Source organism: Streptomyces sp. PH9007 (assembly GCF_059813725.1).
Genome location: NZ_CM187440.1, coordinates 5,853,171 through 5,910,841 on the forward strand (window position 1 = coordinate 5,853,171; position 57,671 = coordinate 5,910,841).

Annotated in this window: 32 protein-coding genes (1 of these 32 only partly in view); 17 read left to right on the plus strand and 15 right to left on the minus strand. The window is 73.5% G+C overall.

The features are described from left to right. Positions 1 to 105: 105 nt before the first annotated feature. On the minus strand, positions 106 to 1,515 hold the full coding sequence (locus tag ACTFAP_RS26805; protein ID WP_495682705.1) for a short-chain fatty acyl-CoA regulator family protein: 1,410 nt from the start codon (positions 1,513 to 1,515) through the stop codon (positions 106 to 108). Positions 1,516 to 1,846: 331 nt separating this feature from the next. Between ACTFAP_RS26805 and aceA the strand changes: the two genes are divergently transcribed. Then, positions 1,847 to 3,136: an isocitrate lyase gene (gene aceA / locus ACTFAP_RS26810; RefSeq protein ID WP_495682706.1), complete on the plus strand. Its 1,290-nt coding sequence runs from the start codon at positions 1,847 to 1,849 to the stop codon at positions 3,134 to 3,136. A gap of 80 nt (positions 3,137 to 3,216) precedes the next feature. Here the strand turns inward: aceA and ACTFAP_RS26815 are convergent, their stop codons facing one another. Beyond that, positions 3,217 to 5,463, minus strand: a complete 2,247-nt coding sequence (locus ACTFAP_RS26815) for a terpene synthase family protein (RefSeq protein WP_500467644.1) — start codon at positions 5,461 to 5,463, stop codon at positions 3,217 to 3,219. 331 nt (positions 5,464 to 5,794) lie between these two features. Here ACTFAP_RS26815 and ACTFAP_RS26820 point away from each other — a divergent pair, with 331 nt between their 5' ends. Further along, entirely contained in the window at positions 5,795 to 7,366 is a 1,572-nt protein-coding gene (locus ACTFAP_RS26820; RefSeq protein WP_495682708.1) for a DUF2867 domain-containing protein, read from the plus strand. On the opposite strand, the gene ACTFAP_RS26825 is transcribed toward ACTFAP_RS26820, so the two are convergent. The 4 genes from ACTFAP_RS26825 to ACTFAP_RS26840 are packed head-to-tail and all read right to left on the minus strand — an operon-like array spanning position 7,354 to position 11,412. Further along, positions 7,354 to 8,208 carry an ATP-binding cassette domain-containing protein gene (locus ACTFAP_RS26825; RefSeq protein ID WP_495682709.1) on the minus strand — a complete coding sequence of 285 codons (855 nt, stop codon included), beginning with the start codon at positions 8,206 to 8,208 and terminating at the stop codon, positions 7,354 to 7,356. The two genes, ACTFAP_RS26820 and ACTFAP_RS26825, sit on opposite strands and share 13 nt — an antisense overlap. Then, the gene (locus tag ACTFAP_RS26830) at positions 8,205 to 9,296 is read right to left on the minus strand and encodes a FecCD family ABC transporter permease (RefSeq protein WP_436977748.1); all 1,092 of its coding nucleotides are present in this window, start codon (positions 9,294 to 9,296) and stop codon (positions 8,205 to 8,207) included. The genes ACTFAP_RS26825 and ACTFAP_RS26830 overlap by 4 nt, the downstream gene beginning before the upstream one ends. Further along, positions 9,293 to 10,333, minus strand: a complete 1,041-nt coding sequence (locus ACTFAP_RS26835; RefSeq protein ID WP_495682711.1) for an iron chelate uptake ABC transporter family permease subunit — start codon at positions 10,331 to 10,333, stop codon at positions 9,293 to 9,295. The genes ACTFAP_RS26830 and ACTFAP_RS26835 overlap by 4 nt, the downstream gene beginning before the upstream one ends. A 20-nt stretch (positions 10,334 to 10,353) precedes the next feature. Continuing rightward, positions 10,354 to 11,412 (minus strand): ABC transporter substrate-binding protein, encoded by a 1,059-nt coding sequence (locus ACTFAP_RS26840; protein WP_495682712.1) that lies wholly within the window; start codon positions 11,410 to 11,412, stop codon positions 10,354 to 10,356. Positions 11,413 to 11,659: 247 nt separating this feature from the next. On the opposite strand from ACTFAP_RS26840, the gene hppD reads away from it, so the two are divergent. The 7 genes from hppD to ACTFAP_RS26875 are packed head-to-tail and all read left to right on the plus strand — an operon-like array spanning position 11,660 to position 20,330. Continuing rightward, positions 11,660 to 12,802, plus strand: a complete 1,143-nt coding sequence (hppD, locus tag ACTFAP_RS26845; protein ID WP_495682713.1) for a 4-hydroxyphenylpyruvate dioxygenase — start codon at positions 11,660 to 11,662, stop codon at positions 12,800 to 12,802. Then, positions 12,799 to 14,052, plus strand: a complete 1,254-nt coding sequence (locus ACTFAP_RS26850) for an acyltransferase family protein (RefSeq protein WP_500467645.1) — start codon at positions 12,799 to 12,801, stop codon at positions 14,050 to 14,052. The genes hppD and ACTFAP_RS26850 overlap by 4 nt, the downstream gene beginning before the upstream one ends. Beyond that, on the plus strand, positions 14,033 to 14,986 hold the full coding sequence (locus ACTFAP_RS26855; RefSeq protein ID WP_500467646.1) for a prenyltransferase: 954 nt from the start codon (positions 14,033 to 14,035) through the stop codon (positions 14,984 to 14,986). Before ACTFAP_RS26850 ends, ACTFAP_RS26855 begins: the two co-directional genes overlap by 20 nt. Next, positions 14,983 to 16,020: a polyprenyl synthetase family protein gene (locus ACTFAP_RS26860; RefSeq protein ID WP_495682716.1), complete on the plus strand. Its 1,038-nt coding sequence runs from the start codon at positions 14,983 to 14,985 to the stop codon at positions 16,018 to 16,020. The genes ACTFAP_RS26855 and ACTFAP_RS26860 overlap by 4 nt, the downstream gene beginning before the upstream one ends. Positions 16,021 to 16,036: 16 nt before the next feature. Continuing rightward, positions 16,037 to 17,731 (plus strand): prenyltransferase/squalene oxidase repeat-containing protein, encoded by a 1,695-nt coding sequence (locus tag ACTFAP_RS26865; protein ID WP_500467647.1) that lies wholly within the window; start codon positions 16,037 to 16,039, stop codon positions 17,729 to 17,731. Beyond that, the gene (locus tag ACTFAP_RS26870; protein ID WP_495682718.1) at positions 17,728 to 18,981 is read left to right on the plus strand and encodes an FAD-dependent monooxygenase; all 1,254 of its coding nucleotides are present in this window, start codon (positions 17,728 to 17,730) and stop codon (positions 18,979 to 18,981) included. The genes ACTFAP_RS26865 and ACTFAP_RS26870 overlap by 4 nt, the downstream gene beginning before the upstream one ends. Continuing rightward, positions 18,966 to 20,330 (plus strand): FAD-dependent oxidoreductase, encoded by a 1,365-nt coding sequence (locus ACTFAP_RS26875; RefSeq protein ID WP_500467648.1) that lies wholly within the window; start codon positions 18,966 to 18,968, stop codon positions 20,328 to 20,330. The genes ACTFAP_RS26870 and ACTFAP_RS26875 overlap by 16 nt, the downstream gene beginning before the upstream one ends. Here ACTFAP_RS26875 and ACTFAP_RS26880 read toward each other — a convergent pair. Next, the gene (locus ACTFAP_RS26880; protein ID WP_500467649.1) at positions 20,290 to 21,117 is read right to left on the minus strand and encodes a siderophore-interacting protein; all 828 of its coding nucleotides are present in this window, start codon (positions 21,115 to 21,117) and stop codon (positions 20,290 to 20,292) included. The genes ACTFAP_RS26875 and ACTFAP_RS26880 overlap by 41 nt on opposite strands. Positions 21,118 to 21,483: 366 nt before the next feature. On the opposite strand from ACTFAP_RS26880, the gene ACTFAP_RS26885 reads away from it, so the two are divergent. Further along, positions 21,484 to 22,236, plus strand: a complete 753-nt coding sequence (locus ACTFAP_RS26885) for a transglycosylase SLT domain-containing protein (protein WP_500467650.1) — start codon at positions 21,484 to 21,486, stop codon at positions 22,234 to 22,236. An 88-nt stretch (positions 22,237 to 22,324) separates the two neighbouring features. On the opposite strand, the gene ACTFAP_RS26890 is transcribed toward ACTFAP_RS26885, so the two are convergent. Continuing rightward, positions 22,325 to 23,320 (minus strand): multicopper oxidase domain-containing protein, encoded by a 996-nt coding sequence (locus ACTFAP_RS26890; RefSeq protein WP_500469577.1) that lies wholly within the window; start codon positions 23,318 to 23,320, stop codon positions 22,325 to 22,327. A gap of 428 nt (positions 23,321 to 23,748) precedes the next feature. Between ACTFAP_RS26890 and ACTFAP_RS26895 the strand changes: the two genes are divergently transcribed. The 5 genes from ACTFAP_RS26895 to ACTFAP_RS26915 all read left to right on the plus strand — a co-directional run bounded on the left by ACTFAP_RS26895 (position 23,749) and on the right by ACTFAP_RS26915 (position 31,619). Beyond that, the gene (locus ACTFAP_RS26895) at positions 23,749 to 26,160 is read left to right on the plus strand and encodes a ThuA domain-containing protein (RefSeq protein ID WP_500469578.1); all 2,412 of its coding nucleotides are present in this window, start codon (positions 23,749 to 23,751) and stop codon (positions 26,158 to 26,160) included. Further along, positions 26,160 to 28,376 (plus strand): OmpL47-type beta-barrel domain-containing protein, encoded by a 2,217-nt coding sequence (locus tag ACTFAP_RS26900; RefSeq protein ID WP_500467651.1) that lies wholly within the window; start codon positions 26,160 to 26,162, stop codon positions 28,374 to 28,376. Before ACTFAP_RS26895 ends, ACTFAP_RS26900 begins: the two co-directional genes overlap by 1 nt. A 125-nt stretch (positions 28,377 to 28,501) precedes the next feature. Beyond that, the gene (locus tag ACTFAP_RS26905) at positions 28,502 to 29,557 is read left to right on the plus strand and encodes an iron-siderophore ABC transporter substrate-binding protein (protein ID WP_500467652.1); all 1,056 of its coding nucleotides are present in this window, start codon (positions 28,502 to 28,504) and stop codon (positions 29,555 to 29,557) included. Next, positions 29,554 to 30,597 (plus strand): FecCD family ABC transporter permease, encoded by a 1,044-nt coding sequence (locus ACTFAP_RS26910; protein WP_390120847.1) that lies wholly within the window; start codon positions 29,554 to 29,556, stop codon positions 30,595 to 30,597. Before ACTFAP_RS26905 ends, ACTFAP_RS26910 begins: the two co-directional genes overlap by 4 nt. 11 nt (positions 30,598 to 30,608) lie before the next feature. Further along, on the plus strand, positions 30,609 to 31,619 hold the full coding sequence (locus ACTFAP_RS26915; RefSeq protein ID WP_436977739.1) for a FecCD family ABC transporter permease: 1,011 nt from the start codon (positions 30,609 to 30,611) through the stop codon (positions 31,617 to 31,619). A gap of 15 nt (positions 31,620 to 31,634) precedes the next feature. Here ACTFAP_RS26915 and ACTFAP_RS26920 read toward each other — a convergent pair whose 3' ends face one another. Further along, complete coding sequence (locus ACTFAP_RS26920; RefSeq protein ID WP_495682724.1) at positions 31,635 to 32,117, minus strand: MarR family transcriptional regulator; 483 nt, start codon at positions 32,115 to 32,117, stop codon at positions 31,635 to 31,637. Positions 32,118 to 32,298: 181 nt separating this feature from the next. Here ACTFAP_RS26920 and ACTFAP_RS26925 point away from each other — a divergent pair, with 181 nt between their 5' ends. Together ACTFAP_RS26925 and ACTFAP_RS26930 are read left to right on the plus strand one after the other, a co-directional pair. Beyond that, positions 32,299 to 33,540, plus strand: coding sequence for a cytochrome P450 (locus ACTFAP_RS26925; protein ID WP_495682725.1), 1,242 nt, complete (start codon positions 32,299 to 32,301; stop codon positions 33,538 to 33,540). Continuing rightward, positions 33,537 to 33,737, plus strand: coding sequence for a 4Fe-4S domain-containing protein (locus ACTFAP_RS26930; protein ID WP_495682726.1), 201 nt, complete (start codon positions 33,537 to 33,539; stop codon positions 33,735 to 33,737). Before ACTFAP_RS26925 ends, ACTFAP_RS26930 begins: the two co-directional genes overlap by 4 nt. A gap of 60 nt (positions 33,738 to 33,797) precedes the next feature. Here ACTFAP_RS26930 and ACTFAP_RS26935 read toward each other — a convergent pair whose 3' ends face one another. From ACTFAP_RS26935 to ACTFAP_RS26960, 6 genes are all read right to left on the minus strand, one after another. Then, positions 33,798 to 35,090 (minus strand): MFS transporter, encoded by a 1,293-nt coding sequence (locus ACTFAP_RS26935; protein WP_495682727.1) that lies wholly within the window; start codon positions 35,088 to 35,090, stop codon positions 33,798 to 33,800. A gap of 78 nt (positions 35,091 to 35,168) precedes the next feature. Further along, positions 35,169 to 35,384 carry an MbtH family NRPS accessory protein gene (locus tag ACTFAP_RS26940; protein ID WP_495682728.1) on the minus strand — a complete coding sequence of 72 codons (216 nt, stop codon included), beginning with the start codon at positions 35,382 to 35,384 and terminating at the stop codon, positions 35,169 to 35,171. Continuing rightward, entirely contained in the window at positions 35,381 to 36,934 is a 1,554-nt protein-coding gene (locus ACTFAP_RS26945) for an amino acid adenylation domain-containing protein (protein WP_500467653.1), read from the minus strand. Before ACTFAP_RS26945 ends, ACTFAP_RS26940 begins: the two co-directional genes overlap by 4 nt. Beyond that, positions 36,918 to 40,298, minus strand: coding sequence for a non-ribosomal peptide synthetase (locus ACTFAP_RS26950; RefSeq protein ID WP_500467654.1), 3,381 nt, complete (start codon positions 40,296 to 40,298; stop codon positions 36,918 to 36,920). The genes ACTFAP_RS26945 and ACTFAP_RS26950 overlap by 17 nt, the downstream gene beginning before the upstream one ends. Further along, positions 40,295 to 42,082 (minus strand): carbamoyltransferase family protein, encoded by a 1,788-nt coding sequence (locus tag ACTFAP_RS26955; RefSeq protein ID WP_500467655.1) that lies wholly within the window; start codon positions 42,080 to 42,082, stop codon positions 40,295 to 40,297. Before ACTFAP_RS26955 ends, ACTFAP_RS26950 begins: the two co-directional genes overlap by 4 nt. Next, positions 42,082 to 57,671, minus strand: partial view of an amino acid adenylation domain-containing protein gene (locus ACTFAP_RS26960; RefSeq protein WP_500467656.1) — the 3' portion only. 4,669 nt of this gene lie beyond the right edge of the window; 15,590 of the gene's 20,259 nt are visible here — the last part of the coding sequence; its start codon lies beyond the right edge, outside the window; its stop codon occupies positions 42,082 to 42,084. Before ACTFAP_RS26960 ends, ACTFAP_RS26955 begins: the two co-directional genes overlap by 1 nt.

The window sequence follows — 57,671 nt, forward strand, 5'->3', positions numbered from 1 at the left end:
TTGATTCCACTGAGGGAATTCTTTAATTTCCCTGAGAGAACCCCTTGTGGGGTATGTATTCGCCTATCGAATACGCGTTTATCCGTGGGCTTGTATGAATGGCTGTCACGTCCCGGGCCGTTCCGCCACGGGATAGGGAACAAAAGTGCTGCTGTTCTCGTCGACGGCCAGCCGCTGCCCCAGCGGCGGCACCGCCCGCTGGGGACAGTCCAGCCGTTCGCAGATTCGGCACCCCATGCCCACCGGGGTCGCCGCGGCCCGGTGCGACAGATCGAGACCGGCGGAGTACACCAGCCGCCCGGCATGGCGCAGTTCGCAGCCCAGGCCGATGGCGAACGTCTTGCGCGGCTCTCCCCATCCCCCCTGGTGCCGGGTCACCGTGCGGGCCGTCCACAGATAGCGGCGGCCGTCCGGCATCGCGGCGATCTGCACATGGATGCGGCCCGGCGCCGCGAACGCCTCGTACACGTTCCACAGCGGGCAGGTGCCGCCCGCCCGCGAGAAATGAAAGCCGGTGGCCGACTGGCGCTTGGACATGTTCCCGGCCCGGTCCACCCGCACGAAGGAGAACGGCACGCCCCGCAGGCGCGGACGCTGCAAGGTGCTCAGCCGGTGGCACACCGTCTCGTAGCCCAGGCCGAACCGGTCCGTCAGCCGCTCGATGTCGTACCGCAGCTCCTCCGCCGCGCCGTGGAACACCCCGTACGGCAGCAGCAGCGCCGCCGCGACATAGTGCGCCACCCCGATCCTGGCCAGCGCCCAGGCGTCGGTGTCCGCCGCGAAATCCTGCGCCGCCAGCGCGGACAGCTCCTCGGCGTACTCCAGCAGCGCCACCTGCGTCGCCATCCGGAACGCCCGCTGCCCCGGGCGCAGCCGCCCGGACAGCCGCAGTTCGCGCCGCGCGGGATCATAGCGGTGCAGCACCTCGCAGCCCTCCGCCAGCCGCACCCCGTGCCGCTCCTCCAGGCGCGCCGCCAGCGCCGCCAGCGCCCCGCCGGGCCCGATGCCCAGCGAGCGGGCCAACTCCTCGGCGGCCACATCCAGATCGTGCAGATAGTTCTGCCGCCGGTAGAAGAACTCCCGGATCTCCTCGTGCGGGGACCGCGGCCCCGCGGGGGTCCCTTCGGCGCGGCCCCCGGACAGCTCCGCCAGCCGCTCGGTCAGCGCCGCGTTGCGCCGCCCGTACTCCACGAGTGTCCCCGCCAGCTCCGGCTGCTCCTGTGCGAGGCGCGCCAGGTCCGCGGCGCGCACCCGGCCGGCGCTCACCTCCTCGGCCAGCGCCTCGGTCAGGTCCGCGAGCAGCCGCGCGCTCTCGCGCCGCGAGAAGAAGCCGGGGTCCACGCCGAACGCCTCGGTCAGCCGCAGCAGCACCGGGACGGTCAGCGGCCGGGCGTCGTGCTCCATCTGGTTGAGATAGCTCGGGGAGATCGACAGGACACGGGCCAGGCCGGCCTGTGACAGGCCGTGCTCCTGCCGCAGCAGCCGCAGTCGCGCGCCGGCGTAGACCTTGGTCATCGGTGACCCCCTCCGAAGCTACCCACCAGTATCACGGCGAGCATGGCACGGCGGGCCACCCCCGGTAACACCCTTGACAGCATTGGCCGAACGGCGGCCGAAGATGCGCAGAACTTCGCACTTCGCCAAGGTTGTTGGCACGCAGTGCCACTGTCATGGTCGTGCTGTGGCCCGCCGGGGCCCCCAGCGCCCGGCCGACCGCCGGCCACACCCACGCCGATCCAACCCCGGCACCGGCACGGCGGGCCGCACACCCTCCACTTCCCCGCGCGGGACGCGTCGCGGTCACACCCCTTCGCGTCCACACCCTTCGCGACACCGGGAGACCCTCATGACACACCCACCGCACACCGGCACCGCCGCCCGCGAACTGGCCCGCCACTGGGCCACCGACCCGCGCTGGCGGGGCATCGAACGCACCTACACCGCCGAGGACGTGATCCGGCTGTCCGGCTCCGTCCGCGAGGAGCACACCCTCGCCCGGCGCGGCGCGGACCGGCTGTGGCACGCCCTGCGCGACCACGACTATCTGCACGCCCTGGGCGCCCTCACCGGCGGACAGGCCGTCCAGATGGTCAAGGCCGGGCTGAAGGCGGTGTACCTGTCGGGCTGGCAGGTCGCCGCCGACGCCAACCAGGCCGGTCACACCTACCCCGACCAGAGCCTGTACCCCGCCAACTCGGTGCCGACCGTGGTGCGCCGGATCAACAACGCGCTGCTGCGCGCCGATCAGATCGCCACCGCCGAGGACGCCGGGGACCCCACCGACTGGCTGGTGCCCATCGTCGCCGACGCCGAAGCGGGCTTCGGCGGGCCGCTCAACGCCTTCGAACTCACCAAGGCGCTCATCGAGGCCGGCGCGGCGGGCATCCACTACGAGGACCAGCTGGCCAGCGAGAAGAAGTGCGGCCATCTCGGGGGCAAGGTCCTGGTGCCCACCTCGGCACACATCCGCACCCTCAACGCCGCCCGGCTCGCGGCCGACATCGCCGGCGTGCCGACCCTCGTGGTGGCCCGCACCGACGCGCTGGCCGCCAGCCTCATCACCAGCGACACCGATGAGCGCGACGCCCGGTTCTGCACCGGGGAGCGCACCGCCGAGGGCTTTCACCGGCTGCGCCCGGGCATGGCGTCGGCCATCGCGCGCGGCCTCGCCTACGCCCCGTACGCCGATCTGCTGTGGATGGAGACCGGCACCCCCGACCTCGGCCAGGCCCGGGAGTTCGCCGAAGCGGTCCACGCCCGGTACCCCGACCGGATGCTCGCCTACAACTGCTCGCCCTCCTTCAACTGGCGGGCGTCACTGGAGGAGGACCAGATCGCCAAGTTCCAGCGCGAGCTGGGAGCGATGGGCTACCGGTTCCAGTTCATCACCCTGGCCGGCTTCCACTCCCTCAACCACGCGATGTTCGACCTGGCCCATCGCTACGCCGAGCACGGCATGACGGCCTATGTGGATCTCCAGGAACGCGAGTTCGCCGCACAGCGGCGCGGCTTCACCGCCGTGCGCCACCAGCGCGAGGTGGGCACCGGCTACTTCGACCAGGTGGCCACCGCCCTCAACCCCGCCTCCGAGACGACGGCACTGCGCGGCTCCACCGAGGAGCAGCAGTTCCACTGAGCCACCACCCGGGGGGCGCTCCCCGGCCGGCCGGCACCCTACGGGTCGGCCGGCCGGGGCAGCATCCGGCGCGCGGTGGCTCAGCCCACCGGCAGCGCCGCCGTGCGACCGCCGGCGAACAGCCGGGCGGCCGAGGTGCCGAGTCCCAGCGGGCCGACCGGGATCCGCCCGCCCCCGCCGACCGGACGGCGCAACTCGTCCTCGTCGTAGCGGTGACAGTCCTGATGCCAGATCAGAATGCCCGCCAGCCAGTGCTCCAGCTCGCGCACGTAGCCGGCCAGGATCTCGCGGGTCTCGTCCGGCAGCGCGAAATCGTCGTACAGCACCGGTAGTTCGTGCTCCGCGACATGCTGGAACTGCCGCATCCGGCCGTTCATCAGATCGTCCACGATCCGCAGGGCGGTGTCCCGGTCGCAGTCGAAGAAGTTCTGCACCACCAGAATGCCGTTGTGCACCTCGCCCTCGAACTCGATCTCCTTCTGGTACGAGAACACGTCGTTCATCAGGCAGGCGTAGTCGGCGGCGGCGTTCTCCAGCGACCGCATCGGGCCGCTGCGGTAGATCTCCGGAGGCACCAGGTTGCCGTGCCCCAGCCGGGCCAGCGACATCGTCAGATCGGAACCGAAGGTCTTGCGGCGCATCTCGATGTAGTCGACCGGGTCGGGCACCCGGTGGAACGCCTGGTTGTCCAGCTCCCACAGCCAGCTGCCCACCATGTCCGAGACGGTGGTACGGAAGGCCGTGCGCCCCGCTTCGTCCAGCGGCCCCGCGGTGCGCCGCCACAGGTCGGCCAGCGACCGCTCCAGCGCGTTCGCCGGCGGGGGAGGGGGCGTGTCGTCCACCGGCATGAGCGCGTTCAGCCGCTCGGCGCAGACCCGCGCGCCCACCAGGTCCCGGCCGCGCCCGAAGACCGCCGGGAAGTAGTCGTCCGCGTAGGTGCCCCAGGTCAGCCAGTCGGAGGTGAGGTTCAGCTGCTCGGCGCTGGCGTCGGGGTGGATCCCGGCCGAACACAGCGGGAAGTCGAAGGCGCGCAGCTTGTGTTCGTCCCAGATGTAGGAGGCGGGCACCCCGGGCTGCGGCTCCAGCAGCCCCATCGCCCGCGACCACTCCACGACATGCCGCCTCGCCGTCTCCAGGTGCGGGCTGAGCGTGGTGCGGAACGGCATCACGAACTCGGGCAGCGTCAGCGGCCCGATCCGCTCGTACGGCCGGTGCGCGTGCCGCCTGGCACGCCCGCGCTCGGCGCGCGCCGTGGTGCGTACCCCGCCCGGCAGGACGGCCGAGGTGCCCGGGCCGCTCAGCCCGAACAGCGCCCCGGAGCCGGTCACTCCGGTGGCGCCCTCGTTCATGTAGCGGCTGGAGCGCAGATGCCACTCGTGGCCGCCGGACTGCCAGTCCTGCAGGCCCTTCACGTAGGCGAGCACCGCGGCGCACTCCTGCGGGCCCAGCCCGTGTTCGGCGAAGAGCGGGGCGAGTTCGGTGAGGGCGGTGTGCTCGAACTGCTGCAGCCGTGAGGTCAGCATGTCGTTCACCGCCTCGGCCGCCTCCTGGGTGGTGCAGCCCAGGAAGGTCTCCAGCACCAGTACGCCGTTGCTCAGTTCGCCCTCCTCCTCCACCTCCCGCTGGTAGGAGAAGAGGTCGTTGCGCAGGTGCACCGCGTCGGAGAAGGCGTCGCGCAGCACCAGCAGCGGGCGGGCGCCGGCCACCGCCGCCGGCACCTCGGCGTCCGCCGCGTGCTCGATCAGCCCGGCGGACCAGGGCGCGCCGCCGACCTTGCGGCGCATCTCGATGTACTCCACCGGATTGGCGATCCGGTGCGCGTTGATGTTCGACAGCTCCCACAGGGACTCGTTGAGCAGATGTTCGGTGCTCTCCGCGAAGCGCGCCCGCCACTGCGGCGAGCGGTCCGGCACCGTGCGCAGCCACAGGTCCTTCAGGCCCGCCTCCACCGGGTTGAGCGGCTCGGGGACCCCGGCACCGTCGTCCAGCGGCATGAACGCCGGCAGCCGGTCCAGATGGGCCTTGCCGCCCTCGCGGTCCTGCGGACGTTTGAACATGTCCAGGAAGTGGTCGTCGAAGAAGAACACCCACACATACCAGTCCGTCACCAGATTCAGCATCTCGGCCGAGCAGTCCGGATGGGTGTACGCGCACAGCAGCGCGTAGTCGTGGGCGTCGAGATCCCGCTGTTCCCACACGCCCGATCCCTCCAGCATTCCCCTCTCGCGGGCCCAGAGGCGGGAATGCTCTCTGGCCTGTTCGAGATGGGGATTGAGCCGGGCGGGATAGGGCGTGTAGAAATCGGGAAGCTGGAACGGCTGGGTCACCGTGATCTGGCCTTCCGTGAAAAACGCATCCGGCGCGCACGCGGGCGCGTCCGTTGTCCCGCAGGCCCTACCCCATACCGAAACCCGACTATCCGTCTGTCGAATTAGTACATCTGACCTTGGGGGGGAGAAGCCGCCGTCACCCGGGAGCGGAGCCGCGCGGCATGTGCTCCATCTGCCCCCGCCGGCCCGCCCCCATACCGCCGGGTCGGGCACAGTGGCACCACGGCACGCGTACCCCACGGAAGCGGGACCCCATGCACGGCACGGCACGGCGCACCCACCCCAGGACCGGACCCCGGCCCGCCCCGGCCCCCGCCCGGCGGCGCCGGTGAGCGCCGACCGCCCGGGTGACGACCCCCGGATCCTGGTGACCGGCGCCAGCGGCTACATCGGCGGCCGGCTGATCCCCGCGCTGCTCGCCGCCGGATACCGGGTGCGCGCCATGGCCAGGAGCCCGGAGAAGCTGCGCGACCACCCCTGGGCCGGCGACGTGGAGATCGTGCGCGGCGATGTCACGGACCCGGACTCCACCCGCGCCGCGCTGCGCGACATCGACATCGCGTACTACCTGGTGCACGCCCTCAGCGGGGGCGACGACTTCGAGGCCACCGACCGCCGCGCCGCCCGCGTGTTCGCCACCGAGGCCGGGAACGCCGGCACCCGGCGCCTGGTCTACCTCGGCGGCCCCGTCCCCCCGGGCGTCCCCGAGCGGGACCTGTCACCCCACCTGCGCTCCCGCGCGGAGGTCGGCCGCATCCTGCTGGAGAGCGAGGTGCCCACCGTCGTGCTGCGCGCCGCCGTCATCCTGGGATCCGGCTCCGCCTCCTTCGAGATGCTGCGCTATCTCACCGAACGCCTGCCGGCGATGATCACCCCCCGCTGGGTCGACACCCGGGTGCAGCCCATCGCCGTACGCGACGTCCTGCACTACCTCGTCGGCTGCGCCGCCCTCCCCGAAGGGGTGAACCGCGGCTTCGACATCGGCGGGCCAGACATCGTCACCTACCGCACGATGATGCAGCGGTACGCACGGGTGGCGGACCTGCCCCGCCGGCTGATCGTGCCGGTGCCGGTGTTCACCCCCGGGCTCTCCAGTCACTGGGTCGGCCTGGTCACCCCGGTCCCCGGCGCCATCGCCCGGCCGCTGACCGAGTCCCTGCGGTACGAGGGTGTGTGCCAGGAGAACGACATCGTCCACCGGATCCCCGGTCCGCCCGGGGGACTCATGGGTCTTGACCGTTCCCTGGCGCTGGCGCTCCAGCGGGTGCGCGAGGCCGCCGTCGCCACCCGCTGGACCTCCGCCGCCACCCCGAAGGCGCCCAGCAACCCGCTGCCCACCGACCCCGGATGGGCCGGCGGCAGCCTCTACACGGACCGCCGCGAACGCGTCACCGACGCCACCCCGCAGGCGCTGTGGGACGTCATCGAGAGCATCGGCGGCGACAGCGGCTGGTACTCCTTCCCGCTGGCCTGGGCGGCCCGCGGCTGGCTGGACCGGCTGGCCGGCGGCGCCGGGTTGCGCCGGGGCCGCCGCGACCCGGCCCGGCTGCGGGCCGGTGACACCCTCGACTTCTGGCGGGTCGAGGAGATCCAGCGCGGCCGGCTGCTGCGGCTGCGGGCCGAGATGCGACTGCCCGGACTGGCCTGGCTGGAGCTGATGGTGGCCGAGGACGAACGCGGCACCGTCTACCGCCAGCGCGCCGTCTTCCACCCGCACGGGCTGCTGGGCCACCTCTACTGGTGGAGCGTCTTCCCCTTCCACCACCTGGTCTTCGGCGGCATGACCCGCAACATCACCGCCGCCGCACGGGACCGTACCCGCCGCGCCCACCGCGACGCGCGGCGCGGGGCGGGGGAGCGGCGCGCCGGGGCGGCGGCCACCGGCGATCAGATCGGCTGATCCTCCGCCTGCCGCCGCGCCCCCTCGGCCGGTGTCCGCTCGTGCGGCACCACCATCGGCGTACCGGTGCGCGGATCCGGCACGATGTCGCACCGCAGCCCGAACACCTCGCCGACCAGCTCCGCCGTCATCACCTCGTCCGGCGGGCCCTGCGCCACCACCCGCCCGGCGTCCATCACCACCAGGTGCGAGGCGAACCGGGCCGCCTGGTTCAGATCGTGCAGCACCGCCACGATCGTGCGGCCCTCGCGGTGCAACTCCGCGCACAGCTCCAGCAGGTCGTACTGGTGCGCGATGTCCAGGTACGTCGTCGGCTCGTCCAGCAGCAGCAGCTCCGTCTGCTGCGCCAGCACCATCGCGATCCACGCCCGCTGCCGCTGACCGCCCGACAGCTCACCGGCCTGCGCCTGCCCCAGCTCGCTCAGCCCGGTGCGCTCCAGCGCGAACGCGATCGCCGACTCGTCGTCGGGGGACCACTGACGCAGCAGCGTGTGGTGCGGATAGCGACCGCGCGCCACCAGGTCCCGGACACTGATCCCCTCCGGCGCCAGCGGGGACTGCGGCAGCAACGCAACCTGACGGGCCACCTCCTTGCCGCGCAGCGCGTGGATGTCCGCGCCGTGCAGCAGCACCTGACCGCGCTCCGGCTTCACCGCCCGCGCCAGCGCCTTCAGCAGCGTCGACTTGCCGCAGCCGTTCGGCCCGATGATCATCGTCAGCCCGCCGTGCGGAATGTCCAGGCTCAGCTCCCGCACCACCGGGGCCCCGCCGCCGTAGGCGATGGTCACCTCCCGCGCGCTCAGCCCCTTCCCGCCCGGCTCGGCCACGGCCCGCTTACTCAAAGTCTCTTCCTTTGCCACTCGCGAACCAGCAGATAACCCAGGTAGATACCGCCCAGGGCCATCGTGTAGATACCCACCGGCAGACTGGCGGCGGTCGGCAGCTGCTGCGCCGCCAGATCCGCCACCGCCAGCAGCAGCGCCCCCATCAGCGCCGACAGCGTCAGATGCGCACCCGTCCCCCCGGTCAGCCGCCGGGCGATCTGCGGCGCCGTGAGGGCGATGAAGGAGATCGGCCCGGCCACGCTGACCGCCCCCGCCGAGAGCACCACCGAGAGCACCACCGCCGCCACCCGGGTGTTCTTCGGCTCCGCCCCCAGACCGTTCGCGAGTTCGTCGCCCATCTCGGAGATGTCCAGCCGGCGCGCGATCAGCACCGTCAGCGGCACCGCCACCGCCAGCACCAGCCAGATCGTCCCGGCGTGGTGCCAGGCCCTGGCCGCCAGCGAACCGTTCACATAGGCGGCCAGCACCGTGGCCGCCTCCCGCTCCATCACATAGACCACGTACTGGGTGAAGGCCAGCGCGATCGCCGCCACCCCGATGCCGGCCACGATCAGCCGTCCCGGATTGCGGAACCCGGTCCCGGTGGACACGTACACCAGCACCATCGCCGCCGCCGCGCCCGCCAGGGCGCCCACCGGCACCGGCAGCACCCCGGGGAAGAACAGCGCGGCCACCGCGGCGCCCGCGCCCGCCCCGGCGCCGAGCCCGATCACATCGGGCGAGCCCAGCGGATTACGGGTCACCGACTGGAACAGCGCCCCCGACAGCCCCAGCGCCGCGCCGGTTCCGACTCCCACCACCAGCCGCGGGCCGCGCAGCCGCTCCAGCACGAACGCCTCCTTGCCGGACGCGCCGCCCAGCAGCGCTTCCGGCAGCCGGCCCGGCGCGATGCCCAGCCGGCCCATCGTCAGCGTCGCGACCGCCGTCCCCAGGATCAGCACCACCAGCGCCACGGCGATCAGCACCGACCGGCCGCGCACCGGAAGCGCCACCACCCGGCCGATCCGCAGCATGCCGCGCGGCGCCGCGACCGCCGCCCTGCCGTGCCCCTGCTCCGGCCGTACCGGGGCCGTCACCCCCGTCATGCGTTCCCCTTCATCCTGCGCACCGCGTACAGCAGCACCGGCGCCCCCACGAACGCCGTCACCACGCCCACCATCAGCTCCTGCGGGCGCATGATCACCCGTCCCACCACATCGGCGGCCAGCAGCAGCGCCGGACCGGTCACCGCCGCCATCGCGATCTGCCACCGGAAGTCGATCCCCACCAGCGCCCGGACGATGTGCGGCACCGCGAGCCCCACGAACGCGATCGGGCCCACCGCCGCCGTCGCCGAGGCGCTCAGCACGGTGGCGGCGATCAGCGCGCCGGTACGGATCAGCAGCGGATGGGCGCCCAGCGAGATCGCCGCCTCGTCCCCCAGTGCCAGCGAATTGAGGCCGGGGCCCAGCAGCAGCGCCAGGACGAACCCGGCCACCGCGAACGGCAGTACGGAGCGGAAGATCTCGAAGTCCCGCCCGCCGAGCGCCCCCACCACCCAGTAGCGGTAGCTGTCGAAGACCTCCGGCAGGCTCAGCGTCACCGCCTGGATGAACGCGTACAGCACCGCCGAGACCACCGCCCCGGCCAGCACCAGCCGCACCACCCCGGAGCCGCCGCCGGCGGAGCCGATGCCCTGCACCAGCACCCCGGCCCCCAGCGCGCCGGCCAGCGCCCACCACACGGTGCCGGTGCTTCCCGGGGAGCCCAGCAGCGCGGTCGCCGCCACCAGGGAGGCCGCCGCGCCCGCGTTGATGCCCAGCAGCCCGGGATCGGCCAGCGGGTTGCGCGTCAGCCCCTGCATCAGGGTGCCGCCCACCGCCAGGCACAGGCCGGCCAGAATGCCCAGCACCGTGCGCGGATACCGGCTTTCGACGACCGTGGTGACGAAGGGGTCGGCGGTGCCCGACAGCACGTCGAGCACATCGCCGAACGAGGTCGGCCGGCTGCCGAAGGTCACGCTCGCGGCCACCGCGAGCGCCAGCACCAGCAGCGCCGACACCAGGACCAACACCCGCCGGGCGGTGCCGGCACGCTCGGTGCCGGCACCGCCCGGACGGGGACGCACATCAACAGAAGTCACGGGGAGGAGCCGCCGTCGTGTCAGTTGTCGAGAGTGGCGACGGCCTCGTCGATGAGCGGCAGATAACGGTCGATCACCCACGGCACGGTCAGCGGGTTGATGATCGAGGACGCCGTCACGAACGGGTTGTCGTCGCTCGCCACGATCGAGCCGCGCTCGATCGCCGGGATCGCGGCGTACAGCGGCTGCGCCTCGATGGTCTCCCGGGTCTCCTCGTCGGAGTAGAAGGTGAAGATCAGGTCGCTGTCGGTGAGCTGGTCCGCGTTCTCCAGACCGATCAGCGCCGAGTCCGTGCCCTCGGTCTCCTCGAAGGTGTTCACGATCGGGTCCACGGTCAGGCCCAGCTGGGCGACCATGGACACCCGCTGCTCCTCGGGCAGGAACACGCCGAGGGTGCCGGGACCGGTGGTGTAGATGTAGGAGAAGGACACGCCCTCGTACTGCGGCCGGGTCGCCGCGGCCTCGGCCAGCTGCTCCCCGATCGTGTCGATCAGGGTCCGCGCCTCGTCCGGCTGTCCGAGCGCGGTCGCCACGATCTCGATCTGCTCGTCCCAGTTGGTGCTCCAGGCCAGATCCGGGTACGCGACGGTCGGCGCGATGTCCGACAGGATGTCGAACTGCTCCTGGGTGATGCCCGACCACGGCGCCAGGATGACGTCCGGCTCCAGCTCGATGATGGTCTCGAAGTCGATGTCGTCGGCCCCGGCGAACTGGGTGGGCAGTTCCCCGCCCGCCTCGGTCACCGCCTCGTGGATCCAGGGCAGATAGCCGGAGTCGTCGCTGCCCCAGGCGTAGCTCTCGATGCCCACAGGGGTGTGGCCCAGCGCGATGGCGGTCTCCGCCGAGCCCTGCCCCAGGGTGACGACCCGCTCGGGCTGCTCGGTGATCTCCGCCGAACCCAGCGCGCTGTCGATCGTCACCGGGAACGCCCCGGACCCGCCGGAGGACTTGTCCGAGGAGGAGTCCTTGCCCGCGTCGTCGTCCGAGGAGCCGCAGCCACTGAGCACAAGGGCGGCGGCAGCGGTGGCGGCGGTCAGTGCCAGGGAGGTGCGGCGCGCACGGGTGAATCTCGACGGCATCGGTGATCCTTATGTCCTCGGGTGAGCTTAGGTAAGCCTAAGTTCACCATACCCCAGCGCTCCCGGCCCACCACCTGTCCGCCGGTCCCCGCCAACCGCTCCCGCAGCCGCGGAAATCAGCAATTCCCTTCGCCTGCTCGCTCACTATGCATATGGCAAGTCCGGTGAAATGGGCATTTCTTCCGCATTGTCGAACATTGATTGACGCTGTTGTCCCGGGCTCCCTATCGTTTTTCCGAGTTCAACAGTGCGATCCGACACAGCGGGGGTCTGTGTGCAACGGGATACCGATGTTTTTCCTGTGTTGGGAATCGACGCGGTCGTGTTCGCGGTAGGCAACGCCAAGCAGGCCGCCCACTACTACACCACCGCCTTCGGCATGCGCCCGATCGCGTATCGGGGGCCCGAGAACGGCAGCCGCGAGACGGCCAGTTACGTCATGGCCTCCGGCAGCGCGCGCTTCGTCCTCACCTCGGTCATCCGCCCCGAGACCGAGTACGGCGAATTCCTCGCCCGGCACGTCGCCCGGCACGGCGACGGCGTGATCGACCTCGCCATCGAGGTCCCCGACGCCCACGCCGCCTACGCCTACGCGACCGAACACGGCGCGATCGGACTCCAGTCGCCCCAGGAGTCCGCCGACGCGCACGGCCGCGTCACCCACGCCGCCATCGCCACCTACGGGGAGACCCGGCACACCCTGGTCGAACGTTCCGGCTACCGCGGCCCGTACCTCCCCGGCTACCTCGCCACTCCGGCCGGCGCCCACCCCGCCACCCCCACCGTGTTCCAGGCCATCGACCATTGCGTTGGCAATGTCGAACTCGGCAGGATGGACGACTGGGTGACCTTCTACAACACCGCCCTGGGATTCACCAATATGAAGGAGTTCATCGGGGACGACATCGCCACCGAGTACTCCGCCCTCATGTCGAAAGTCGTCGCCGACGGCACCCTCAAGGTGAAATTCCCCATCAACGAGCCCGCCCTCGGCAAGAAGAAGTCCCAGATCGACGAGTACCTGGAGTTCTACGGCGGCGCCGGCGTCCAGCACATCGCCCTGGCCACCGACGACATCGTCACCGCCGTACGCACCATGCGCTCGGCCGGCGTCGAGTTCCTCGACACCCCCGACACCTACTACGACACCCTCGGCCAGTGGGCCGGGCACACCCGCGTCCCCGTCGCCACCCTGCGCGAACACCGCATCCTCGTCGACCGCGACGAGGACGGCTACCTGCTGCAGATCTTCACCAAGCCGGTCCAGGACCGGCCGACCGTCTTCTTCGAGATGATCGAACGCCACGGCTCGCAGGGCTTCGGCAAGGGCAACTTCAAGGCCCTCTTCGAGGCCATCGAACGCGAACAGGCGCGCCGGGGCAATCTGTGAACCGACTGCCCTCCCTCACCGGACTGCGCTTCCCCTGCGCCGCCGCCGTCTTCCTTGTCCACGCCTGGCTGTTCACCGAGATCTTCACCGACGAGAACATCGCCGACGCCGCCCTGCTGCTCGGCCCGCTCGGCATGACGGGGGTCTCCTGCTTCTTCCTCATCTCCGGCTTCGTCCTCGCCTGGACCGCCCGCCCCGGCGACACCCCGGCCCGCTTCTGGCGCCGCCGCGCCGCCCGGATCTACCCCAACCACGTCGTGGTGTGGGCCGCCACGCTCGCCGTCCTCACCCTCACCGGCGCCGCCGCCACCGGCGAAGCCCGTGAGGGCCCCATCCCCGTACTCCCCGCCCTCACCAACCTCTTCCTCGTCAACACCTGGATCCCCACCCGCGACTACAACGCCGGCGTCAACATCGTCACCTGGTCGCTCGCCGCCGAGATCTTCTGCTACGCCCTGCTCCCCTTCATCCTTCCCCTGCTGCGCCGCGTCCCCGCCCACCGGCTGTGGGCCGCCGCCGCCCTGGCCCTCGCCGCCATCTGGACCGTCCCCCTCATCTCCCTGCAGTTCCAGGGCCCGCCCATCGCCGAGGCCGACAACGTCCCCCAGTGGCAGTTCTGGATCTCCTACATGCTGCCCGCCGCCCGGCTCCCCGAGTTCGTCCTCGGCGCCCTGTGCGCCCTCCTGCTGCGGGCCGGCCACCGCCCCCCACTGGGCGTCCCCGCCGCCACCGCCGCCATCGCCCTGTGCCTGGTCCCCGGGCTGGCCCTGCTGCCCTTCCCGTTCATCCCCGCCGCCATCACCGCCGCCCCGCTCGCCCTGCTCGTCCTGGCCACAGCCGCCGCCGACCTGGACGGGCGCAGGACCTGGCTGCGCCACCGCGCGCTCGTCTACCTCGGCGAGCGCTCCTTCGCCCTCTACCTGGTGCACTGGCCCGTCATCCTGACGATCAACCAGCTGCTCATCGAGCCCGGCCACCCCCTGCCCACCGCCCTCGCCGTCACCGCCCTGTACGCCGCCTGCGCGCTCGCCGCCGCCTGGCTGCTGCACCGCACCGTGGAGATCCCCCTCTACCGTCGCCTGGCCACGCCCCGCCACCGGCCCAGCCAAGGAGCGCCCCATGACGGCCAACGCCCCCTCACCTCCCGCCCTCCCGGGCCGGCTGACGGCCTTCATCCGGCTCGGGCGCCCGAAGTTCCTGTTCCAGAGCATGATGGTGGTAGGCCTCGGGGTGACCGCGGCCCAGCATGAGGGCCACGGTTTCTCCCCGGCCTGGTACGTGGGCACCCTGCTCTTCGGCTGGGGCGCCCACCTGATGACCCACTACTGCAACGAGTACTTCGACCTCGAGGCCGACCGCGCCAACCACAGCCCCACCTCCTGGACCGGCGGCAGCCGGGTCCTCGTCGACGGACTGCTGCCACCCCTGGTCAGCCTCGGCGCGGCCTTCGTCCTGCTCTTCCTCGCCGCCGCCGTCACCGCCGTCATGCCCGACACCGCGTCCCGGCTGATGGCCGTCACCGTCCTGGCCGCCGCCTGGTTCTACACCGCCCCGCCCGCCCGGCTCAACTACCGCGCCCTGGGCGAGATCGCCTGTGCCGCCGTGCTCTACGGACTGGGCCCGCTCCTCGCCCACCGCCTGCAGGGCGGCGACCCCACCACCGCCACCCTCACCTACGTCGCCATCGTCTTCGTCTTCCAGTTCCTGCGCATGTCCGTCATGAACCTCGCCGACATCGACGGCGACCGGCGCACCGGCAAACGCACCCTCGCCGTGGCCCTCGGCGCCCGCGGCCTCATCCGCCTCTACCTCGCCGGACAGTCCCTCACCTACGCGGCCACCGCCGTTCTGCTGCTGACCGGCGCCCTCCCCGTTCTGCCCGGCCTCGCGATCCTGGCGACCTTCCCGGTCCCGCTGTGGGTCGGCCGCCGTCTGCTGCACGGGGCGCTGGCCACCCACGGCGCCAACAACGCGGTCACCTTCTGGGCCTCGATGCACATGCCCATCACCGCCGTCGCCATCACCGTGGCCCTGCTCACCGACCTGCTGACCGGTGACCCCGGCCCCGACGCCCCGTGGCTGGTCCTGTGCACCGCCACTCTGATCGCCTTCGCCGTCTGGTTCACCCGCGCCGTCCGCACACCGCCACCCCCTCTCCCCGACCAGGAGACGTTGACGCCGTGACCGCCAGCAGTTCGCCGCCCACCGCCGTCACCGAGCAGGCCCGCGCCCTCATCGAACCCGAACTGCGCACCGCCGTGGCCGGTCTCGACCCCCACCTCGGCCGCGCCATCGGCTACCACCTCGGCTGGTGCCGCCCCGACGGCACCCCGACCCGCGGCGGCGGCGGAAAAGCCATCCGCCCCGCCCTGACCCTGCTGGCCGCCACCTCCGTCGGCGCCACCCCGGACACGGCCCTGCCCGGCGCCGCCGCCGTGGAACTCGTCCACAACTTCACCCTCATCCACGACGACATGATGGACGGCGACGAACTGCGCCGCCGCCGCCCCACCGTCTGGAAGACCTTCGGCGCCGCGACCGCCATCCTCGCCGGCGACGCCCTGCAGACCCTCGCCTTCACCGCGCTCGCCCGCCACGACAGCCCGCACGCCCCGCGTGCCACCCGCGTCCTGGCCCGCTCCATGACCGAACTCGTCAGCGGCCAGACTCAGGACCTGGCCTTCGTACGCCGCCCCTGGCAGGGCCCGGGCGCCGTCACCATCCCCGAGTACCGCTCCATGGCCGCCGGCAAGAGCGGCTCCCTGCTCGGCTGCGCCGCCGAACTCGGCGCCGTCCTGGGCGGCGCCCCGCACCGTACCGCCGCCGCCTTCGGCCGCGCCGGCCGCCACTTCGGGCTCGCCTTCCAGTGCGTCGACGACATCATCGGCATCTGGGGCGACCCGAAGGAGACCGGCAAACCCGTCCTCGCCGACATCCGCGAGGGCAAGAAGACCCTCCCCGTCCTGGCCGCCCTCGCCGCCCCGGCGCCGGCCGCCGCCGAACTCGCCGACCTCCTCACCACCCCCCGCCTCGACGAGGCGGAACTGCGCCGTGCCGCCGCCCTCATCGAGAAGGCCGGCGGGCGCCGCTTCGCCGAACGCGAATCCCAGCACCACCTCGAACGCGGCCTCGCCTGCCTGGCCGAGGCCGACACCGAGGGCACCGCCCGCGACCCGCTCCTCGCCCTCATCGACTACCTCGGCCGGCGCACCAGCTGACCGCCCGGGAGTGACCATGGCCCAGCATCCCGCCCGTAACGCCCGGCTGTCCGCCGCCATCGACACCGCCGCCCACACCCTGATGACCGCCCAGGACCCCGACGGCACCTGGTACGACACGCGTCCCAGCCTCGTCACCGGGACCGCCGGCGCCGTCCTGGCCCTGCACACCGCCGACCCGGAGTCCTCCGCCGCCCTCGTGCGCGGCGGCGTCGGCTGGCTGTCGCGCGCCCGCAACCAGGACGGCGGCTGGCCCGTCACCGGCGAAGGCCCCAGCGACATCATCTCCACCGCCATGGCCGTCGCCGCCCTGCGCACGGCGGCCCCCGGACGCACTGACGAGGACGTACGCGCCGGGCTGTCCTTCCTGGAGGGCCGGGGTGGCGTCCAGGGGCTGGGCGACCCCGCCGCTCGGCAGCTCACCGGGCTGCTGCTGGCCCTCACCGGAGCGCGCGAACCCGCCGGCGCCCCCCGGGTCCCCGCCGAACTCCTGCTGCTGCCCGCCCCCCTGGTCCGGAACCTGCTGTCCTTCCTGCAGACCCCGTTCGCCGCCCTCACCCTCCTCCAGCACCAGGTGCGGCCCGGGCCCCCGTCCCTGCGTGCCCGCACGGCCGCCGCGGCCACCGCGATCCTGCGGGACGGCGAACGCCAGGAGGGCGCGGTCGGCTCCTTCGGCAGCGGCGACCCGTGGCTGACCGGGCTGGCCGCCACCGCGCTGCACCGGGCCGGCACCGCACCCGATGTCGTCCGGGCGGCCGTCGGCTATCTGCGCGCCGCCGCCCGTCCGGACGGCTCGTGGGTCCTCATGCACGGCATGGGCCGACGCGACGTCGACGTCGTCGGCCACGCCCTCACCACCGAGGCCCTGTGCCATGCCGGACACCGCGCCGACTCCCGGGTACGGCGTGCCGCCGGCTGGCTGCTCGGCTGCCGGCAGGACGAACCGTTTCCGCTGTACGACTGCCCCCCCGGCGGCTGGGCCTGGTCCGGGGCGAAGGGCTGGCCCAACACCGTCGACTCCGTCGCCGCCCTCGCCTGTCTGGCCGCCACCCGCGGCCACGGCCAGGCCCTCGGCCAGGGCGCCGCCTGGCTGAGGGCCCGTCAGGACCGCAGCGGCGCCTGGAGCGTCTTCACCCGCAACACCCGCTGCCCGGCGGACCGCGCCTGCCCGCACGTCACCGCCCAGGCTATCGACATCCTGACCGCCGCCGGCGCCCCCGGCACCGACCGTGCCGTACGCCGCGCCCTGCGCCGGCTCACCGCGAGCCAGCGGCCGGACGGCTCCCACCTGGCCCTCTGGCACCGCGGCGGTGTCCCCGCCACCGCCGCCGTCCTGCACACCACCGCCCGCCTCGGCCTCACCCGCACCCGGCTCGCCACCCGGGCCCGTACCTGGCTGCTGGCCGCCCAGCTTCCCGACGGCTCCTGGGGTGCCGCGCCCGCCACCGGTCCCGGCACCACCGACGAGACCGCCCGTGCCGTCAAGGGCCTCGCCGCTCTCACCACCGACGACACCGCGCGCGCCGCCGCCGCCCGCGGCGCCGAGTGGCTGATCGCCGCCCAACTCCCCGACGGCACCTGGGAACCCGGCCCCACCTGCTGGTACATCAAGGACCACCTCGCCTACCCCGGCCACCTCATCGCCCAGGGCCTCGCACTGGGCGCCCTGGCCGCCCACCACCGCACCTTCCCCCGGGGAGCCACCGGATGACCACCTGGGACGCCATCGTCTGCGGCGCCGGCGCCGCGGGCCTGGCCACCGCCCGCGCCCTCGCCGATCTCGGCCTGCGCACCCTCGTCCTCGACAAACAGCGCAGGCCCGCCCCCGTCGCCAAGGGCGAGGTCCTCCAGCCGGCCGCCCTGCGCATCCTCACCCGCTGGGGCGTCACCGCCGCCCTCACCGCGGCGGGCGCCGTCCCGCTCACCCGGCTCACCGTCCGCGGACCCGACGCCACGCCCCTCATGGTCTTCGACTACACCACCCTCCCCACCGGGTACCGCACCCTGCTCAGCCACGACCACACCGCCATCCTCACCGCCCTCACCCAGTCCCTCCCGGCGCGCACCGAGATCCGCCGGGGCGCCTCCGCCGCCACGCTGCTGCACGATCCCACCGGCCGCGTCACCGGCGTACGGGTGCGCCGCGACGGCGCCACCGAGGACATCCACGCCCCCCTGGTGATCGCTGCCGACGGCATGTCCTCCCGGCTGCGCCGCGCCGCCGGCATCCCCCTGACCACCCGCGCCTACCCGCACCGGCTGCTCTCCTTCGAACTCCCCGGCGCACCACCCGAACCCGGCGACGTCACCGCCTACCGCACCCCCCGCGGGCTGCGCCTGGTCTACCCCCTGCCGCACGGCCGCACCCGGATCTACGTCCAGATCCGCCCCCACGAGGTACGCGGCGCCGACCACGCCGCCATGACGCGGTGGGCCGCCGCGCTCGACCACGACACCCCCGCCCTGCGTCCCCTCACCGAACGCCTCACCGGCTCCCTGGCCACCCGTCAGGTCTTCACCCTGCGTCGCAGCGCCGCCCCCACCCTCACCGCCCCCGGCCTCGCCCTGGTCGGCGAAGCCGCCCACGCCGTGCACTCCCTGGCGGCCCAGGGCATGAACACCGCCATCTGCGACGCCCACACCCTGGCCCACCACCTCGCCACCGCACCCGACACCGACACCGCGCTCGCCGCCTACGAGGCCGAACGACTGCCCTGGATCCGGCACATCGCCGTGATGAGCCACGACGCCGCCCGGCTGGTCACCGCCACCGGCCGCACCACCCGGGCCCTGGGCCGCCGCGCCCTGCGCCGCACCCACCACAGCCCCCGGCTGCGCTACACCGCCACCTACAACCTCGCCGGCCTCGGCATCCACCCCTTCGCCCCCCTCGACCGGCTCCACCAACTCGGCCTCCCCGACCCCCGCGCCACCCACGTCCCCCCGTGGCAGCCCCAGTGAGCGGCCCACCCGCCCTCGTCCTCGGCGGCTCACTGGCGGGACTGCTCACCGCCACCGTGCTGCGCCGCCACCACACCACCGTCACCGTCCTCGACCAGGACCGGCTGCCCACCGGAGCCGCCCACCGCGCCGGGACCCCGCAGGCCCACCACGGCCATCTGCTGCTGCCCGCCGGCAGCCGGTACATCGAGGCCCTGCTCCCCGGCACGCTCGGCCGGCTGCTGGCGGCGGGTGCCCACCGCATCGACATGTCGGCCGATGTCGTCAGCCTGGGGGATCTGGGCTGGCAGCCCAGAACACCGACCGGACACCTCGCCCTGCTGTGCAGCCGCCCGCTGCTCGAATGGACCCTGCGCGAACGCGTCCGGGAGACCGACGGCATCACCCTCGTCACCGGCGCCCAGGTCCGGGAGCTGACCGGCAGCCGCCACCGTGTCACCGGAGCCCTTGCCCGGCACCGCGACGGCACCACCCGGCGGTACGAGGCCGCGCTCACCGTCGACGCCACCGGCCGCGCCTCGCGCACCCCCGCCCTGCTCACCGCGCTCGGCCTGCCCCCGGTACAGGAACGGACCATCGACGCCGGCGTCGCCTACGCCTCGGTGCCCGTGCTGGCTCCTCCCGCCGCCCGGGACGGCTTCCCCCTCATCGGCATCCAGCCGGGCCCCTCCCGGCACCGCCCCGCCCGGGCCGGAGTGGTCTTCCCGATCGAGGACGGCCGCTGGATGATCTCCCTGTCCGGCACCAGGGGCGCCGAGCCGCCCCTGGACCACCACGGCTTCCTCGCGTTCGCCCGCTCCCTGGACCATCCGGTGATAGCCGACCTGCTGACCTCCGTCACACCCGTGGCCCCGATCCGCGGCTACCGGCACACCGGCAACCGGCGCCGTTACTACGAGCGCATGCGCCGCTGGCCCGAGGGCTTCCTGGTCGTCGGTGACGCGCTGCTCACCACCAACCCCACCTTCGGCTACGGCATGACCGCCACCGCCGCCGGGGTGACGGCCCTGGCCGACACCCCGCACGCCTCCTCCCGGGACACCCAGCGCGCCATCGCGCACGCGGTCTCGGGCGCCTGGCGCCTGGCGTCCGGCACCGACCTGCTGCACCCCGGTGCGACCGGCCCCGGATCGCGCCGGGCGGCGCGCGTCCACCGGAGCCTGGTGCTGCGGCTGGAACGGGCGGCCCACCACGACCCGCGGCTGCGCCGCACCCTGGTGCGGGTGGGCACCCTGAGTGACCCGCCCTCGACCCTCTTGACCCCGGCCGTCGCCCGTGCCCTGCTGCTTCCGCGGGCACGCGGTGCGGCTACGCCGGGCTCTCCTGCTCCTGGAGGATCCGCTGATTGAACTCCGCCTTGGCCGCCTGCCAGCCGTCCTCGTCGTTCCCCCGGCGCCAGTACCCCGAGATGGACAGCTGCCCGGGCGTCATCCCGCGCTCGTGCCGCAGATGGCGCCGCAGTTCCTTGACCCAGTTCGCCTCGCCGTGCACGAAGGCGTGCCCGCGCCCCGGGGGCAGGGTGAGAGAGGTGACGGCGTCGACGAGCGCCGGGCCGAAGCGCCCCTCGCGCCGGTCGACCCAGACCACCTCGACGTCCCCGGCGGGCGGCTCCAGCTTCAGCTCCTCACCGGGCCCGTCGATCTCGATGAGGACCCGCGCCACCGCTCCCTGCGGGAGCCGCTCCACGGAGGCGGCGATCGCGGGCAGCGCGCTCTCGTCCCCGACGAGCAGATGCCAGTCGGCGGTGGGGTCGGGCGCGTAGGCGCCGCCGGGGCCCAGGATGGCGAGCCGGTCCCCGGGGCGTGCGGCGGCGGCCCAGGGCCCGGCCAGGCCGGTGTCGCCGTGGTGGACGAAGTCGATGGTCATCTCCAGGGCCCGCGGGTCCCATGCGCGCACCGTGTACGTCCGCATGCTGGGCCACTGCTCGCGCGGCAGCGTGCGGCGGATCTCCGCCACGTCGAACGGCTCGGGGTAGTCCACTCCCGGCTGGGCGAAGACGAGCTTCACATAGCTGTCGCTGTACGGCCCGACCGAGAACTCCTGAAGGCCCTCACCCCCGAGGACAACCCTGATCACATGCGCACTGAGCCGCTCGGTGCGCAGCACCTGACCACGATGCGTGACGATGTCGCTCATGACGCCCTTCCTGTTGGTTAGGTAAGCCTAACCTGCATCCGGTGGGCGGCGGTTGCCCCCTGGGGCGGACGCGGTGGGTGAGGTCACGGTGATGCCGGGTGACGCGGCGGGGGCCGGACTGTGAGCCCCGGCATGAGAGGGCCGTCACATCCGTAGGGGCTTAGGAGTGGCCCGGGCCGATGGGACAAGGCGGACATGGCATGACAGGAGAGGACGTACTAAATCTTGTCGGAGATGAGGTCTTTGCCGTTGATGGTCCGAGTTGTGCATGGTGGCGATCGGTCGCGTTCCGCGGCTTTCCTCCCCCGCTCTTCCGAGGATCGAGGTGTCTGTATGACCGCCACCCATGGCGCTTCCCGTATTCGAATGCGCACGGCCGCTGTGGCCGGGATGGTCACCGCCGGCGCGGCGGTGGTGTCCCTCGTGCACACCCCCGGTGCAGTGGCCGACCCGCACGCGTCCGCCGTCGCCCCCACGGCCATGAGCACCAGCGCTCCGGCCGCGTTCTCCCCGGACAGCGCGAGCAGCGTGATCGTCAAGTCCCCCGTCACCGGCAGTGACGCCGCCGACGACAGCGCGACGGACAGCGCTGCCGAGACCACCGACGACACCGCCACCGACGAGGCCGCCACCGACGACGGCGCGGCGGCGGACACCGCGACGCAGGCCGCGCAGGACGACGCAGCGGCGCAGGAGGAAGCCGCTCCGGCGGACAAGGGCCGCGGCGCCGAGTACAACGCCGATGGCACCATCGTGGTGATCGACAAGGCCGAGCAGCCCAAGCCGAAGCCCGCCTCGGACGAGCAGATCGACCAGTGGATCAACGAGGCGCTGGATGTCATGAAGGAGAACGGCATCCCCGGCAGCTATGACGGCATCAAGAGCAATCTGATACGTGAGTCCAGTGGTGACCCGCACACGATCAACATGTGGGACAGCAACGCGGTCAAGAACATCCCGTCCAAGGGCCTGCTGCAGGTCATCGACCCGACCTTCGAGCAGTACCACGTCGAGGGGACCAGCACCGACATCTACGACCCGGTGGCCAACATCGTCGCGGCCTGCAACTACGCGGCCGACCGCTACGGCTCCATGGACAACGTGAACAGCGCCTACTGACCCCCCGGGGACGACCGGCGCACAGCACCCCGGTGCCGCCGCACGCCACAGGCGTGCGGCGGCACCGTCGTGTGTGGGGGAGTCGGCTCTAGTGCCCGCTGTGGTCGGCGGCCGATCCGTGCGAGCCGCTGTGACCGGCCGTGTCCGCGCCGTCCTCGTCGGCGGTGCCCGCGGCCGTGTGGTGGTGCTCGTAGTCGGGGATCGTGCCGTCCGGCCGTTTCACCAGCAGCAGTCCGGCCATGCCCATGTCCGAGTGGCTCTGCACGTGGCAGTGGTACATCCACGCGCCCGGCCCGACCCCCTCGCCGGCGATGATCTGGAAGCCGAAGGAGTCGCCCGGTCCGGTGATCTTGTTGTCGACGATCCTGCTGGTGTCCTCGGGACCCTCCAGCAGCCCGGTGCGGTTCTCGGCCCAGCGGTGACCGTGGATGTGGAAGGTGTGGTACAGCTCGCCGTGGGTGATGGAGATGATCTCCACCCGGTCACCCATCGTGACCTCGTAGTCGGCCCCGGCCTTCATATTGTTCGTCAGCATGTCGTTGAAGACGATGGTGATCGTGGTGTCCGGCAGCACATCGCCCGCGCGCCGCACCACCAGCGGACCGTACAGACCGTTGCGCACCCCGGCCGTGCCGTGGTCGGTGCCCACGGTGTGATCGTGATACTGCCAGTAGCCGGCGCTGCCCGAGCGCCAGGTGCCGTCCGCCCGGCGGCCCGGGGCGTGCGAGCGCCAGGTGTACGTCCGTTTTCCGCCGGGCGGTACGTGGGAGCGGGTCATCCGGGTGCCGTCGCTGGATATCTCGTAGTCGACGCCGTGCACATGCAGGCTGGCGTCCACATCCATGAGGTTCTCGACCTCGATGTGCAGCGTGTCGCCCTCGACCATCTCGATCAGCGGGCCCGGGACCGACGCCTTGCCGGGCTGGAGGCCGTAGCCCATGCGGCCGTCGGACAGCCGCTCCAGGTAGAGCTTCATGTTCCGCACCTGGTTGCGTGCCTGGGCGGTACGGGCCGTCACCGTCCCGGCCGCCGCCGCGGAGCCGGCGGCCGGGGCCGCGGCTGTCAGTGAGGCGGCGCCGGCCATCGCCGCGGCCCCCCAGAAGACGGAGCGCCTGCCGGGCCCCCGGCTTCGTCCGGCGGACCCCTCGGTCCGGCTTCCGTCGTCGCTTCCGTTACCGCCCGTCACCGCGTTCATGGGCACAACTCCCTGCAACTGTTGCTACTTCGAGCACGAGCCGCCGGACAACATAGCCCTCAAACGGGACTTTATCCAGATCATGACAAAGTTTCGACGAGTTTGGTCCAAAGCCCTTGGCGGTGCGGGAACAAGCGTCTACCTTGCTCGCTGACCCGGAACCACCAGTGAGGAGTGGGTGGCACATGCGGCGAACACCGCATCACAGTCCCAGGAACTCGGAGCAGGTGCACAGATCCCCCGCGGACGGTCCGGAACGCCGGCCCCGCCGCCAGCGGTCCCTACGGATATGGGCGTCGGCCCTGCTGTCGGGCGTGATGGCGACCGGCGCGCTGTACGCGGTACCCGCGGCCAGCGCCCAGCCCTCCGCCGAGTCCGTCGCACAGGCGCTCAACCTGCCGCAGCCACCGGGCGGCGACGACGTCCGTGTGCTCATCTTCCACGCGTCCGCCGGTACGGAGTCCCCGACCGTGGACACCGGCATCGCCGCACTCGAATCCATCGGGCGCAGCGGGCCCGCCAACCAGCGATTCTCCGTCGAAGCCACGGCCGACGCCTCGGTGTTCACCGACGGCCGCCGGCTCGGCGCCTTCAATTCCGTGGTCTTCCTCACCGGTGCGGGCGATGTCCTGGACGCCGAGCAGGAACTGGGCCTCCAGGCCTACCTCGCGGCGGGCGGCGGCTTCCTCGGCGTGCACGACGCGGCCCGCACCGAGCCGTACTCCGACTGGTACGGCGGGCTGATCGGCGCCCGCGCCACCGGGGACAGCGGCTCCACCGCGCAGCGCGCCACCGTCGAGGTCGGCGACCGGGTCCACCCGGCCACCGTCGGCCTCCCGCCGGAGTGGAGCCGCCTGGACCGGTGGCTCAACTGGGAGACCAATCCCTCCGGTGACGTCCACACCGTCGCCCGGGTCCGCGAACTGGACTACCGGCCGGGCGAGTCGGCCAACGGGCCCGACCACCCCATCTCCTGGTGCCAGGACTACGCCGGCGGCCGGTCCTTCTACACCGCCATGGGCGGCACCGTCGCCTCGTGGGCCGAGGCCGACTTCCGTGACCACCTGCGCGGCGCGCTCACTTGGACCAACCGGGTGGCCCGTGCCGACTGCCAGGCCACCGTCACCGCCAACTACACGGCCGAGCGGCTGACCCCGCCCAACCAGCCGGGCGAGCACGACCAGATCGGCGAGCCGCACGGCCTGGTCCCCGCCCCCGACGGCCGGATCTTCTACATCGGACGCGGCGGCGGCCCGGCCGGCTCCTCGGTCGTCACCGACTGGAACGACCCGGACATCGGCAAGGGCGAGGGCGAGATCCACGTCTACGACCCGCGCACCGGCCAGGCGTCCCTGGTGGGCTCACTGACCGTCTTCGGCAACAAGGGCGGCGGCGGCGAACTGGTCAAGACCGAGGAGGGGCTGCTCGGCATCGAGCTCGACCCGCGGTTCGCGACCAACGGCTGGATCTACCTGCACTGGACACCGCACTCGGAGATCGACCGCGAGCAGCGGACCGCCGAGCGCCGCGTCTCGCGCTTCACCGTCAACCGCTCCACCGGCAGGCTGGACCTGTCCTCGGAGAAGGTGCTGCTGTCGTGGCCGGTGCAGATCCACAGCTGCTGCCACGCGGGCGGCGGGATGGCGTGGGACTCGCACGAGAACCTCTACATCGCCACCGGTGACACCAACTCCTCCGGATTCACCGACGGTTACTCGGGCAACAACCCCGAGCCGGTGTTCGCGGGCACCTCCTTCGCGGACGCCCGCCGCACCTCCGGCAACACCAACAACCTCAACGGCAAGATCCTGCGCATCCACCCCGAACAGGACGGCACCTACACCCTCCCCGAGGGCAACCTGTTCACCGGCAGGGAGACCGCGGAGGGCGGCGGCAAGACCCGGGGCGAGATCTACGCGATGGGCGTGCGCAACCCCTCACGGATCTTCGTCGACCGGCAGACCGACGTGCTCTACGCCGGCTGGGTGGGCCCCGACGCCTCACAGCCCAGCACCACCTGGGGCCCGGCCAAGTACGAGTCCTTCACCGCCATCACCGAACCCGGCAACTTCGGCTGGCCGTTCTGCATGGGCAACAACCAGCCCTACCGGGACCGCAACCTGCCCGACCCCTCGCAGCCGCTGGGCTGGTACGACTGCGACGCGCCGCGCAACGAGTCCCCGCACAACGACGGCCTCGTGAAGCTGCCCCCGGTCACCCCGGTGTCGATCTGGTACGCCCCCAACGGCGGCGGCCCCGACTATCCGCGCAACGCCGACGGCATCCCGTCCTACGCCATCGACGACGAGTTCTACCGGCTGCCCTGGGCCAAGGGCGGCGGCCAGGCCGCGATGACCGGACCCGTCTACCGGTACGACGAGGACCGCGCCAGCGACGTCAAGTGGCCCCGCTACTGGGACGGCAAGTGGTTCATCGGTGACTTCTACGACGGTGTCCAGCCGCGGCACGCGGTCCTGATCGACCCGGACACCATCGGCGGGGGCACCCCGCCCAGCCACGTGGAGCCGCTCAAGGAGATCATCCCGGTCGGTCAGGGCGGCATCCGCAACCTGATGGACTGGAAGTTCGCCCCCGACGGCTCGCTGTACGTCCTGGACTACGGCCGGGGCTTCTTCAACTCCGACAGCGAATCCGCCCTGTGGCGGGTGACCTACTCCGGCGGCGCGCCCACCCCGGCCGCCTCCGACCTGGTCAGGAAGGGCGACTGATGAGACGACGCACACGCCTTGACAGCCGCACCCTGTGGACCGCGCTGCTCACCTCGATGGCCCTGCTGCTGGGGCTCACCTCGGCCGCCGCCCTCGGCGGACCGGGACAGGAGCGGGCGGTGGCGGCGGAGCAGACGCTGCGCTGGACGGCGGACGGCGGGATGGACGCCTTCACCTCGGCGCCGCAGACCGCGGTGGCCGGACCGGCGACCATCGTCTTCGAGAACAGCGTGGCCACCGGCAACGACATCGCGATGCCGCACACGCTCACCTTCGACACCAGCAACCCCGAGTTCAACAACGACGTCGACCTCAACATCCTGGCCAACCCCACCGACAACAACGGCGGGCTGCACACCGCCGAGGTGGTCCTCACCCCGGGCGTCTACCGCTACTACTGCGCGATCCCGGGCCACGGCGCCATGCAGGGCACCCTGGTGGTGACCGAGGACGACGGCGAGGACGTCACCGCGCCCGAGGTCACCGCCTCGGTGGACGGCGTGCGCAACGACGACGGCGCGTTCTTCGGCTCCGCCACGGTGACACTGGAGGCCACCGACGCCGGTTCCGGCGTGGCGAGCGTGGAGTTCGCCGAGGGCACCGACGGGGAGTGGCAGCCGTACGCCGACCCCGTCGTGGTGGACCGGGTCGGTGACCACACGCTGCGCTACCGCGCCACCGACGTGGCCGGCAATGTGTCGGAGCCGGGCACGGTGGAGTTCACCGTGGTCGAGCCGCCGACCGATGACACCGAACCGCCGGAGACCTCGGCGACGGTGAGCGGCGACCAGAACGAGGACGGCGACTACCTCGGCATGGCCACCGTCACGGTGACCGCCTCCGACGCCGGCTCCGGCGTCAACTCCATCGAATACGCCCAAGGCGCCGACGGTGCGTGGCAGGAGTACACCGGGCCGGTGATGGTCCACGACCTCGGCACCCACGTGCTGCGCTACCGCGCCACCGACCGGGCCGGCAACGTCTCGCAGGAGCAGAGCGTCGAGTTCACCGTCGTGGAGGTGGTCGAGGAGGACGTGACCGCGCCCGAGGTCTCGGCCTCGGTGTCCGGCAACATCAACTCCTCCGGCTCGTACATCGGGTACGCCCAGGTGACGGTCGAGGCCACCGACGAGGAGTCGGGCGTCGAGCTGGTGGAGTACTCGCTGGACGGCGGCCCCTACCTGGAGTACGGCCGTCCGGTGATCGTGGACGGCGTCGGCCGGCACACCGTCTCCTACCGGGCCACCGACGCCGCTGGCAACACCTCGCAGGCCGGTGAGGTCGTCTTCACCGTCGCCCGCGGCGGTGGCGTCCCCGCGCCCAACTGCGCCGAGTTCGACGAGCGCCGCACGGTGTTCGTCGGCGAGGTGAACACCGGGGTGCCCAACCGGATCACCGAGACCCGCTGCCGCATCAACGAGCGGATCGAGGACGAGAAGGACTGGTCCTCGCACGCGCTGTTCCTCAAGCACGTGGACACGGTCGTCGGTCAGCTGCTGGACGAGGGTGTCGTCGACGAGCGCGAGTCCGGGCTGATCAAGCAGGCCGCGCGTGACTCGGGCATCGGTACGCCGGGCAACACCGAGGGCTATCGCAGCCTGTTCGACGGCAGCCAGGAGAGCTTCGAGCGCTGGCAGCAGGTCGGCGGCGGCGCCTTCGGGCTCTCCGAGGACAACGCCATGACCAGCAGCAGCGACGTGCCGGGCATGGGCATGCTGTGGTTCCCGGAGCGGCAGTACGAGAACTTCTCGCTGAAGCTCCAGTGGCGCGACGACGCCCCCGACGGGCTGCTCACCAACGGCGGGGTGTTCGTCCGGTTCCCGGACGTGCACGGCCATCCGGAGGAGAGCCGGCCGGAGTGGGTGGCGATCAACTACGGTCACGAGATCCAGATCTATGACCGGCCCACCGGCGATCTGTACAAGACCGGTTCGGTCTACGGCTTCGACCGGGTCGGCCTCGGCGGCGCCGGGGTGACCCCGAAGGGCACCTGGAACGACTACGAGATCCGGGTGATCGGCCAGTCCTACGAGATCTACCGCAACGGCGTTCTCATCAACGAGTTCGAGAACGTCCGCGGTCTGGCCTTCGAGCCGCCGCGCGGCGGGGACCCGGGCAGCAACGGCCGGCGCAACGCCTCCGGCTATGTCGGCCTCCAGGTCCACGGCGCCGACGACGTGGTCTCCTACCGGGACATCCGCATCAAGGAGCTGTGAGCCGCTCACCGCAATGACCTCGGGGTCGGTCGCCCTCCGGCGGCCGACCCCTTGGTCGTCGCCCCGGGACACTCGCGTAACATAGGTTAGGCATACCTAAGTTTGTGGAGCGGAGTGTCTTTGCCATGCGTTCATATCGGGTCTGGGCGGCGGTCGCGGCAGCGGCTGTCGCGCTGAGTCTCAGCGCCTGCGGCGCCTCCGACGACGGAGCGGACGACGCCGCCGACAAGGGCGGGAACACGGAGAACGGCGCGTCCGGCGCGTTCCCGATCACCATCGAGCACGCCCTGGGCACCACGACGATCCCTCAGAAGCCGGAACGCGTGGCCACCGTCGCCTGGGCCAACCACGAGGTGCCGCTGGCCCTGGGCGTCGTCCCGGTCGGCATGGCCGCCGCCAACTTCGGCGACGACGACGGCGACGGCGTCCTGCCGTGGGTCACCGAGAAGCTCGACGAACTCGGCGCCGAGACCCCGGTGCTCTTCGACGAGAACGACGGCATCGACTTCGAGTCCGTCGCCGACACCAACCCCGACGTCATCCTCGCCTCCTACTCGGGGCTGACGCAGCGGGACTACGACACCCTCAGCGACATCGCCCCGGTCATCGCCTACCCGGAGGCACCCTGGGCCACGTCCTGGCGCGACATCATCACGCTCAACAGCCAGGCCATCGGCCTGGGCGCCGAGGGCGAGGCGCTGATCGCCGACCTGGAGCGGGAGATCGGCGACACCGTCGCCGGCTACCCGCAGCTGACCGGCAAGTCGGTGATGTTCATGACCCACATCGACCCGACCGATGTCAGCCAGGTCGGCTTCTACACCGCGCACGACACCCGCGCCCTCTTCTTCGAGGACCTCGGCCTGGAGACCCCCGGCAGCATCGCCGAACTCTCCGCGGGCACCGACCAGTTCGCGCTGACCCAGAGCGCCGAGCAGATCCAGGTCTTCGACGACGTGGACATCATCACCGGCTACGGCGACGAGGAGGGTGAGCTGTTCGGCATCGTCCAGCAGGATCCGCTGCTCTCGCAGATCCCCGCCGTCGAGCGCGGCTCCGTGGCCTTCCTGCCCGGCAGCACGCCGCTGGCCACCGCCGCCAACCCCACCCCGCTGTCCATCTCGTGGGTGCTGGACGACTACGTCGCCCTGCTCGCCGAGGCCGCGGACAAGGTGGAATGACGGCCGTCACCACCCGGAACAAGCCGGACGCCGACCCCGCTCGGCGTCCGGCCCATGTCCGGGGTCTGTGGATCGCCGCCGCCCTGGCCGTGCTGGTTCTCGCCATGGCCGCCTCGGTGGCCCTGGGCGCCCGGGACGTGGGCTGGTCCGACATCGTCGCCGGCCTCGGCGGCGCGGAGAGCACCCTCGGCGAGGCCGCCGTCAAGAAGCGGGTGCCGCGCACCCTGCTGGCCATGACGGTCGGCGCGGCCCTCGCCCTGGCCGGCGCCGTCATGCAGGGCGTGACCCGCAACCCGCTGGCCGACCCGGGCATCCTCGGCGTCAACATGGGCGCCTCGCTCGCCATCGTCACCGGCGTCGCCTTCTTCGGCCTCACCTCTCCCACCAGCTACATCTGGATCGCCACCGCGGGCGCCGCCGCCACCGCGCTGTTCGTCTACGCCATCGGTTCGATGGGACGGGGCGGGCCCAGCCCGCTCAAGCTCGCGCTGTCCGGGGCGGCCGTCTCCGCCGCGCTCGCCTCCCTGGTCACCGCCGTCATGCTGCCGCGCAACGACATCGCCGGCACCTTCCGGATGTGGCAGATCGGCGGCGTCGGCGGAGCCTCCTTCGAGAAGCTCGGCCAGGTGGCACCGTTCCTCGCCGTGGGATTCGCCGTCTGCCTGCTGTCCGCGCGCCGCCTGAACTCCCTGGCGCTGGGCGACGAACTGGCCGCGGGGCTGGGCGAGAACGTCGCCGTCACCCGGGCCGTCTCCGCGCTCGGGGCCGTCCTGCTGTGCGGCGCGGCCACCGCCGTCGCCGGCCCGATCGGATTCGTGGGCCTGGTCGTGCCCCATCTGTGCCGGCTGCTGGTCGGTGTCGACCACCGCTGGCTGCTGCCGCTCGCCGCGCTGCTGGGCGCCGCCCTGCTCACCGCCGCCGACGTGGTCGGCCGCATCGTGAACCGGCCCTCGGAGATCGACGTCGGCATCGTCACGGCGCTGATCGGCGCGCCCTTCTTCATCTACATCGTCCGCCGACAGAAAGTACGAGCCCTGTGACCCTTCAGGCCATGGCCGAGGGCCGGATCCGCCGCGCGAACCGGCGGCGCGTCATCATCGCCGTCCTCGTGGCTCTCGTCGTCACCGCGTTCGCGCTCAGCCTGATGTTCGGCAAGACGTACTACCCCCCGGACGCGGTGTGGCGGGTGATCGTGGGCGAGCAGGTCCCGGGCGCGTCCTTCACCGTCGGCCGGCTGCGGCTGCCCCGTGCGGTGCTCGCCGTCCTCGTCGGACTGTGCTTCGGTCTGGGCGGTGTCACCTTCCAGACGATGCTGCGCAACCCGCTGGCCAGCCCCGACATCATCGGCATCAGCACCGGGGCGAGCGCGGCGGCCGCCTTCGCGATCGTCGTGCTCTCGCTCGACGAGGTCGGCGTCTCCGTCTTCGCGATCACCGGTGGCCTGGTGGTCGCCCTGGCGGTGTACACCCTGTCCTTCAAGGACGGGGTGGCGGGCTCGCGGCTCATCCTGATCGGCATCGGCATCGCCGCCATGCTGGAGAGCCTCACCGCCTACATCCTCAGCCAGGCGGGGGAGTGGGATCTCCAGGAGGCGATGCGCTGGCTGACCGGCAGCCTCAACGGCTCCAGCTGGACGGAGGTGGTGCCGGTCCTGATCGCGCTGGCCGTCCTGGGGCCCGTTCTGCTGGGGCAGTCGCGCGGCCTGTCCACGATGCAGCTGGGCGACGACACCGCCGCGGCCCTCGGCGTGCGCGTGGAGCGCACCCGGATCATCGCCATCGTCGCGGCGGTGGGCCTGATCGCCTTCGCCACCGCCGCCGCCGGACCGATCGCCTTCGTCGCGTTCCTTTCCGGGCCGATCGCCGCCCGCCTGGTGGGGCCCGGCCATTCCCTGCTGGTGCCCGCCGCCCTCATCGGGGCGCTGCTGGTGCTGGTCGCCGACTTCTGCGGCCAGTTCGCGTTCGGCACCCGCTACCCGGTCGGCGTCATCACCGGCGTGCTGGGCGCCCCGTACCTCATCTACCTCATCATCCGCACCCACCGTGCGGGCGGTTCCCTGTAGCCGACGGGCGGCGCGTCAGTCCGTCTCCCGCGCCGGCCCGGTACGGGGCCAGGGCCGGCCGGTGAGGCGCTCGATGTCCGTGTTGAACCGGCGCAGATCCTCGATGAAACGGTCCAGGCGCTCCGCCGGCCAGTCGGCCAGCACCCCGGAGAGGCCGTCGATGATCATGTCGCGGCGAGCCGCAAGGCGGGCCCGGCCGGCGTCGGTGACCCGGAACTTCCGCGCCGTCCCGCCGTCCGGGTCCAGGGTGCGTTCGACCAGCCCCTGCCCGAGCAGGGCCGTGGTCTGCCGGGTGAAGGTGGAGGCGGCCAGGCCGAAGGCGTCCACGAACTCCGGTATCGACATGGGGCCCTGGGCCTCCAGCCGGCTCAGCAGGACATAGGCGCTGCGGTCCAGCGCGGCCCCGGCCCGCACATTGCGCGGTGTGCCCAGCTCCTGGTGGCGCGTGAGGATCAGCAGTTCCCGTTCGAGGTCTTCGCCCGCCCGACGGATCTCCACGCCGGCCTCCCCCTGGTCCGAACAACGGTGTGGCAGCAGTGTAGGGCGATATTGCGCCATGCACGCGAAGTGCATCATGCACTCTTGATGCATCATGCACAGTGTCGGTAGCGTTGCGTTCCGTGAACGCCTGCCCGGGCCGTACCGCGTTCGCTCCCCCCGCGCCCATGGAGGAGCCACCATGACGCAGCATCAGCACGAGACCGTACGGCTGCCGCTCACCGGCGACAGCCCCCTGGAGGCACCGGCCGCCTGGCAATCCCTGCGCCGCGGCTGCCCGGTGGCCACCGCCGAGTTCCCCAGCGGCGACAAGGCCGCCTACCTCACCCGCTACGAGCACGTCAAAGGCGTGCTGACCGACCCCCGCTTCACCCGCCCCACCGCCGCCGACCCGGGCGCCGCCCGGGTCGCCCCGGCGGGCGCCGGAGGCCCCGTCGCCGACGGCTCCTCCGCGCTCGCGCTGCCGGACCGCGGCGAGGAGCACCAGCGGTGGCGGCGCCGGGTCGGCAAGTACTTCACCGCCAAACGCATGACCGCGCTGCGCCCCGGCATGGTCGCCATGGCCGAGGACCTCGTCGACACCATGACCGCCGGCGGCGGCCCGGCCGACCTCAAGGCGGCCCTCGGCTTCCCGCTGCCGGTCTTCGTCATCTGCGAGATCCTCGGCGTGCCCGCGGCGGACCGCGAACGGTTCTCCCACTGGTCCGACGCCTTCCTCAACGTCAGCCGCTACACCGCCGAGCAATCCCGCACCGCCCAGGAGGAGTTCACCCGGTACATGAGCGCGCACACCGCCGCCGTGCGCGAGAACCCCGGCGATGACCTGCTCGGCATGCTGGTGCGCGACGGCCGCGCCGAGGAGGACGGCGGCCTCACCGACGACGAACTGGTCGCCACCGGCGTGGGCCTGCTCGTCGCCGGACACGAGACCACGGCCAACATGATCGGCAAGATGACGGCCATGCTGCTGGCCGACCGGGCGCTGTGGGAGCAACTGCTCGCCGACCCGGCGCTGATCCGCACCGCCGTCGACGAGGCCCTGCGCTACGACGCCAACCTCGGCTTCGGCACCCGCCGTTACCTCACCGAGGACATCGAGATCGACGGCGAATCCCTGCCCGGCGGCACCACCGTCGTGTGCGCCATGCCCGCCGCCAACCGCGACGAGCGGGTGTTCACCGACCCCGAGACCATGGACCTCACCCGCAGCCCCAACCCCCACCTCACCTTCGGCGCGGGACCGCACGCCTGCCTCGGTCAGGCCCTGGCCCGTACCGAACTCCAGGTCACCCTGGAGGTCCTGCTGCGCAAGGTGCCCACCCTGCGCCTGGCCGTCCCCGCCGCCGCACTGCCCCGGGTGGAGGGCCTGCTGGTGGGCGGGCTGCGCGAGGTGCCGGTGACCTGGGAGGAGGGGGCCGCGTGAACATCAGCGTCGACGAGTCCCGGTGCTGCGGGGCCGGCCAGTGCGTCCTCATCGCGCCGGAGGTCTTCGACCAGCGCGAGGAGGACGGCATCGTGGAACTCCTGGCCGCCGAACCGGCGCCGGCACAGCACTCCGCCGCGCGGGAGGCCGCCGCCGTCTGCCCGGCCGGCGCCATCACCGTGCACGAACAGGTCTGACGCCCGGCCGTCCCGCCCCCGGCCCTCCGGGGGACGGGACGGCCGCCCGCCCGCTGTGTCTCAACGGGCCGGGCGCAGCTCCTCGTCCGCCGGATCCGACGGGTCCGGCGGCCGGGGCGACCCGGCGGCAGCGTCGCCCTGCGCGTCGCCGGGATCATCGGCCACCGACTCCGCCACCTGTGGCGGCGCGATCCGGCTGAGCAGTATGGACACCGCGCACATCAGGGCCATCATCCCCATCAGGGCGTACATGATCCGGTAGTCGATCAGCCCGATCAGCGCCGCGCCCGCCGCGATGGAGAGCGTCTGGAACAGATCGCACACCGAGGAGACCGCCGCGTTCACCCGGCCCTGCATCCGGGCCGGCGCGTACAGGTGCAGCGCCGTGCTCAGCGCCACCATGAGGAACGGCAGCCCGGTACCGATCAGCATCGCGCCCAGGATGAACAGCGGCATCTCGCGCCACACGCACAGCACCAGGCCGGCCGAGATCAGCGCGTACCCCACCGCGCTGCCCCGGAACTCCCCGGCCCGCCGCACCACGAGACCGGCGAGGATCCCGCCCAGCACCGAACCGCCGCCCTGCAGTGAGGCGATCACCCCCACGAACGCGGGCCCCTGCCCCAGCCCCTGGTCGACCGCCGCGAACACCGCGGTCTCCAGCAGTCCGACCACCGCCAGGAACGCCACGAACGACACCGTCAGCCGCAGCAGGAACGGCGTGGCGCGCACGAAACGGAAACCCGCCGTCACCGACCGCGCGAACGGCTCGCCCGCCGGCTCCGGCTCCGACTCCACCACCTTGATCGACCACAGCACCAGCGCCGCCACCACGAAGGTCGCCGACCCGAGCACCGCGAGCGCGCCCCCGCCGAACGCCGTGTACACCCCGGCGCCCGCCACCGGCGAGACGATCCGCACTCCCTCCCGCACGGTGATCAGCAGCGACCGGGCCGCCGCCGCGTTCTCCGAGGGGAGCATGTCCTTCAGCAGCGCCGGCCGGGCCGGGGTGGCGAACAGCACCCCGTACGCCAGCGTCACCAGATAGATGATCCACACATCGCCGGAATCCCCGACGAACAGCAGCCCCAGCACCAGGACCGCCATCACCGAGTACATCCGCAGCAGCAGCGGACGCCGCCGCACCCGGTCCACCCAGTGGCCCAGCAACGGGGCGGCGAGACCGGGCGCCGTGATGATCAGGAACACCACGCCGGCCGCCGCGTCCGACCCCGTCAGATCCTTGATCCAGATCGCCAGCGAGAGATAGACCGCGCTGTCCCCGAAACTGGAGAAGGTCTCACCGATGAACAGCCGTCTGAAGCGCTTGTCGGTGCGCAGCAGTTTCCACATGGGGCGGACCTCCGGGGAAGGGACGGCGGCGGGCGGCCCGCCCGCCGCCGCGGGGTGACGTGAGGGGCGGGGGCGGGGTCAGCTCTCGCCCATCGCGATCCGCAGGGACCGCGGCCGCATGTCCGTCCACACCGTGCCGATGTGGTCCAGGCACTCCTGACGGGTCCCGCTGGTCTCCAGCGCCCGCCAGCCGGCCGGCACCGGACGCTCCGCCGCCCAGACGGAGTACTGCTCCTCGTCGTTGATGACCACCACGAACTGCTGCTCGCCGGAGCCGTTTGCCTCTTCGGTCATGGGAGGGTCCTCTCGTGTCCTGGGGAAGGGATGGACGGGGTCCGTGCGGGGGCTTGCGGCCGGTGCAGGCGCTCGCGCACCAGCTCCCGCACGGCGCGCCTGCTGGTCTTGCCCGCCGCCGTGTCCGGCAGCGCCGCGAAGTCCAGCACCTGACGCGGTCTCATGTACGCGGGGAGCAGCCGGTGCAGTCCGGCCCGCACCTCCCGCCCCGCCTGGGGCCACGGCGGCGATCCGGCGGCCGGGACGCAGGCGAGGTACAGCTCGGGGCGGCCCTCGGGGCCCTCGCAGACCACCGCGACCGCCTGCGCCAGTTCCGGCAGCCGCTGGGCGACCGCCTCGATCTCGCCCAGTTCGATCCGGTGGCCCCGGATCTTGACCTGGTCATCGGCGCGGCCGTGGAAGTAGTGCTGCCCGTCCGCCCCGGCCCGGACCAGATCGCCCGTGCGGTACATCCGTGAGCCGTCCGCGGCGGTGACGAACGACTTGGCCGTCAGGCCGGGTTCGCCGGTGTAGCCGCGCGCCACCCCGGCCCCCGACAGCCACAGCTCGCCGACCTCCCCGGCCGCAACCGGCTGCCCCGCCTCGTCCAGTACCCGGGCGCCCAGGCCCGTCAGCGGCCGGCCGATCGGCAGCGGATCGTGGAACGGCGGCTCCAGCGGCGTGCACAGCCCGACCACCGTGATCTCGGTGGGGCCGTACGCGTTCCACAGCGCCCCGGTCACCGGCAGCAACTCCTCGGCCAGCGCGGCCGGCAGCGCCTCGCCGCCGGAGATGAGCGTGCCGAAGACCCGTTCACCACCGAGGAAGGGCAGCAGCAGCCGCAGCTGGCTCGGGGTGGCCCAGGCAGCCGACAGCCGTGCCCCGCGCAGGAAACGGGCGAAGAACTCCGGGTTGCGGGCGGCCCGTTCCGGTGCGACCACCGCCGTGCCGCCGCACACCAGCGGGATCAGCAGCTCGGGCACCGACATGTCGAACACCGTGTTGCTGTGCGCCAGCATCCGGCTTCCGGGGCCGAACTCCAGGGCGCGCACGAAGTGTTCCAGCATGTTCAGCAGCGCCGGATGCTCCACCTCCACGCCCTTGGGCACCCCCGTGGATCCGGAGGTGAACAGCACGTACGCCGCCGGCCCGGCCGGATCCGGGGCACCCGTCGCCTCCTCGCGGCCCACCTCGGCCGTCGCCGTCGTGCTCACCCCGTCGGTGGCCGTGCCGCGTACCGCGACCGTGCACACCGCCCGCCGGATCTGGTAGCGGCGCCGCTCACCCGGAGCCGCAGGGTCCAGTGGCACGGCGGTGGCGCCCAGCAGCCAGCAGGCCAGCAACGGCACCAGATAAGGGGCCCCGTACCCGGCCTCCACGGCCACCCGGGTGCCCCGGCCGGCGCCGGCGGCGGCCAGCCGGGTGGCCTCACCGCGCGCTGCGGCCACCAGGCCGGCGTAGCTGAGCGTGCCCTCCGGGCCCTCCACCGCCGGTGCGCCGGGCCGTATCCTGGCCTGCGCCAGCACCGCCGCGAGCACCGTGCCCGCCTCGTGCTCAGTCGGTGAGGACATCGGCCGCCCCCGCATCGCGCACCAGGGCGGTCAGCCCTGCTGGTGTCGGATCCGCGAAGAAGTCCCCGAGGTCGACGGTGACCTCGAACTCCTCGTCCAGCCGGGCCAGCAGCCGCAGCGCCGTGATGGAGTGCCCGCCCAGCGCGAGGAAGCTGTCCCCGGGCCGCACCGCCGGTACATCCAGCACCTCGCACCACAGGGCCGTCACCCGGCCGGTGAGCGGGTCCCCGTCCCCGGGGCTCCCCGGCGGCTCCTGTTCCGGGGCGGTCTCCGGGGCGGGCGGGCCGGCCAGCAGCGCGGCCCGGTCCGTCTTCCCGCTGGCGTTCACCGGCAGCCGCTCCAGCGGCACCACCACGGGCACCAGATACTCGGGGAGCCGCTCGCGCAGCGCCGCTACCAGGGCCGGGCCGTCCAGCGGTCCGCCCGCGCCGCCCGCGGTCACCCAGGCCACCAGCTCCGCACCGTGTTCGGTGGCACGGGCCAGCACCACCGCCTCCGCCACCCCGGGCAGCGCGCGCAGCGCCCGTTCGACCTCGGCCGGCTCCACCCGGTGGCCGCGCACCTTGACCTGGTCGTCCCGCCGCCCCTCGAAGGCCAGCAGCCCGCCCGGCAGCACCCGCACCAGATCACCGGTGCGGTACAGCCGCCGCCCGCCGCGCGGGTCGAAGGGGTCGGGCACGAACGCGTCGGCCGTCGCGGCGGGTGCCCCCCGGTAGCCGTGCGCCAGGCCCTCCCCGCCCACCGCCAGTTCGCCGACCGCGCCCACCGGCACCGGCTCGCCCTGCTCGTCCAGGACATGGGCCGTGGTCCCGGACACCGGCAGGCCGATGGGGATGATCCCGGCGGCCGTGTCCCGGCCGGTGATGTCGTGCCAGGTACTGAAGGTGGTGTTCTCGGTCGGCCCGTAACCGTTGACGATCCGCTCCGGCCGGTCGGGCCGGGCCAGCAGGACGGCCAGCCGCCGCGCGTCCAGTTGTTCACCGCCCGCCAGCAGCACCCGCAGCGGTGCCAGGGCGTCCGGCGCGAAGTCCACCACCTGATGGAAGAGGGTGGCCGTCAGCCACAGCACGGTGATGCGCTCGCGGGCGATGAACTCCCGCAGCCGGGCGGGGGACAGGGCCACCTCACGGCCACCGGTCACCAGCGCCGCGCCGCCGGCCAGCGCACCCCATACCTCGAACGTCGCCGCGTCGAACGCCGGGTGCGACAGATGCGCCACCCGGTCCCGCGCGCCGATGGTCACGTAGTCGGCCTCCGGGACCAGCCGGCTGATCGCCCGGTGCGGCACCACCACCGCCTTGGGCTCCCCGGTCGAGCCCGACGTGAACATCACATACGCGACGTCCTCACCCGTCACCGCGGCCGGCTCCGGTGCCGCCCCGCCCGCACTCCGCCCCGCCACCGCGTCCGCCCACAACCGTTCCAGGACCAGCACCGGCAGCCGGCCGGCCACCGGGAGATCCACCGCCGCGCCCCGGGCGTCCTCCGTCACCAGCACCGCGTCCGCCGACGCCAGCAACCGGTCGATCCGCGCCGCCGGCTGTGCGGGATCCACCGGCAGATAGGCACAACCGGCGTACAGCGCGCCGAGGAAGCCGGTCACCGACGCGGCGCCACGCTCCGCCAGCACCGCGACCACCGACCCCCGGCCCAGCCCGGCGGCGCGCAGGTGCGCCGCGACGGCCCCGGCCCGGCCCGCCAGTTCGCCGTAGCTCAGCCGCAGCGGCCCCTCGATCAGCGCCGGGGCGCCGGGCCGCCGCGCCGCGTGCCGGGCGAAGCGCTGGTGCACCCCCTCGTACCCGGCTCCGGCCCCGGTCCCGGACTCCGCCACGGGCGACCCGGGCTCCGCGTCCGGCAGCGCGGCGTCCGGCGTGCCGAACGCCGCCCCGGCCGCCGCGATCAGCCGCTCGTGCAGCGCCGCCGCCGCCGGGGCGCTGAACAGGTCCGTGTGGTACTCCAGTTCCAGCTCGGGCTGGTCCCCGTCGACCACCGACCACAGCAGCTCGTACTTGGCCGTTCCGGTCGGCAGCAGCGCGCGCCGCGCCCGCTGCCCCGCCAGCCACAGCACGCCCTCGTCCGCGCCCCGGTGGGTCAGCGCCACCTGGGCCAGCGGCGCCCGCGACCGGTCCGTGCCGATCCGCAGCTCGGTCAGGATGTCCTGCAACGGCGCCCGGCGGTGCGCCAGTCCTTCCGCCACCGCGCGCCGCACCCGCCGCGCCACCTCACGCGCCGTCACCCCCGGCGGCAGCGTCACCCGCAGCGGCAGGGTGTCCACGAACATCCCGATCGCCGCCCCGTCACCCGTCTCCCGGGACGACGCCGGAACCGCCACCACCAGATCCCGGTCCCCGGTCACCGCCGCGAGCCCCACCGCGTACGCGGCCAGCCAGGTCATGAACGGGCTGAGCCGCTCCTGCCCGGCCACCGCGCGCAGCGCGGCCAGCGCGCCGGGAGCGAACGCCGCCCGGTGCACCGCGCCGCCGGTGCCCAGGACGGGCGGGCGGGGCAGATCGGACGGCAACGCCATCGCGTGCGGGGCCCCAGCCAGCCGGCCCCGCCAGTACGCCAGCGCGGCCGGACCCTCCGCGAGCAGCGCGCCGCCCGACGGCGCCGCCGCGCCCCGTACGGCCTGACCGTCCGCCGTCTCCGCGCAGCGGCGGGACAGTTCCTCCTCGATCAGCGTCAGCGAGGCACCGTCGCACACCAGATGGTGCACGGTCAGCAGCAGGACATCGCCCGCCGCGCCCCGGTCCACCACCAGAGCCCGCAGCAGCGGCGGCCTGCTCAGGTCGAACGGCTCCCGCGTCTCCCCGTCGAGCAGGTCGCCGAGCTCCGCCTCCGACAGCCCGGGCGCCGACAACCAGCGGCACGGCACCCGGACCTCTCCCGGTTCCGCCTCCACCGCGCGACCGGGCGGGCGGAAGCCGCGCCGCAGCGCCGGGTGCGCCGCCGCCAGCTCGTCCAGCGCCGCCCGCAACCGGGGGACGTCCAGCCGTCCGGGGAAGCGGTACACCGCGCCCACGTGGTATCGCGCGGTGCCGGGCGCCACCTGCTCGGCGGCCCACAGCCGCTCCTCGGCCGCCGTGAGCGGACGCTCCCCGCCTCCCCGGTCCGCCCCGCCTTCCTTGGCCAGCGCCGCCACCAGCCGCCCGAACTCCGGGTAGTCGTACAGCAGATCGAGATCGATGTCGGTGCCGGTGACGGTGCGCAGGCTCATCGCCGCCTCCACCGCCACGATCGAATCGGCCCCGGCGAGGAAGAAGTGGTCCTCGTCCCCGGCCGGATCCGCGCCCACCGCGCGCCGCCACACCTCGGCGACCGCCGCCCGCAGCCGCTCCGGGTCACCGCCCGGCGCCGCGGTCACCGGCCGTCGCCTTCCGCCCGGGCCCGCGTCACCAGCACGTCCCCGATGGCCAGCGCGTCCAGCGAGGAGCGGGCGAAGGTCTCCACCGCCTCCCGGGGCGTGCGCACGATCGGCTGACCGCGCAGATTGAAGGAGGTGTTGAGCACCACCGGCGTGCCGTGGTCGTCACCGAACCGACGGATCAGCTCCCAGAACACCGGAGCCTGTGCCCGCTGCACCACCTGCACCCGGGCCGAGCCGTCCACGTGCGTGATCGACGGCAGCGCCTCCCGGTACTTCTCCCGCACCTGTGCCACACACAGCATGTGCCGGTAGAGATTCTCCTGCCCGGGGACGATCTCGAAGTACTCCCCGGCCTCCTCGGCCGTCACCGCCGGTGCGAACGGGCGGAACTCCTCGCGCTGTTTGACCACCGCGTTCAGGTGCGCCCGCATCCCCGGTACCCGGGGGTCGGCCAGGATGCTGCGATGCCCCAGGGCCCGCGGCCCGAACTCCATCCGCCCCTGGAACCAGGCCACCACCGCCCCGCCGCCCAGCAGTTCGGAGACGCGGCCCAGCAGTTCGGGCCGGGCGAGCCCGGTCACCTCGAAGCCGGGGCCAAGACCCGCCAGCGCCGCCGCGATCCGCGCGGTGTCGAACTCCTCGCCCCAGTACGGCATCGTCATGGCGGCCGGTGCGGCCGGCCGGCGCTGCCGCAGCTCCCACAGGGCGGCGCCCAGGGCGCTTCCGTCGTCCCCCGACGCCGGCTGCACGAACACCTCGTCCACCAGGCCGCTGCGGGCGATCACCCCGTTCGCGGTGCAGTTCAGTGCCACCCCGCCCGCCATGCACAGCCGCCGCGAGCCACCGCCCGGCAGCTCGCGCGCGGAGCGGAGCACGTGCAGCAGGCTCTCCTCCAGGGTGTGCTGCACCGTGGCGGCCACGTCCATGTGCCGCTGCTCCAGCGGTGCCTGCGGATGCCGGGCCGGGCCGAACAGCTCCTCCAGGCGGCGGATCACCCCCCGGTGCGTCTCCCGCTCCAGCGGCGTGCGGTCGTGCGCCAGCAGCGGGGAGCGCAGCCCGCCGTCCGCGAGCCGCCGCATCAGCTCGCCGTCGGCTTGCGGGAACCGGCCCCGGTCGCCGTACGGGGCGAGGCCCATCACCTTGTACTCGTCCATCCCCGGGAGAAAACCCAGGTACTGGGTGACGACGCTGTACAGGATGCCCAGCGAGGCACCGATCGGGTAGCGCCGCAGGGTCCGCAGCTCCGCGCCGTCGCCGGCGTGCACCGAGGTCGCCTCGGTCTCGCCCATGCCGTCGGCCACCAGCACCGTCGCCGCTTCGAACCCGCTCAGCCAGTAGGCGCTGGCCGCGTGCGCCAGATGGTGCGGCACCCGCACCAGCTTGCGTTCCCAGTCGTGGCCGGGGAAGTGCTCGCGCAGCACCTCCCACTGCACCCGCTCCGCGTACGCCTCGGCGAACCAGCGGCGGGTGTACGCGTCCCGTTCGAACGCGGCCGACGGCTCGTAGCGGAAGCCGTGCGCGACCACGTCGACCTCGTCCAGGGTCACCCCGGCCATGCGCAGACAGGCCGTGACGGCGTCCACCGGGAACGCCCCGGTGCCCTTGTCGCCGTCGTGCCGCTCCTGGGCGGAGGCGGCGAGCACCCCGTCCTCGCTCACCAGCGCCGCCGCCGAGTCCAGGCCCTGCACCAGCCGCTGCTCGCGGTGGTCAAGTCCGGGCAGCAGCTCGCGCTTGAGCGCCTGCGCGCGGTCCAGACCGCTGATTCCCAGTACCAGCACCATCAGGCTCCCCTCGATTCGGTCCGATCGCGCACCGCGTCGGCCACGGCGCCGACCCAGGGCCGGCGCAGCATCTGGAAGTGGTCGCCGTCCGTGTGCGCGACCGTCAGTGACCCCGTCAGCTCCCGCCAGCCGGCCGCGATCCGCTCCCGCTCGGCCGCGCCGTCGGTGAGCGACAGCACCAGCCGCGCGTCCCCGGCGAACCGGGCGGGGCGCCAGCGGCCGAGCGCACCCAGCAGGTCACGCCAGTACGCCAGCAGCGTGGCCGTGGTCGGCCCGTCCAGTTCGGCCAGCGCCGCCGCGTCCACCCCCAGCGTCGCCAGCACCCCGCCGGCCTCCCGGCCGCGCAGCAGCGCGGCGGGGCCCTCGCGCAGCACCGCCGCGCGGATCCGCTCCAGCCGCTCCACCGTCACCCCGGCCCGCGCGGCGTCCTCCGGCTCCGGCGCGTCCGGTGCCCCCGGCGCCACACCGGACTCGGCGTCGATGACGACCAGGCGGGAGACCGGGACCCCCAGCCGCCGCAGCCGGACCGCGACCTCGTGGGCGAGCGCGCCCCCCGCCGACCAGCCGGCGACCACCACCGGTTCCCGGCCGGCCAGCAGCGGCGCCAGCTCCCGGACATACGCCGTCGCCAGGTCATCCAGCCCGCCCGGCGCGGCACCCGACCACGGGTCGCCCTGCAGACCCAGCACCTCGAACTCCCCGGCCAGCTCCGCCACCAGTTCCCGGTAGCCGAACAGCGTGCCGCCCAGCGGATGCGCCAGGACCAGCGGCACCGCTCCCGGCGTGCCGCCCAGCGGCACCACCCGGTCGCTGCCCGCGCCCGCGCCGTCCAGATACGCCGCCTGCGCGGCGACCGTCGGCGCCCCGTACAGCCGGGCCAGCGGCACCCGCACCCCGAAGTGTTCCCGCAGCCGCTCGGCCAGCCGCACCGCCAGCAGCGAGTGCCCGCCCAGCGCGAAGAAGTCCTCGTGCACCCCGATCCCGGACCGACCCAGCAGCCCGGCCCACACCTCGGCCAGCCGCCGCTCCGTCCCGGTGCGCGGGGCCCCGCTGTCCGCCGGTCCGCCGCTGTCGGGCCCCGGCAGCCGCAGCGCCGCCCGGTCCAGCTTCCCGCTCGCGGTCCGTGGCAGCGCGTCGACCCGGACGACGTCCGTGGGGATCGCCGCCTCGGGCAGCAGCCGCACCAGATGGAGCCGCAGCGCCGCCGGCTCCGGCAGCGCCTGCGCCACCGGCACCACGTGCGCCACCAGCCGTGGCCGGAACCCGGCACCGGTGTGATGCGCCGTCACCGCCGCCGCCGCGACCGCCGGATGGGTGCGCAGCGCCGCCTCGACCTCGGCCGGCTCCACCCGCTGACCCGCGATCTTCACCTGCCCGTCGGTGCGGCCCAGGAACTCCAGCATCCCGTCCGCCGTCCACCGGCCCCGGTCCCCGCTGCGGTACAGCCGGCTGCCCGGCGGCCCCCACGTGTCGGGAACGAACCGGTCGGCGCTCAGCGCCGGATCACCCAGATAGCCGCGCCCCACACCGGCCCCGCCGATGTGGATCTCGCCCGGCGTCCCGGGCGGCACCGGATCGCCCGCCGCGTCCAGCACCCGGATCACGGTGTTGGCGTCCGGCCGGCCGATCACCGGCGCCGGGCGGCCCGCGAACGGCGCGTACGTCGCCTCCACCGTGGTCTCGCTCGGGCCGTACGCGTTGAACGCCGTCACCTTCGGGTGGTCCCGCAGCAGCGCCCACAGATCGGGCGGGCACGCCTCGCCGCCCAGCACGATCACCGACGGCGGGAACGGGGCGTCCAGCAGCCCGGCCTCCACCATCAGCTGGACCTGGGCCGTCGTCACATCCAGGGTGTCCAGGGCCGTTTCCGGCCGCTGCGCGCGCTCCACCAGCAGGCGTGGATCGCGCCGCTCCGCAGCGCCGAGCAGGGTCAGCGGATGCCCGTCCAGCAGGGCCAGGATCTGCGCCAGGAAGAAGTCGGACACGAACGCCGACGTTCCGGCCGCCATCCGCAGGGGCTGCCCGCCGCCCGCCTCCCGCAGCCGGGGGAGCAGGGTCGCCGCCGCGAAGTTCGTCAGCCCGCCGTGCTCGATCAGAACCCCCTTGGGGCGTCCCGTGGAGCCCGAGGTGTACAGCACCGCGGCCAGATCGTGCGGCCCGACGGCGGGGAACTCCACCGCCTCCCGGTCCGTACCGGGCTCCGGCCCCGTCCCCACCACCAGCACCGGCACCCCGGCGCGCGGCGGCTGCGCGTCACCGTCGGGGTCGGTGAGCAGCAGGACCGGCGCCGACTCCTCGGCCATCAGCCGCTGCCGCGCGGCGGGCAGTCCGGGATCGAGCACCACGAACGCGGCACCCGCCCGCCACACCGCCCAGATCGCGGTGAGCGCGGCCCGGCCGGGCCGCAGCCACACCCCGACCACGTCCCCGCGGCGCACCCCGGCCCGCAGCAGCCGCGCCGCCAGCGCGTCCACGCCCGCGGCGAACGCGGCGAAGGTCAGCGGGCCCGCCTCGTCCCGCACCGCCACCGCCCGGGGGGTCAGCGCGACCCGCTCGGCCAGCAGCTCGTGCACCGGCTTGCGCGACACCTCCCGCACCGGGCCCTGCCAGCCGGCCAGCCGTGCGCGTTCGTCCGCACCGGCCGCCAGCACCTCGCGCAGCGGCGCACCGGGGCGCCGGCCCAGCGTGTCGAGCAGCCCGGCGAACGACGCGAGCAGCTGCTCGGCCGTCGCCCCGTCGTACAGCTCGGGACGGAAGGTCAGCTCCAGGTTCAGTGCCCCGGCCGACTCCGTCACCTCCAGCGACAGGTCGAAGTGGGCCCCGCCCGGCGGCAGCGAACGGTCCGTCAGCCGCAACCCGGCGGGCGCCCCGGCGTCCGCGCGGCTGTCCCCGGCCGCCGGGACATGCGTGAACATGGTGCGGAACAGCGGATTGCCGCCCGCCTCCCGCTCCGGGCGCACCGCCCGTACCACCTGCTCGAACGGCAGCTCCTGGTGCGCGAACGCCTCCAGCACCGCCGTGCGCACCCGCGCCAGATGGGCGGCGAAGTCCTCCTCCGGATCGATGCGCACCCGCAGCGCCAGCGTGTTCACGAAGAACCCGACCAGCGCGGCCGTGTCCGGGTGCGAGCGCCCCGACACCGGTGTCCCCACCGTCACGTCCCGGCTGCCCGCGTGCCGGGCCACATGCAGGCAGTAGACCGCCAGCAGCGCCATGAACGCCGTGCTGCCGGTGTCCCTGCGCAGCTCCGTCAGCCACGCCACCCGCTCCGCCGGGATCCGCAGCCCGCGCCGGTCGCCGGAGAACCCCCCGTCCTCCGGGGCCGGCCGGTCCGGCTGCGGCACAGCGGGCACCGCGCCCGCAAGCGTCCGTGTCCAGTACTCCCGCTCGGCACCGCCCCGTTCCGCCAGCAGCTCCCGCTGCCAGCGCGTGTAGTCCGGGTAGTCCGCCGCCAGCCGGGGCAGCCCGGCCGCCGCGAGATCGCCGTCCGCCCGGTACAGCGCCCACAGTTCCCGTTCGAAGACCTCCAGCGACCAGGCGTCCAGCGCCACATGGTGCGCGACGAACGCCAGCGTGTGCCGCCGCGGCCCGGTCCGCCACACCCGCACCCGCAGCAGCGGCCCCCGGGTCAGGTCGAACGGCTCGGCCACCAGCGCCGACAGCCGCGCCGTCACCTCCCCGGGCGGGCACTCACCGGCGGCCAGACCGCAGCTCCAGGCCGGCCCGACCCGCTGCACCACGGCGCCGTCCGCGTCCGTGTCCAAGGTGGTGCGCAGCGCCTCGAACCGCCCGATCAGCGCGTCCACGGCCGCCCCCAGCCGCGCCACGTCCAGCTCCCCCTCGACATCGCGCGCCCAGGTCACGTGGTACGTGGGGCTGTCCGGCGCCAGATGCCACAGGAACCACAACCGCTCCTGGGCGTACGACGCGGGCAGCGCCTCACCAAGGGCCCGCGCGGCCCGTACGATCGGACCGGCGGCGGCGGTGGTGGTGCCCCGCGCCGTGTGCTCCTCCAGCAGCCGGGCCATCGCGGCGACGGTGGGGCGTTCGAACACCTCGTGCAGCCGCACCCGGACCCCGAACTCGGTGCCCAGCCGCATCACCAGCCGCACCGCGAGCAGCGAGTGCCCGCCCAGCGCCACGAAGTCGTCCTCGATCCCGACCTCGGTCAGCCCCAGCACCTGGCACCACACCGCCGCCACCCGCCGCTGCGTCGGCGTCACCGGCGGACCGCCGAGCCGCCGCGCCGCGCGCGGGGCGCCGGCGGCACGCCGCAGCGCCTCCCGGTCCAGTTTGCCGACCGCCGTCAGCGGCAGCTCGGCGACCGTGCGCAGCACCGAGGGCACGGCCACCGCGGGCAGCCGGTCGGCCAGATACGCCGTCAGCTCCGCCTCGTCGGGGGCCGCTCCGGCCGGCACCACATGGGCCACCAGCGTCGTACGGGCGCCCGGCGCCGTGCCGTCGCGGTGCGCGGTGACCGCCGCGGCCGAGACCCCCGGATGGGAACGCAGCACGGCCTCGATCTCCGCGGGCTCCACCCGCTGGCCCGAGATCTTCAGCTGCTGGTCCGCCCGGCCGGCGAACTCCAGCAGCCCGCCCGCGCCGTACCGCACCAGGTCACCCGTCCGGTACAGCCGGGCCCCCGGCGGCCCCCAGGGGTCGGGGACGAACACGTCCGCCGTCAGCTCCGGCCGGCCCCGGTAGCCCCGTGCCACGGCCGGGCCGCCCAGATACAGCTCACCCGTGGCGCCGGGCGGCACCTCGCGCAGCGCCGCGTCCAGCACCCGTACGCGGACGGCGCCCAGCGGCCTGCCGATCACCGGATCCTGATGCTCGGTCACCCGGAGCCCGGTCACATCGACCGTGGCCTCCGTCGGACCGTAGGTGTTGTGCGCGATCGTCCCCGGCCGGGCGGCCAGCGCGGCCCACAGGTCCGGCGGGCAGGCCTCGCCGCCCAGCGTCACCAGCCGCGGCGGATGGGGCGCCTCCAGCAGCCCCGCCTCCACCAGCAGTTGCACCTGCGCCGTGGTGGCGCCGATGACCCCGGCCGCCCGCCGCGCGTCCTGGGCCCGCGCCACCAACTGCCGCGGATCGCGGCCCTCGGCCCCGGAGAGCACCAGCAGCGTGTGACCGTCCAGCAGCGCCAGCACCTGCTCCAGGAAAAAGTCCGACAGGAAGGCCGAGGTCCCCAGGGCCACCCGCAGCCGTTCCCCGCCGGGGGCCGCCTCGCGCAACCGGGGCAGGAGCAGCCCGGTGGCGTAGTGGGACAGCGCGCCGTGCTCGACGGCCACCCCCTTGGGCGCCCCCGAGGTGCCGGAGGTGTACATCACATAGGCCAGGTCCCGTTCGGTGACGGTGACCGGCCCTTGGTCCGGCTCCCCGGGGTCCGCCGGGCCGCCGTCCTGGCCGGACCACGGCAGCGTCGGGAAGCCCTCCGGCACCGACCCGGCACCGTCGTCCCCCGTGACCAGCACGACCGGCCCGGCGTCCGCCGCCATCAGCCGCAGCCGGCCCGCCGGCAGTTCGGGATCCAGCGGGACGAACGCCGCCCCCGCTTTCCACACCGCCCACACGGCCGTGACCGCGCCGCGCCCGGCCGGCAGGCAGATCCCGACCAGATCGCCCCGGCCCACCCCGGCCCGCCGCAGCCGCCCGGCCAGCCGGTCGCTGTCCTCGTCCAGCGCGGCGAACGTCACCCGCCGTGCGCCGTCCTCCAGCGCGACGGCCTCCGGACCGGCGGCCACCTGGGCCCGCAGCATCGCGTGCACCGGCGGCCGGGCGCCGTCCCGCGACCCGTCCCGGCCGCTCCACGCCTCCAGCAGATCGCGCTCCGCCGTGCCGAGCAGCACCGCCTCCGCGTGCGGGGCGTCCGGCTCCGCCGCCATCGCGCGCAGGGCCCGCAGATGGTAGTCCCGTACGACCGTCACCTGATCCGCGCTCAGCCGCCGCGCGTCGTACTCCAGCTCCAGACGCAGTTCCTCCGTCCCCGCGTCCCGGCTGACCGTCACGCCCAGCACGAAGTTGGTGCGCCCGGTTCCCGCGACGTCCTGCTCCGCCGCCTCGGTGTGGGACACCTCCTGGGCCAGCGCCCCGAACTGGTGGAAGTGGTTGTACGTGAAGCTCGCGTCGAACAGCGAGCCGCCGCCCAGCTCCCGCTGGAGCGCCGCCATCGGGTAGCGCCGGTGCGGCAGCAGCGCGCGTTCGGCGGCGAACACCGCGCGCACCAGATCGGCCCAGCTGCCGGTCGGCAGCTGGAGCCGGAAGGGCACGGTGTTCAGGAACAGACCCCGGGTCTCCTCGCCGTCCGTCTCCTCCAGCCGGCCGTTGGCCGTGAGCCCCACCAGGACGTCCGGGTTCCCGGTCGCCAGACCCACCGCCCGCAGATGCGCGGTCAGGACCACCGACTTGAACGGCACACCGCACCGGCGCGCCACCGCGTCGAGCCCGGCGGCCGTCGCGGCCGGCAGCGGCGTGCTCAGCACACCGTGCCCGGCCGCCTCGTCACGCTCGTGGCTCTCGCCCACGACGTGTTCGCCGAGCGGCACCGGCGCGAGCCCCGCCGCACGGCGCGGCAGCCGCGCCTCGGGCCGGCCGGCCAGCTGCCGGTGCCAGAAGTCACGGGTGGCGCCGGACGCCAGCGCGGCCCGCTCGGCGGCGACGAAGTCCCGGTAACGGGACCGGACCGGCTCGGGTCGCGGCGTACCGCCCGCGAGCAGCTCACGGTAGTGACCGTGGATCTCGGTGAGGGTGGAGGCCAGGCTCCAGCCGTCGAGCACGGCGTGGTGTTCGGTGACGCTCCACTGGAAGGTGGTGTCGGTGAGCACATGGACCGTCATCCGCCACAGCGGCGCGGACTCCAGCACGAACGGACGCCGCCGTTCGTCCTCGACGTACGCCACCAGTGCGGCCCGCCGCCCCGCCTCGTCCAGGTCGCGCAGATCGATCACCGTCAGCGGCACCGGGGCCTCCCGGTGCACCAGCTGCACCGGTTCCGCGTAGCCGGTGAGGTCGAAGGAGGTGCGCAGCGCCGGATGCCGGGCCACGGCCAGGCCCACCGCCTGCCGGAAGGCCGCCTCGTCGAATGTGCCGGGCAGCCGCAGCGTCTCCACGTTCAGGTACGGCAGCCGGTCCGGGTCCGACTCCATCTCGTAGACCATGCCGAGCTGGAGTTCGGCCATCGGGTAGGCGTCGGTGAGTCCTTCGGGCAGGCGTGCGCGGTCCTCGGGGGAGAGCAGCGAGAACGCGCCCTCGTCGGCGGGGCCCGGTTCCCGGGCCGCTACGACCGTGGTCACCTCGGCCAGCCGTGCCACGGTCGGCCGCTCCAGCAGATCGGGCATCGCGAACCGCAGGCCCGCCACCCTGGCCCGTCCGAGCAGCCTGATGGCGCGGATGGAGTCGCCGCCCAGATCGAAGAACGAGTCGTGCCGGCCGATCCGCTCGGTGCCCAGGACCCCGCGCCACACGGCGGCCAGCGCCTCTTCGTGGCCGGGCCGGGGCTCCTCGTACTCCACTGCCAGCTCGGGCCGGTCGGTGGGTGGTACGGGGAGGGCGCGGGTGTCGATCTTGCCCTGCGGGGTGAGAGGCAGCTGGGTGAGGTGGACGAAGTGGTGCGGGACGGCGTACGGGGGGAGCTCGGCGGTGAGCCAGGCCCGCAGCTCGGTGGTGTTCAGGGGTTGTCCGGTGGTGGTGGTGAGGTAGGCGGCGAGGGTGTCGGGCTGGGTGTGGGTGAGGTGGGCCTGGGCGATCTGCGGATGCTGCTGGAGGGCGGTTTCGATCTCGGCGGGTTCCAGCCGGTGGCCACGGATCTTGATCTGCTGGTCGGCGCGCCCCTGGTGGTGCAGGGTGCCCTCGGCGGTCCAGTGGGCGAGGTCGCCGGTGCGGTACAGGCGGCTGCCGGGCGGGCCGTGGGGATCGGGGACGAAGCGGTCCGCCGTCAGCGCCGGCCGTCCGGTGTACCCCCGGGAGACACCGGCGCCCCCCACATACAGCTCGCCGGTCACGCCCAGCGGAACCGGCTCACCGGCGGCGTCCAGGACGTACACCCGCAGATCCGGCAGCCCCCGCCCGACCGGGGCGGTCGCCCCGGCCAGATCCTCGGCGGTCAGGCGGATGTGGGTGACGTGGACGGTGGTTTCGGTGATGCCGTACATGTTGATCAGGGCGGGGGAGTCGTAGCCGTGCCGCTCGGCCCAGGAGCGGACCGAGGGCTGGTGGAGCTGCTCGCCGCCGAAGACCACGGCGCGCAGCGCCGTCTCCCGGCCGGCCGCGGCGTCCACCTCCTCGAACGCCCGGAACGCCGTCGGCGTCTGGCTCAGCACCGTCACTCCCTCCGAACGCACCAGGGCGTGGAAGGCGTGGGGGTCGCGTGCCGTCTCGTGCGGCACCACGATCAGGCGGGCGCCGGTGGTGAGGGGGCCCCAGATCTCCCAGACGGAGAAGTCGAAGGCGAAGCTGTGGAACTGGCTCCACACGTCGTCGGATCGGAGTTCGAGCGCACTTCCCGCCGCGGAGAAGAGACGGGTGACGTTGCGGTGGGTGACGGTGGTGCCCTTGGGCCGGCCCGTCGACCCGGACGTGAAGATCACATAGCAGGCGTTCTCCGGATCGACCGGCACCCCGGGGCCTTCCTCGGCGGTCTCCCGGAACGACCCGATGTCGAGGGCGGCCCAGGGCCCTTCGGGCGCCGTGGTGTCCCGGGTCAGCACCAGCGGCGCACCGGTCTCGGTGAGCATGTGCCGCACCCGCTCGGCGGGGAAGGTGGTGTCCAGCGGTACGTACACGCCGCCCGCCTTCAGGACCGCGAGCGCGGCGACGACAGCCTCCACCGAGCGGTCGATGAGCAGGCCCACCGGTGTCTCCGGCCCCACCCCGAGCCCGATCAGGGTGTGGGCGAGCGCGTTGGCCCGCCGGTCGAGGTCCCGGTACGTCAGCCGGTCCGCCCCGCAGACCACCGCGACGGCGTCCGGGGCCAGGGCGGCCCGCGCGGCGACCTGCTCGTGCAGCAGCCCCGCCGCGCACGCGGTGTCACCACCCGCCCACGAAGCCACCAACTCCCGCTCCGCCGCCGGTATCAGGGACACCGGCCCGTACGGCGCCCCCGGATCCGCCGCCATCGCCTCCAGCGCCCGCACATGCGCGTCGCGCAGCCAGCCGGCCTGATCGGCCGTCAGCTCGGAGGCGTCGTACTCCAGCTCCAGCCGCAGTCCGGCCGCCCCCGGCTCCCGGCTCAGCGACACCAGCAGCGGAAGGGTGGTCCACCCCGCCCCCGTCACCGGCTGCTCCTGCGCACCCGCGCCGAAGGGCGCACCGTCGGGGCCCGTGCCGTCCAGCTGATGGAAGTGGTGGTGGACGAAACCGGCCGCGAACAGCGGTGCGCCGCCCAGCTTCCGCCGCATCGCCGCCATCGGGTACCGCCGGTGCGGATGCGTCCGACGCTCCGCCGCGTGCGTGGCGCGCACCAGATCGGTCCAGGTTCCGCCGGGCAGCCGCATCCGGAACGGCAAGGTGTTGAGGAACAGGCCGCGTGCCTCGGTGGCGTCGGCCTCCTCCAGCCGGCCGTTCGACGACAGCCCGGTCACCACATCCGGGCTGCCGCCGGCCACCGCCAGCACCCGCAGATGCGCCGCCAGCAGCACCGACTTGAACGGCACCCCGGCCCGCCGGGCGAACGCCTCCAGCGCCGCCGCCAGTTCCGCGCCCAGCGGTGTCTCCAGCGCGCCCCGGCCGGCCGCCGCGTCGGTGCGCCGCCGCTCGCCGGGCACCACCGGTGCCGGTGCGCCCGGGATCCGGGCGGTACCGACCCGGGGCAGCCGCGGGTCCGGCCGGTCGGCCAGCAGATCGAGCCAGAACCGTTCGCTGTCGGGGGAGGCCAGCGCGGCGCGTTCGGCGGCGACGAAGTCGCGGAAGGTGGAGCGCGGCGCCGCGTGCCGGGTGTCGTCCCCGGTCTGCAGCGCACGGTAGGCGGCGCTGATCTCGGTGAGCGTGGAGGCCAGGCTCCAGCCGTCGAGGATGGCGTGGTGTTCGGTGACGGTCCACTGGAACGCGTCGTCGGTCAGGACGTGCACCGCCATCCGCCACAGCGGCGCCCGGTCCAGCGGGAGCGCCGCGTCCCGCTCCGCGCGGATGTGCTCGGCCAGCAGCGCCTGCCGCTCCGGCTCGTCCAGGCCCCGGATGTCGGTGACGGTCAGCGGTGTCCCGGCGGTGCGGTGGACCAGTTGCAGCGGCTCGGAACGGCCGTTGAGGTCGAAGGAGGTACGCAGGACGGGGTGCCGGGCCACGGTGCGCGCGAGGGCCTCGCGGAAGACGGCCTCGTCGAACGGTCCGCTCAGCCGCAGGGTCTCCACGTTGTGGTACGGGCTGCGGCCCGGTGAGCGTTCCTGCTCGTAGACCATGCCGATCTGGAGTTCCGCCATGGGGTAGGCGTCGTCGAGCCCGCCGGGCAGGGTGGCCCGGTCCTCGGGCGAGAGGAGGCCGAACGGCTCGGCGGAACGGGGGCGCGCCCCGGCCTCCGCCTCCGCCCCCGGCGGGGCCTGGGCGGCGGCGACGGCCAGCGCGGCCGGTGTGGGGTGGTCGAGCAGATCCTGGAGGGCGAAGACCAGCCCGGCGTCCCGGGCGTGGCCCAGCACCTGGATGCTGCGGATGGAGTCGCCGCCGAGGTCGAAGAAGTTGTCGTGGCGGCCGACGCGGTCGATGCCGAGGACCTGCCGCCAGATGGCGGCGAGGTGCTGCTCCACCTCGCCCCGTGGCGGGTCGAAGGGCTGCACGAGGGAGGGCCGTTCGGCGGCCGGCGCGGGCAGCGCGGCGCGGTCCACCTTGGCGTTCGGGGTCAGCGGCAGTTCGTCCAGGGTGACGAAGCGCTGCGGCACCATGTACCCGGGCAGCCGTGCCGCCAGCCGCGAGCGCAGCAGGTCGGGCGGCGCCGTCTCGCCGGGCCGCGGCACGACGTACCCGATCAGGTCCGTGACCACCCCCGGCGTCCCCGCGTCGCCGCGAGCGGTGACCACGCACGCCTGGACCTCGGGCTGCTCGCGGAGCGCGGCCTCGATCTCGCCGAGTTCGACGCGGTAGCCACGGATCTTGATCATGTGGTCGACGCGGCCGAGGAATTCGAGCGTGCCGTGCGGGCTCCAGCGCCCGCGGTCGCCGGTGCGGTACAGCCGGCGCCCGGGGTGGTGTGGGTGGGGGAGGAAGCGTTCGGCCGTGAGCGCCGGGTTGCCGAGATAGCCGCGCGCCAGGCAGGGGCCGGAGACGTACAGCTCCCCGGGGGTCCCGACGGGGGTGGGCAGGCCGGCCTCGTCCAGGACGTGGACCTCGGTGTTCACCAGGGGGGAGCCGAGTGGCAGCGGCCCCTCGGGCACGTTCCCGTGGGTGAAGGTGCCGCAGACGGAGAACGTGGTGGTCTCCGTAGGCCCCCAGCAGTTGACGAGTTCCAGGCCGGGGTGGCGTTCGAGCACCCGGCGGGCGTGCTGCGGCGAGACGGTCTCGCTCCCGGTGAGGAAACGCCGCAGACCCTCGAAGGAGGCCGGCTCGTGGTCGACGAGCAGCGCGAACAGCGAGGCCGTGGCGTGCAGCACCGTGACCCCGTACGCGCGGACCCAGCGGGCGATGTCCGAGGGCCCGTAGGAGACCGGCGGAGCCATCACCAGCCGGGCGCCGCCGACCAGCGGGGCCCACAGCTCGAAGGTGGCCACGTCGAAGGAGGACGGGGCGATGTGCAGCAGGACGTCCTGTGGCCGCAGCACCATGCTCTCCCCGCCGTGCAGGAGTTCGGTGACATTGCGGTGCCGCGTCACCACCCCCTTGGGCCGGCCGGTCGAGCCCGAGGTGAAGACGACGTACGCCCCGTGGTCCGGGCCGACCCCGCTCACCGGATCGGCGTCACGGAGCGGATCCCCGTCCGCGTCCCCGGCCACCGTCGCGGGCAGCACCGTCCAGGGGCCGTCCGGTATCCGCTCCCGCGCGGTCTCCGTCGCCAGCAGCACGGTCGCCCCGCACGCGCGCAGCATTCCCTCCAGCCGGGCGGCGGGGAACCCGGGGTCGAGCGGCACGTAGGTGCCGCCGGCCTTGAGGATGCCGAGCAGCGTGATGACCATCTCCAGGGAGCGTTCGGCGCACAGGCCGACACACACATCCGGTTCGACGCCGAGGTCCCGCAGGCGGTGGGCGAGCCGGTTGGCGCGCAGGTTCAGTTCGCCGTACGTGAGCCGCTGGTCCCCGGCGACGACGGCGACCGCGTCGGGCGTGGCGGCGGCCTGGGCGGCGACCATCTCGTGCACCGGCACCTGCGGCACCTCGACCCGCGGCCCCTGCCAGGAGGCGATCACCCGCGCTTCGGCGTCCGCCACCAGCGGAGCCAGCCGGTGCGGCGCCTCCGGGTCGGCCACCATCGTCTCCAGCACCCGGGTGTACGCGTCCCGCAGCGCGGCGGCGCGGCCCGGCGCCAGCAGCCGCGCGTCGTACTCGAACTCCAGCCGCAGCCCCTCGGTCTCCAGCCCTCTGCTGATGGCGACGACCAGCGGGAAGTGGGTACGCGCCATACCGCCCCGGACGTCCGCCTCCCCCTGCGTCAGCGACATCCCGGGCCCGTCGGTGGCCGCCGCCAGCTGGTGGAAGTGGTTGTAGACGAAGCTGACCTCGAACAGCGGATCGCCGCCCAGCTCCCGCTGGATCGCCGCGATCGGGTAGCGGCGGTGCGGCTGTGTCTCCTGCTCCCGGGCGAAGACCGCCCGCACCAGATCGGTCCAGCTTCCGCCGGGCAGCCGCAGCCGGAACGGCAGGGTGTTGAGGAACAGACCGCGCGCCTCGGTGGCGTCGGCCTCCGCCAGCCGGCCGTGCGTCGTCAGCCCGGACACGACGTCACCGCTGCCCGTGAGCAGACTCAGCACCCGCAGATGCGCCGCCAGGACGACGGACTTGAACGGCACCCGCGCGCCCCGGGCCAGGGCGTCGAGCCGACCGAGCAGTTCGGCGGGCAGCACTGTGCTGAGCGCGCCGTACCCCTGGTCCTCGTCGTGCTGGTGCGTCTCGTCCCCGGCCCCGGCCGCTCCCGGCAGGCCCGTGACGGGGAGCCGGCTGTCGGGCCGGTCGGCGAGCAGCCGGTGCCAGTAGTCGCGGGTCTCCGCGGAGGTGAGCGCGGCGCGTTCGGCGGCGATGAAGTCGCGGAAGGTGGAGCGCGGCGCCGCGTGCCGGGTGTGGTCCCCGGCGCGCAGGGCGTCGTAGGCGGCGCTGATCTCGGTGAGGGTGGAGGCCAGGCTCCAGCCGTCGAGGATGGCGTGGTGCTCGGTGACGGTCCACTGGAACGCGTCATCGCTCAGCAGATGCACCGCCATGCGCCACAGCGGTGCCTCGGACAGCGTGAGCGGACGCTTGCGCTCGTGTTCCAGATGCCCGGCGAGCGCGGCGTGCCGGGCCGCGTTGTCCAGGCCCCGCAGGTCCGTCACCTCCAGGGGCGTCACGGCGTGGGCGTGGACGAGCTGCACCGGGACGGAGCAGCCGCTCAGCTCGAAGGAGGTGCGCAGGACGGGGTGCCGGGCCACGGTGCGCGCGAGGGCCTCGCGGAAGGCGGCCTCGTCGAACGGTCCGGCCAGCCGTACGGAGTGCACATTGTGGTACGGCGCCCGCTCCCGGTCGCGTTCCTGCTCGTAGACCATGCCGATCTGCAACTGGGCCATGGGGTAGGCGTCGTCGAGGCCCTCGGGCAGGGTGGCCCGGTCCTCGGGGGAGAGCAGGGTGAACGGCGCCTGCCGTTCGGCTTCCGCCGCCCGCGTGCCGCCGTCATCCTCGTCCCGGGTCACGGCCTGGGCCAGCTCGGCGAGCGTGGGGCGGCGCGTCACCTCCTGGAGCGCGAACCGCAGACCGGCGCTCCGCGCCTGACCGAGGATCTGGATGCTGCGGATGGAGTCGCCGCCGAGGTCGAAGAAGTTGTCGTGGCGGCCGACGCGGTCGATGCCGAGGACCTGCCGCCAGATGGCGGCGAGGTGCTGCTCGGTCTCGCCCTGCGGCGGGTCGAAGGCTTCGACGAGGTCGGGGCGTTCGCCGTCCGGGGCGGGCAGCGCGCGGCGGTCCACCTTGGCGCGCGGGGTCAGCGGCAGGGCGTCGAGGAACACGAACTGCCGGGGCACCATGTACCCGGGCAGCCGCTCGCCGAGCCAGCCGCGCAGCTCGCCCCGGGTGGGCGCCGGCTCGTGCGGCACCAGATAGCCGACCAGGTCCGCCGGGCCCGTGCCGTCCTGCCGGGCCACCACCACGCACTCCCGGACCTGGGGGTGGGCGCGCAGCGCCGTCTCCACCTCGCCGAGTTCGATGCGGTAGCCGCGGATCTTGATCATGTGGTCGACGCGTCCGAGGAATTCGACGCTGCCCCGGTGCGTCCAGCGTCCGCGGTCGCCGGTGCGGTAGAGGCGGCGGCCGGGGTGGTGGGGGTGGGGGAGGAAGCGTTCGGCCGTCATGGTCGGGTTGTTGAGGTAGCCGCGCGCCAGGCAGGGCCCGGAGACGTACAGTTCGCCGGGCGTCCCGATGGGGGTGGGCAGGCCCGCGTCGTCCAGGACGTGCACCTCGGTGTTGACCAGCGGGGAGCCGAGCGGCAGTGGCCCGTCGGGGAGCGTGTGCCGGGTGTAGGCGCCGCAGACGGAGAACGTCGTGGTCTCGGTGGGGCCCCAGCAGTTGACGAGTTCCAGCTCCGGGCAGCGATCGAGGACGCGTGCGGCGTGCTGGGGGGAGACGGTCTCGCTTCCGGTGAGGAAGCGCCGCAGTCCGTCGAAGGTGGCGGGTTCGTGGTCGACGAGCAGCGTGAACAGCGAGGCCGTGGCGTGCAGCACGGTCACCTCGTGCTCCTGGACCCAGCGGGCGATGTCCGAGGGCCCGTAGGAGATCGGCGGAGCCATCACCAGCCGGGCGCCGCCGACCAGCGGGGCCCACACCTCGAACGTCGAGTTGTCGAACGGCAGCGGAGCCAGCTGCAACAGGGTGTCCGCGCCGTTCAGGGTCAGGAACGGTGCCCCGTGCAGGAGTTCGGTGACATTGCGGTGCCGGGTCAGCACTCCCTTGGGCCGGCCGGTGGAGCCGGAGGTGAAGATGACGTAGCAGCCGTTGTCGGGGCCGACCCCGCTCACCGGGTCGGAGTCCCGCCCGGGGCCGGCCGGCTGCGGCCGTTCCAGATCCAGCACGTCCCACGGCCCGTCCGGCACCCGGTCCGCGACCCGCTCCGTCGTCAGCACCAGCGGCGCGGCGACCTGCTTGAGCATGTACTCCAGCCGGGTGGCCGGGAATTCGGGGTCCAGCGGGACGTAGGTGCCGCCGGCCTTGAGGATGCCGAGCAGCGCGGTGACCATCTCCAGGGAGCGTTCGGCGCACAGACCGACGCACACATCGGGTTCGACGCCGAGGTCCCGCAGGCGGTGGGCGAGCCGGTTGGCGCGCAGGTTCAGTTCGGCGTACGTGAGCCGCTGGTCCCCGGCGACGACGGCGACCGCGTCGGGTGTGGCGGCGGCCCGGGCGGCGACCATCTCGTGCACCGGGACCGGCGGCACCTCGGTGCGCGGCCCCTGCCAGGAGGCGATCACGGCCAGTTCGGCATCGCCCACCAGCGGGG

Excerpts from the sequence above, each read along its gene's own strand:
- ACTFAP_RS26805 (WP_495682705.1), bottom strand. The coding sequence starts at position 1,515 with ATGACCAAGGTCTACGCCGGCGCGCGACTGCGGCTGCTGCGGCAGGAG.
- aceA (WP_495682706.1), top strand. The coding sequence starts at position 1,847 with ATGACACACCCACCGCACACCGGCACCGCCGCCCGCGAACTGGCCCGC.
- ACTFAP_RS26830 (WP_436977748.1), bottom strand. The coding sequence starts at position 9,296 with ATGACGGGGGTGACGGCCCCGGTACGGCCGGAGCAGGGGCACGGCAGG.
- ACTFAP_RS26840 (WP_495682712.1), bottom strand. The coding sequence starts at position 11,412 with ATGCCGTCGAGATTCACCCGTGCGCGCCGCACCTCCCTGGCACTGACC.
- ACTFAP_RS26865 (WP_500467647.1), top strand. The coding sequence starts at position 16,037 with ATGGCCCAGCATCCCGCCCGTAACGCCCGGCTGTCCGCCGCCATCGAC.
- ACTFAP_RS26870 (WP_495682718.1), top strand. The coding sequence starts at position 17,728 with ATGACCACCTGGGACGCCATCGTCTGCGGCGCCGGCGCCGCGGGCCTG.
- ACTFAP_RS26880 (WP_500467649.1), bottom strand. The coding sequence starts at position 21,117 with ATGAGCGACATCGTCACGCATCGTGGTCAGGTGCTGCGCACCGAGCGG.
- ACTFAP_RS26885 (WP_500467650.1), top strand. The coding sequence starts at position 21,484 with ATGCGCACGGCCGCTGTGGCCGGGATGGTCACCGCCGGCGCGGCGGTG.
- ACTFAP_RS26890 (WP_500469577.1), bottom strand. The coding sequence starts at position 23,320 with ATGGCCGGCGCCGCCTCACTGACAGCCGCGGCCCCGGCCGCCGGCTCC.
- ACTFAP_RS26895 (WP_500469578.1), top strand. The coding sequence starts at position 23,749 with ATGGCGACCGGCGCGCTGTACGCGGTACCCGCGGCCAGCGCCCAGCCC.
- ACTFAP_RS26900 (WP_500467651.1), top strand. The coding sequence starts at position 26,160 with ATGAGACGACGCACACGCCTTGACAGCCGCACCCTGTGGACCGCGCTG.
- ACTFAP_RS26905 (WP_500467652.1), top strand. The coding sequence starts at position 28,502 with ATGCGTTCATATCGGGTCTGGGCGGCGGTCGCGGCAGCGGCTGTCGCG.
- ACTFAP_RS26910 (WP_390120847.1), top strand. The coding sequence starts at position 29,554 with ATGACGGCCGTCACCACCCGGAACAAGCCGGACGCCGACCCCGCTCGG.
- ACTFAP_RS26915 (WP_436977739.1), top strand. The coding sequence starts at position 30,609 with ATGGCCGAGGGCCGGATCCGCCGCGCGAACCGGCGGCGCGTCATCATC.
- ACTFAP_RS26925 (WP_495682725.1), top strand. The coding sequence starts at position 32,299 with ATGACGCAGCATCAGCACGAGACCGTACGGCTGCCGCTCACCGGCGAC.
- ACTFAP_RS26935 (WP_495682727.1), bottom strand. The coding sequence starts at position 35,090 with ATGTGGAAACTGCTGCGCACCGACAAGCGCTTCAGACGGCTGTTCATC.
- ACTFAP_RS26940 (WP_495682728.1), bottom strand. The coding sequence starts at position 35,384 with ATGACCGAAGAGGCAAACGGCTCCGGCGAGCAGCAGTTCGTGGTGGTC.
- ACTFAP_RS26945 (WP_500467653.1), bottom strand. The coding sequence starts at position 36,934 with ATGTCCTCACCGACTGAGCACGAGGCGGGCACGGTGCTCGCGGCGGTG.
- ACTFAP_RS26955 (WP_500467655.1), bottom strand. The coding sequence starts at position 42,082 with ATGGTGCTGGTACTGGGAATCAGCGGTCTGGACCGCGCGCAGGCGCTC.